Origin of the sequence: Cronobacter condimenti 1330 (assembly GCF_001277255.1) — a bacterium.
In the GTDB taxonomy this organism is placed as follows: Bacteria; Pseudomonadota; Gammaproteobacteria; order Enterobacterales; family Enterobacteriaceae; genus Cronobacter; species Cronobacter condimenti.
In genome coordinates this window covers 1,495,762-1,553,432 of the sequence record NZ_CP012264.1, presented here as the reverse complement: position 1 = coordinate 1,553,432, position 57,671 = coordinate 1,495,762, and the positions used below count along the sequence as shown (strand labels likewise).

The following is a 57,671-nucleotide window of genomic DNA, read 5'->3' as shown; positions in this document are numbered from 1 at the left end:
ACAGATCGCGATCTGACTGCGTGACGCGAATCGCTTCCAGGGTCATGCGGTTTTCGCGAAGCGCCGCTTCCATATCCTGGAATGCTTTACGCACGCCGCCGTTTTCCGGCAGCAGGTAGTCACGCAGCGAGCGGGTAATGGCGCTGGAGATCCCGCCATAAAGCGACGCTTCAATCAGGCGATAGTATTTGCTGCGATCGGAGGCTGAACGCAGGCGACGCGCTACCACACCCAGATCGAACATCAGGGAGTGGTAGTCAGTAATGGAGTTGAACTGCTTGAGTTGCACCCCTTCCATCGCGTCGATTTTGTCTTTCAGTTCATTCAGGCTCAGTACACGCGCCTGACGATCGTTTACGGTTTCGGTCAGAAGTTGCGTCGGCAGTATTGCGCTCGGCAGCCCCTGAATGGCGAACGGCTTGATGTCTACTTTGCGGTCGCGACCGGCAACCTGCTGCAAACGCACGCCCACCAGCACACGCTGATGGCGCGAGTTCACGACATCAAGCACCGAATAACAAACCCCGGCTTTTAGCTTGCCGTGCAGACCTTTATCGCGCGAGCCGCTGGTCGCGCCCGCCTCGGTGGTGTTACGGAAATGCAGAAGCGTAAGGTCGGGGATCAGCGCTGTTACAAACGCCGCCATCGTGGTCGATTTTCCGGCGCCGTTGCCGCCGGAAAGCGTGGTGACCAGCTCATCGAGATCAAACGTACGGGCAAAAAAACCGTTCCAGTTGATAAGCGTTAGTGAGCGAAACTTACCGCGTTCAATCATTGTCATCCTCCGCGTTATCCGGCTGGGTATCGTCGTTCTCATCGTTAAGCTGCAGGTGGTTTTCCACCGGCATCGCTTCGCCGTCGCGGATCATGCGCAGCTGCGCCTCGCGCGGATCGTCACCGGCGCGCACATCCGCGCCGAAGCGGAACACTGACTCGGTAATGCGGAATTTGCTGCTGTCATGCCCCATAAACCAGACCATGCCAAGACGGCGCAGGCGATTAAGCGACGCGCGAACTTTTTCCTGCAACTTCTGACGGTCGAGATCCGAGCCCGTGGAGCGGTTGTTCACAAGTTTCAGCAACTTTGATTCATCCGCAAGCGTCATCAGCTCGTCATAAAGCTCCTGCTGCGTGAAGATACCTTCATTGGCAAGGCGTTCAGGGCTGAGGTAGAGATAACAGAGGATTTTGCCAACCATCATATCCAGCTCGGACAGCACCGAGCGCGGAATGAGCGTCGTGGAGCGCGGGCGCAGGTAGAAAAAACCTTCCGGCGCGCGAACCAGCTCCACGTTGTAACGGCTGTAGAATTCTTCCAGTTCACCCTGGAAGTCCATCAGAAAGGCGTGATTATCCAGCTCATCAAGGCCAACGTGACGCCCGGCGCGCAGCTGGCTGTCGAGCGCCGGAAACAGCGGATTCGCGAGCGCCAGCGCCAGTTTAACTGGCATCACTTGTTCAATATTTGTCGATGACATTCGCCTGTACCTTGGCTCCATAATCATTAATGGACTGCCATTTGGCAGGCAGCCCGGTAAAGTCCGCTTCAGCGACGCCCAGGCGCACGGCCTGATCCACCACGATACGCGCCACGTCGAAATGGCGGGCGCGCGGGAATTGCGTCAGGTATTCGCGCATCACGACACCTAAGTCGAGCGGCTGCTGACGTTCCCGGTAGACTTCAAGCTGGGCTTCAATCATCGCCGCCAGCTGTTCGCGGATCTCGTTAAACTCTTCAAATTCCAGATCTGGCGGTAATTCGCCGGTTACTTCTTCATCGCGCAGCGTCATCTCTTCATCTCGCATGTCGAGCAGGCGATCGGCGCTGGCGTAAGTCAGGGCCCATGGCGCGTCGAAATAGTTCTGTACCGACTGGCGCAGACGCTGGGCGAAGACGCGGTTTTTATCCATATCAATCGCGGTACGGATAAATTTATGAACATGGCGGTCATAGCCGATCCACAGATCAATCGCCTGCTGACCCCAGCTGGTGATGCGATCGAGTTTGCTTTGTAGATCGAACGTCAGGCGATCAACGAAGTGGAGATCGTCACGCCCAAGGGTCGCTTCCTGAATTTGTAACAGGTTAGCCTGCAGCTTATCGCCCGCCGCTTCCAGCGTGTCCTGAAGTTCGCGCAGCGTGCCGGACGTTTCCGACAGCAGCAGTTCGCAGCTGGAGATAGCCGCTCGCCAGTCTTTATTCAGCAGCTGGGCGATGTCATCTTTCACCAGTTGTTGCTGCTCATCCATGATGCGCTGGGTCAGATCGATACTGTCGAAAATCTCCGCCACGGAATATTTCAGCGGCGCGTAGACGTTACGGTGCCAGTGGAATTCATCGCCGCCTTCAACGGCGGCATCGGCGGCGCGCTTGAGTTCGCTTGCCACGATAGAAAGCTGCATCGAGAGGCGCAACGATGAGAATTCACGCTGGCGGATGTAGTAATCCGTAATGCCAATGCCAAGCGGCGTCAGGCGGTAAATTGCGTTGCCTTCCGCCTGCTCGCTGGTGAAACGGTTAATGAGACGCTGGCGCACCATATCGTTAATGGCGTTGTTGGCGCGCTGTGCAACCGTCTCGGTCGTTTGCTCAAAGGCATCGCTGACGTGACGAAACGCGTCCACCAGCTCCCCTTCGCTCATTTCGCCGTCCAGCCTTTCACCGTTCAGCGTGGCGATAGCCAGCAAAAAAGCCAGCCTGTCTACCGGAAGCTGGATCGAAAAATCGTTTTTCCTGGCCCAGGCAACCAGTTCAGGGACTGTCTGGGAAAAAGTACTCATAGTTTATCCTTGGATCTCCGGCTTTATCACGGTGACATGGATGTAGCGCCCGAGGCTTATCCAGGGCTCCTGCCGGCAATAGCGCGTTTCCAGTTCCAGTAAGGCGTCAAAATCGTCGCGCTGCTGATGCTTTTCTCGCAGGTAATCATGAAACACCCGCACGCCGGTTTTACCGGTAATGCGCCCGCCCAGCGCGTCAAGCCAGGCATAGACCTCCTGCGGCGCGCGCGGGTAGTCTGGCGAAAGGGTACGTTTTTTACGCTTAGGCATGCCCTGTTCCACATACGGAAAATTGCCCGCCACCATGTTATGCATTAGCAGCCCATTGGCGTTGTAGAACATCAGCGAAAGCGCGCCGCCCGGCGCGAGGCAATCCCACAGATGGCGCAGTGCCGCCTGCGGATCGGCTACCCATTCCAGCACAGCGTGAAACAATATCAGATCAACCGGGCTTTCCAAATGCTGACCTGCCTCCTGCGCGGCGCATTGTACAAAATGCATGTTGCCGCTCACACCTTTCTCCTGCGCGGCTTTGCGGGCGCGGGCCACCATTTCTGCGGAAAGATCGCAAAGCAATACCTGATGGCCTCGCTCGGCCAGACGGCATGCGGTTTGCCCTTCGCCACCGCCAGCATCAAGCACGCGTAACGGACGCTCAGGCAAGGTGTTTAACAACGCCTCGAGATCCTGCCAGAGGATAGCCTGACGCAACTGGCCTTTTGTTGTACCGTAAATGTTGCGCGCAAACTTTTCGGCGATGTCATCAAAATTGCGATCCCGCATGGGCACACTCTCCAGGTGATAAGCACATCCGGCAAAACCGCTATTTTGTCACAGCCGGAGGGAGAATGAACCCATCTGGCGTAAGATAGGCAGCCTTTACCTGCCGTATGGTTAAAAAAGGACCCATAACCGATGCTTTTTATTCTGAAAAAACTGACCGGCACGCTACTGCTGCCGCTGCCCTTTCTGCTGCTGATGATGGGCATCGCGCTCGCATTGCTCTGGTTCACGCGGTTTAAGAAAAGCGGGAAGGTGTTGATGACTGCAAGCTGGCTGGTTTTGCTGCTGTTAAGTCTGCAACCGGTCGCGGACGGCCTGCTGAAACCCGTGGAAGATGACTACCCCACCTGGCATGGCCAGAAGGCCAATTACATTGTGGTGCTGGGCGGCGGCTACACCTGGAACGACACGTGGGCGCCAAGCTCAAACCTGATTAATAACAGCCTGCCGCGTGTGACCGAAGGCGTGCGGCTATGGCTGGCGAACCCTGGCGCAAAAATGGTGTTTACCGGCGCACACGCCACCACCAATCCCGTAAGCACCGCCGAGGCGGGCGCCCGCGTCGCTGAAAGCTTAGGCGTGCCGCGCAGCGACATTATTACGCTCGATTCGCCGAAAGATACCGAAGAAGAAGCCGCCGCTGTCGCCGGGGCGCTAGGGCAACAGCCGTTTTTACTGGTGACCTCGGCGTCGCATTTGCCGCGGGCGGTCATCTTTTTCAAACGCCAGGGGCTTAATCCAATCCCTGCACCCGCTAATCAGATGGCGATAGCGTCCCCGCTTAACCCGTGGGAGCGCACTTATCCCTCTTCACTGTGGCTGATGCATAGCGAACGCGCCGGGTATGAAATCCTCGGGCGCGTCTGGCAATGGATGAAAGGCGTGGCATCAGGCGACCCAGGGAAGGAGTGATTCCGATGCGGTCTTAAAGGCCGCGCGGTTCATTTTTCCGGTTTGCAGAAGTTGCGCAACTTCATCCCACAGCACATACAGCCAGCGGCGCCAGAGGAACGATTCCGCGACCGGCGCGCGCTGGAGATAACGCCAGAAAAGGCTTTCTGCAAGTGGCGTGTCAAACAAGCGGAACAGCTCATATTCACGCGGTGCCCAGAGCACGATGCCCGGATTGACCATCGCCAGCAGTTGATCGCTGCGGGCATCTTTTAGCATGCTACGCAGATTAAAATTCCCGTGAACCAGCACGCAGTTGTCGTTAAAGCCCGCAAACATAGCATCGAGGCATTCGCGGGTGCGGAACAGCATGCGTTTATCCTGCATCGTAAGCCCCGTATTCTGATACTGATTGAGCGTGCTCCAGAGCACCTCAACCCGCTGGCGATACCAGAATGGCCAGAGGTTTTCCTGGGTGCTGTCAACGCTACCCACGCAGCCGTGACTGTCGATCCGATGCCAGCTCAGCAGCGCTTCAATGATTTGATCCTGAAGTTGCTCCCAGCGTTGCGGCGTACGCGCGGGGGCTTCCACCGGTACGCCGCGCAGCCGTTCCATCAGTAAGACATCCGGCCCCGGATGTTCTTCATGCGTCATTACGCCATACACCACGGGCATACGCACCGTGCCATTACGCGCGAGGATAGACATTTTCCCGGCCTGCTGCTGCGCAAGCCCCGGTGAGGTAAAGCTTCGCGCCAGCAGCGGTAGCGGATTACCTTTACTGTCATAAAGCGACCAAAGCGCGGTATCCGCTTTTTCGCTGATGCATTCAAGGCGACTGAGTTTTTCACCTAACAGATGACTGAGTTCTGCACGCAGTTGATCCATTTGCCGTTACCCTTATCAAACCTACTGTTTTTATAATGGGCGTGCTTGCGGCAGATGTCATCTGCTGAGATCAATTCCCTGCCAGTTTGCTGGCTAACGATACAGCGGCAGGTTGCCGGTAAGCCGGGCTATCTGCTTTTTCGGCCCCACCAGGCCGAGTGCTGCCAGCTCAGTTTCAGCACTTTCGGCACTCACTATCCGGCGCTCATATTCTTCCCAGGTTTTACACGACTGCGCCAGCGCGCTGAAAGGAAGCACCAGAATGTGCGGATCGTTTTGCGCCGCGCTAAAGAGACTGAAAAGTGTATTTCCCTCTCCGAGCAGTACGGGCAATGGCACACGGATAACACCCGGGTAACAAACCCCATCCTGGCTTTGTAAATCGGGCCCGACCAGTCCTTCTACCGTTCTGCCAAGACAAACGCCCAGTACGCTTGCGGCATTCATGGCAAGCCCCGGCGGCAAGGCGCGGTCAACAATAATGGTGCATTTGTGCAGGCTGGTATCAAATTTCATGGCGTTCTCCTTAAAAACAGAGCAACCAGTCTGCCCGACAACGGCAGAGAAAAATGACCTTTTATGCACATGAATACGCCTGAAAAGGGTAAAATAACCCTTTTTAAAGGATAATAAGAAAAATTATGTCTGATGCATTAACGCCAACCGATATCACTCTTCTGACGCTGCTCCAGCAGGATGCGCGAACCACTAACCAGGCGCTGGCGGACGCGGTCTGCCTGTCGCCCTCGCCTTGCTGGCGCAAAGTAAAAAAACTGGAGGAAGACAACGTTATCCTTGGCTATCACGCCGCGCTCGACCGACGCAAAATCGGTCTTGGCGTGATGGTATTCGTTCGTGTCAGCATCGACAGCCATAGCGAGGCGCAGGCGCGGCGTTTCGAGCAGGAAGTCATGGATCTGGAAAATGTCGTGGCCTGTTACAGTATCGGCGGGGATGCCGATTTCCTTTTACAGGTGGTCTCGTGCGATCTCGACGCCTACGCGGAGTTCGCGATGGCAGTGCTGCGCCGCCTGCCGGGGATTAAAGAGATGCAGAGTATGTTTGTGCTAAAAGAGATAAAACCGTTTCAGACGCTGCCGGTGAGTGCGGGCCTCTCGCAAAAGTAAAAACCGGCCTGAGGCCGGTTTTGTTAGCGCATTTCGACGCGTACGCGTTCGAGATCTTCTGGCGTATCCACGCCAGTGCCGGGTACAACCTCCGCCACAGCGACATGGATTTTCTCGCCATGCCACAGCACACGCAGTTGTTCCAGCATTTCAATTTGCTCAAGCGGGCTGGCAGGCCAGGTGACGTAGCGACGGATAAAACCGGCGCGGTAACCGTAAATACCGATGTGACGCAGGAAAGTATCGCCAATGGCCTCGCGCGACTGTGCGAAACGATCGCGATCCCAGGGAATGGTGGCACGCGAAAAATAGAGCGCGTAGCCCTGCGCATCCATTACCACTTTCACCGCGTTGGGGTTGAAGGCTTCATGCGCGTCATGGATCGGTACAGCAAGCGTCGCCATGCCCGCCTGCGAACCTGCCAGATTTTCCGCCACCTGGCGAATAATGGCAGGCGGGATCATAGGCTCGTCGCCCTGAACGTTCACAATAACCGTATCATCGGCAAAGCCGCATTTTTCCACCACTTCCGCCAGGCGCTCGGTGCCAGACTGATGATCAGCGCGGGTCATGCAGACTTCACCACCCGCCGCTTCAACGGCGCGGGCGACATCCGGATGATCGGTCGCGACAATAATGCGCGCCGCACCAGACTCACGCGCGCGCTCCAGCACATGCACGACCATTGGCTTACCGTTGATATCAACCAGCGGTTTACCTGGCAAACGTGTCGAGGCGTAGCGGGCAGGAATAATGACCACGAAACTCATGGATTAGTCTCTTCTGCCGCAAGCGAACGGGCTTCATTTTCCAGCAGGACCGGAATGCCGTCGCGCAGTGGGAAGGCCAGACGGTCGAGCTTGCAGATAAGCTCCTGCTTTTCCTGATTGAAGTAGAGTTTGCCGTTGCAAACCGGACAGGCAATGATTTCGAGTAAACGATGATCCATGGTTCCTCCTGATGGACCGGTGGTATTAATCTTTTGAGGATATCACATGCGTTTCGGGGGCGGGGTCAATTTCCCAGCCTTCACCCCACGCCTGTGCAAGCGGGTCGGGCAGTTTGCCGAAAACGACGCGCGTTGCGCCCTGCCAGGCGGCGAAATCGGCAATGGCCTGTCGCAACCCCTCGATAACGCCTTGCGTCAACCTCACGCTCTCTTCGCTATACAAGGCGATAATCTCAAGGCGCTGCTGCTGACGATGCATTTTGGCATCCATTCGTCCTACCAGTGCGCCTTTATGTAGCAGCGGCAGAACGAAATAGCCATATTTCCGTTTGGGCGCAGGTGTGTAGCATTCGAGCCGGTAGGAAAAGTTAAACAGCGTTTCCGCGCGACGGCGATCCCAGACGACCGGGTCGAACGGCGAAAGCACCGCGCTGTGTGTAGCAGTGAGCTTGCCTGCCGCCGCTTTTTCAAGTAGCGGCACCAGTTCATGATGCAGCCACATCGGCCCGAGCGTATCAACCTCAACCGGCACTACCATTCCCTCTTCCTGCCATGTTTGTAACAGCGGGCCCACTGGGATATTACGCAACCGGTAATAGTCGGCAAGCCAGGCGCTGTGAAAAATCCCCAGGCTACGTGCGCTATTTGCAAGCATCTGAGCTTCCGCCTGCGCTTTATCTGTCAGATGCAGCGTATCGTCCCAGTCGGGCAGCACGCGGGTTGTGAGATCGTAAACCCGCTGGAAGTTGCGCCGCGCCACCACCATCACCTGCCCCGCCGTAAGAAGCCCTTCCAGATGCTTTTTATGAGGCTTCCACGCCCACCAGCCACTGGGACCTTTGCGTGGATGCTCAAAATCTGCCGAGCGTACAGGGCCGTTGCGCTCAATAAAGGCGATTAGCTCGCCTATCTCCTGCGCGTTTTCAGCCATCCACTCGGCGCGGTATTTCCAGCCCATCTTTTCGGGATTGAGCATTCGATGGCGAAACAGAGTGAAGTCGCTACGCGGCAGGAAACACGCTTCGTGCGCCCAGTATTCCATTAACTCGCCGCGAGCCAGGGACTCATCCAGCCAGCGCCCCGGATAATTGCCGAGTCGGCTGAAAAGCACCAGGTAAGGGCTGCGTGCCACAATATTAATCGTGTCGATTTGCAGCAAAGACATGCGGGTAATCGTCGCGAGGATATCGGCAGGACGGACACGCCGCGCAGGCTTTTTAAGTAGCCCTTGCGCGGCCAGATGCAGATGACGCGCCGCACGTAAAGAAAGATGCACTCCAGCCATATCAGCTCCTGTCCGCGAACCTGGCCTGGGCGCTGACTTAACGCACCAGCGCGAGAATGTCCTGCAATAATTGAGAGGCTTGCGGCTCGGCGAGCGCCGCGTCAACCGGCAGATACCACCAGTCGTCATGGGCAAAGGCGCGACATTTCACCGCGTCTTTTTCGGTCATGACTAAGGTCTGTCCTTCGCGAAGCAATGCCTGTACGTCAGCTTCACGGAGCGCCTGATGGTCTGCAAGGCTCACCGTTTTAACAGGTTTGAGGCCGCACTTTTCCAGAGTCGCGAAGAAGCGCGGCGGGTGACCGATTCCCGCCATCGCCACGACATTATCAAGGCTTTCAACCGGGCGTTTTTCACCGCTACGTATATTTACGGCAAGGCCGGGTTTAAGCTGCATGGCGATTTCGCAATAGCTGGCCTCGCCACCGTTGTTTATCACGGCATCGACAGTCTTAAGTCTCGAGGCGCGTTCCCGCATCGGGCCCGCCGGAAGCCACCAGCCGTTGCCAAAACGGCGCGCGCCGTCGATAACGACAATCTCTTTATCACGCGCCAGCGCGTAATGTTGAAGACCATCGTCTGTGATGATGATTTGTGGACTGGCGGACGCCAGTAGCGCCTGGACGGCGTCTGCGCGTTTCGCGGATACGGCAACAGGCGCCCCCGTTCGCTGATAAATCAGCACCGGCTCGTCGCCCGCCTCCGCAGGTGTCGTGGTATCGTCAAGCACCAGTGGGTAGTGCGCAGCCTTGCCACCGTAGCCCCGCGAGACGACGCCTGCGCATACGCCCCGCTGCTGTAACTGTTCCACCAGCCAGACCACTACCGGCGTTTTGCCGTTACCGCCAGCGGTCAGATTACCGACCACCACGACCGGCACTGGCGCGCGCCAGACTTTACGCAAGCCCGCGCGATAGCTCAGGCGGACCATGGCGCTAACCAGCCCATACAACAAGGAGAACGGCAGTAACAGCACCCACAAAGGGGAACGGCCGGACCAGATGCGCTCAATCATTGATCATTGACCAAACTGCATTTTATGCAGCTGCGCGTAGACGCCACGGTGCTCCAGCAGCGCGGTATGGCTGCCGCGCTCCACAATACGTCCATCCTCAATCACCACAATTTCATCCGCCTGCTCAATGGTAGAGAGACGGTGCGCGATGACAAGCGAGGTACGGTTTTTTTGCAGCTCGTCCAACGCAGCCTGGATGGCACGTTCGGATTCGGTATCAAGCGCAGATGTTGCTTCATCAAGAATCAGAATGGGGCTGTCGCGCAGCAGGGCTCGCGCAATCGCGATACGCTGACGCTGACCACCAGAGAGCAGAACGCCATTTTCGCCGATAACAGTATCGAGGCCGTTATCCATTTTGTTGATAAAGTCCATCGCGTAAGCCATGCGGGCGGCTTTTTCTATCTCTTCACGGCTAAACACGTCAGTGCGCGCATAAGCGATATTATTTGCGATGGTGTCATTAAACAGATGGACATTCTGGGAGACCAGCGCGACCTGATTACGCAGCGACGAGAGCGTGTACTCTCGCAGGTCGTGCCCATCCAGTAGGATCTGTCCGCTGTCGATATCGTAAAAGCGTGTGATAAGGCTTGCGAGCGTCGACTTACCGGAACCCGAGCGGCCAACCAGCGCCACGGTTTTACCGCTCGATATAGAAAGGTTGATATCGCGCAGCGCCGGGATTTCGCGGCCAGGATACGTAAAAGTGACATCGCGAAATTCAAGGTTACCCTGCGCACGCTCAACAACACGGGTGCCTTCGTCTTTTTCTTGCTCGCTGTCGAGGATAGCGAACAACGTCTGGCAAGCCGCCATACCGCGCTGGAACTGGGCATTAACGTTAGTCAGCGATTTTAACGGACGCATCAGTGCAATCATCGAAGAAAACACGACGGTGATAGTGCCTGCCGTTAAAGTTTCCATAACGCTTGGGAAACTTGCTGCATAGAGCACGAACGCCAGCGCAAGAGAGGCTATCAGCTGGATAATCGGGTCTGAGATGGATGAAGCAGAGACCATTTTCATCCCCTGCAGGCGCATTTTATTACTCACCTTCGCAAAACGCTCACCTTCGACCTGCTGACCACCGAAAATCAGGACTTCTTTGTGGCCTTTCAGCATCTGTTCTGCGCTGGTGGTCACCTGCCCCATGGTGTTCTGCATATTTTTGCTGATACTACGAAAGCGTTTTGAAACGACGCGGATAGCGATAGACACAATCGGTGCGAGCACGATCAAAATCACCGACAGCTGCCAGCTGTAATAGAACATCATAATGAACAGACCGATTATCGAGGCGCCTTCACGCACTACGGTAATCAGAGCGCTGGAGGAAGAGGAAGCGACCTGCTCAGAATCATAGGTAATACGGGAAAGTAGCGTGCCGGTAGACTGTTTATCGAAGAAGGACACGGGCATGCCCATCATGTGGTTAAACAGACGGCGGCGCATCGTCATTACGACTTTGCCGGAAACCCAGGAGATGCAATAACTGGAAACGTAGCTGGTAATGCCACGCAGAACCATCAATCCGATAACCACCAGCGGCATCCAAAGCAGCACTGAGCGGTCCGTTTTACCGAAACCATCATCCAGTAACGGTTTAAGTAGCGATAGCATGTAGGTGTCGCTAGCCGCGTTGAGTATTAACGCTACCCCAGCCACAATCAGACCCGCTTTGAAGGGTGCAATCACCGGCCAGAGACGGCGGAAGGTCTGCCATGTGGAGAGATCTTTATCGTTATGCATTCAAAAAACCAGCTTTCGTTGAAATAGCCGCATATTCTACCTGTATTCAACAGGCGAGCCAAACCACTGATGATACCAGCGGGGTAAAATCTGTTCTCTTAAGCCCATAATCTTCCATTGCCCTGATGAAAAAGAGACAGAAATTTGCCCGGTGTGTGCTGTATCGAACCACTGATAATGCTGTGCTTTGTAACGTCTTACGACTTTTGCAGAAGGTAACCGCCAGGCGTTATAGCGTGATACAGACGCAAGCGCCGCCTTACCCCCGACAACTGACAACAGCGTTGGCGTGGATGAGGTACGACTGCCGTGATGCGGAACCTGAATGATATCCGCCCGCAATTGTTGCCACTGATTTTTGAGCATAGCTAACTCTGCGGAAGCTTCAATATCACCGGTCAACAGCACGCTATGCTCGCCATCGTTCACTTTTACGACGCAGGAGCGGTTGTTCCCTTGTTCCGGATAACCCGCTGGCGGCCAGTGCACGGTAAACTCCAGACCCTCCCAGTGCCACATCATGCCCTTTTCACAGGGCAGATGATCTTTCCAGTGAAGCGAACTGCGGACCCAGGCTTGCGGCCATGCATGTGTCAGGCTCACAAGCCCGCCGCGGTGATCCAGGTGCTCATGGCTGATGAGGATACCTTCAGGCTGAAGATGATGCCATCGCAGCCAGGGAATGATGGTTTGTCGCGCGCTATCACCGTCCGCCCAGGCATTGCCGCTGTCATACAGTATCGCTTTCCCGTGGCGCTCAATGACAATGGCGAGACCATGTCCGATATCCAGCATATGTAGTCGCCACGTTCCTTCATCACTCTTTTGCCAGAACGGCCATGAGAGCAGGCCGAGTGAGATGCAACATGTCGCTGTTGAATAGCGATACCATCGCAATTTCCAGGCGATCACCGCGGGCCACGGCAGGAGTGCCAGCCACTGGTAGCGCTGATCCGCACTCAGCCAGCCTGAAGGCAGCGTCCGCAGGAACCAGAAAAGCGCGCCGAGCGTTTTGTCAGCCAGAAGCCACATGCCCTGCTCTAATACTGTCAGCCGTAGCAGATTTAACACCATACCTGCGACTGTCAGTGGTACGGCGATAAACGTGACAATGGGCACCGCTACCAGATTTGCCAGCAGTGAGGTCATACTAAGCCCATGAAACAGCATAAGCTGAAGCGGCAGCAGAAGCATGGTCATACCGCATTGTAGATGGAGCAGGCTTACCACATGGCGCCACTTCCCCTCCATATCTAACGGTACCCATTGATACCAGAAGATAAGTGCCGCGACGGCAAAAGCAGATAGCCAAAGGCTTTCGGATAATATCGCCAGAGGATCTACAAAAAGAATCCCTGCTACGCAGCATGCCCAGACTTGTCCGGCAGTCCATTGCCGCCCGTTCAACCGCAGCGCACACCAGACACTCATCGCCACCAGCGTCCTTACAGCAGGCGGATTGCTTCCTGAGATCCAAGTATAGAGTGCCGCGGTAGCCACCATCATGAGCAGGGGAAAGCGGTAACCAATGCTACGTACGGGTAACAGCCACTGCAGTAAACGGGCAAATGCCCATCCCAATGTGCCAACAAATCCGATATGCAGGCCTGATATCGCCATTAAATGTGCAGTGCCCGTCTCCTGCAGCAGGGATTTGATATCCTTCGTCAGGTCCGCCCGTTCTCCGAAACCGAGCGCCAGAATAACGGGGTGCCATACATAGTGCTGCAGTTGCTGGCTAACGGAAGCAAGATAATGCGCGCGAAAGCTGCATCCTTCGCTCAGTAATTGCGCAGCAACAATGCGCCCGGTCAGCGGTTGGTGCTGCGCCAACGCATAGCGCTGACTGTCAAAACCGCCATCATTTAATTGACCGTGAACCGGCCTTAAGCGCAGCGTCATCAACCAGTGCTGTCCTACACAGGGCGGTTGCACAAGATAGCTATCTCGCAGCAATACTCCTGGTGCAGGAAACAGACGCTCGCCATTTACCCGCAGGATTTTCACCTGATGTTCTGTTGCCCCGTCAGTACCTGTAATGATGACCTCTGCCTGACGCGTTTGCCCGATAAGCGAGGTATAAGGCTCTAATGCCTGTCGTGCGGCGAGTAAGCCCCAACAGAGAAAGAGCGTGGTTAGCGCCGCGTAGCGTACAACCCGGCATCGTGAAAAAAACACGATTGACGACAGGAGTATTAATAAGACTATCTGATTGACGGAAAGCAACGCCGGTAAGAACAACAGTGGCGCCATGCCTGCGATAACGCACAGGCTTAAAATGGGCAGCGAGATCACAAACACCTCCTTGTTATCAGAAGTGTGCTGCCTGTAAGGAAGGTTGTCAGACGGCGTTTTGTGAAATTACGAGATGATATGCAAAATAAGTCTGTGGTTGCTGCAAGTATTGAGGAAGTATCGAGATGACTCGCAACACGTTATTTCAGATACAAAAAACGGCACCCTGAGGTACCGTTTTCTGGCAGGCTAAGTCGTCAAACTCAACCGTAAATATTGGCGCGGTCGCGTAGTTCTTTACCCGGTTTAAAGTGCGGAACGTACTTACCTTCCAGCTCGACTTTATCACCTGTTTTCGGGTTACGCCCGGTGCGTGGTGCGCGATAGTGTAAGGAGAAACTGCCGAAACCCCGGATTTCAATACGCTCGCCCTGGGCAAGAGTAGAGGCCATATGTTCCAGCATCTCTTTAACCGCATCCTCCACCGCTTTCGCCGGGATATGGGAGTGCTGGCTTGCAAGTCTTTCTATTAATTCTGACTTGGTCATGTTTCCTCCGGTTTCCATTCAGGAAAATTGTCTTACAGCTACCATCGAACAAGGGCGGCCAAAGCCGCCCTTAGTATCTGATTACAGGCCGGAACCTGTAATCTGTCAAGGCAATTACTCGCCTTTAGCTGCTTTGAACGCTTCAGCCATTGCGTTAGAGAAGTTGCCTTCTTCCTGTTTGTTGTTAACAGAAGCGATTGCATCTTTCTCGTCAGCTTCGTCTTTCGCACGAACAGACAGGCTAACTACACGGTTCTTACGATCAACACCGGTGAATTTAGCTTCAACGTCGTCACCAACATTCAGAACCAGCGTTGCGTCTTCTACGCGGTCACGGGAAGCTTCAGAAGCACGCAGGTAGCCTTCAACGCCATCTGCCAGTTCAACTGTAGCACCTTTCGCGTCAACTGCGGTTACTTTACCAGTAACGATTGCACCTTTCTTGTTCAGTGCAACATAGTTGTTGAACGGATCTTCCGCGAGCTGTTTAACGCCCAGGGAGATACGCTCACGCTCTGCGTCAACCTGCAGTACAACGGCAGCGATTTCGTCGCCTTTTTTGTACTCGCGAACGGCTTCTTCGCCAGCCACGTTCCAGGAGATGTCAGACAGGTGAACCAGACCGTCGATGCCGCCGTCCAGGCCGATGAAGATACCGAAGTCAGTGATAGACTTGATTTTACCTTCAACGCGATCGCCTTTGTTGTGGGTCTCAGCGAACTGCTGCCACGGGTTGGCTTTGCACTGTTTCAGGCCCAGGGAGATACGACGACGTTCTTCGTCGATATCCAGAACCATAACTTCTACAACGTCACCTACGTTAACCACTTTGGACGGATGGATGTTTTTGTTGGTCCAGTCCATTTCGGAAACGTGTACCAGGCCTTCAACGCCTTCTTCGATTTCAACGAAGCAGCCGTAGTCGGTCAGGTTAGTTACGCGACCAGTCAGGCGAGTGCCTTCCGGGTAACGTTTAGCAATAGCTACCCACGGATCTTCGCCCAGCTGTTTCAGGCCCAGGGAAACACGGGTACGTTCGCGGTCGAATTTCAGCACTTTAACAGTGATTTCATCGCCTACGTTCACGATTTCGCTCGGATGCTTAACGCGTTTCCATGCCATATCAGTGATGTGCAGCAGGCCATCTACGCCGCCCAGATCAACGAATGCACCGTAGTCAGTGAGGTTCTTAACGATACCTTTAACTTCCATGCCTTCCTGCAGGTTTTCCAGCAGCTGATCGCGCTCTGCGCTGTTCTCAGACTCGATAACGGCACGACGAGAAACAACAACGTTGTTGCGCTTCTGATCCAGCTTGATTACTTTGAATTCAAGCTCTTTGCCTTCAAGGTGCAGGGTGTCACGAACCGGACGCACGTCTACCAGAGAACCCGGCAGGAACGCACGAATACCGTTCAGCTCAACAGTGAAGCCGCCCTTGACTTTGCCATTGATAACACCAGTAACGGTCGCTGCTTCTTCGTAAGCTTTTTCCAGCATCAGCCACGCTTCGTGACGTTTAGCTTTCTCACGAGACAGCAGGGTTTCGCCGAAACCGTCTTCTACTGCATCCAGAGCAACGTCAACTTCGTCACCAACCTGGATTTCAATTTCGCCCTGGGCGTTTTTGAACTGCTCTGCCGGAATGGCGGACTCAGATTTCAGACCGGCGTCAACCAGTACTACGTCTTTGTCGATAGCAACAACAACGCCACGAACGATAGAACCCGGGCGGGTTTCGATTTCTTTCAGGGATTCTTCAAAGAGTTGAGCAAAAGATTCAGTCATGTTTAATCTTCAGGTTTTAAATTAACGTCCACCTGGCGTCATGCTGGGTGGGGTTGTTTCACATACCCGCTGTCATTCCGTTGCAACGGGGGTACTGCAAATTCGGTCGCGTTACTTCGCGAGTGCCAGTTTTTCACGGGCGTATTCGAGCGCCTTTTCAATAACCTGTTCAATGCTAAGGCTGGTAGAATCCAGCACCAGAGCGTCTTGCGCAGGCACTAACGGCGCAACTGGCCGGTTACGATCGCGATCGTCGCGCTCTTTTATCTCGGCCAAAAGGCGTTCAAAGTTAACACTAAAGCCCTTTTCCTGCAACTGTAGCATACGGCGATGCGCGCGCTCCTCTGAGGAGGCGTCGAGGAAAATTTTCACAGGCGCATCAGGGAAAACCACCGTGCCCATGTCACGACCGTCGGCTATCAAACCAGGCGCTTCGCGAAACGCGCGCTGGCGACGCAGCAACGCTTCGCGTACGCGCGGGAACGCTGCGATTTGCGAAGCAGCATTAGCCACATCCTGGGTGCGGATTTCGGCGCTAACGTCCTCGCCTTCCAGAATCACTTCCAGTTCGCCCTGTTGGGCGACGAAACGCACATCCAGATGGGCGGCCAACGGGACCAGTGCTTCTTCGGAGGCGACGTCGACATGGTGATGCAGAGCAGCCAGCGCAAGCACCCGGTAGATGGCGCCGGAATCCAGTAAATGCCATTGCAGGGTTTCAGCCATCGCTTTACACAGCGTGCCTTTGCCTGCGCCGCTTGGGCCATCGATTGTGATTACCGGGACGGATGCCGTCATCTTTTTCTCCTTCAATAACAAATGGCAGGCCTGCAACGTGAACGCGGCGCATTATACGCTTCATCAACGCAGACTGTTATCTTTCCGGCGAAATATCGCCGCCATTGTGGCTGAGTGTAGAAGAATTGGGCGCAGATGCCCGAACCGGCGCGATGCCGGTTCGGGTAAGAGGAATTATTTCTTGTCTGCAGCGATACGATCGCGGATATGCTGAGCGCGTTCCGCTGAAGGCGGGTGAGAATCGAACATGGATTTCTCGGAGCCTGCGTCCAGTTTCGCCAGCTTCTCAAAGCTTGTGACCAGACCTTTGGTGCTAAGCTTACGCTTTTTCAGCAGATCATAAGAGAAGTCGTCGGCGTCAGATTCCTGACTGCGGGAGAACGCAGAGTTCACCAGGTTTTCCGCCAGATCGCCCAGCTCAGATTTGGACAGCTCCGCACCGGCAGCGCTGGATGCCGATACCGCATCGCGAGCCGCAAGCGTAGCATACGCAGTCTGCATCGCTTTACGGGTGTGGCCTAAAGCAACGTGGCCCATTTCGTGGCCCAGAACCGCTTCAACTTCGTTGTCGGTCATCATGTCCATCAGGCCGCTATATACGCGGATACAGCCATTCGCCATCGCCCAGGCATTGACTTCAGGGGTTTGATAGACCTTGTAGTTAACCGGCGTGCCGTTGATGTTGTTACCCAGTGCCTTCGCGATTTTATTCAGACGCTTAGTGTATTTGCTGGATGCTGGCACAACCGGATTTTGCTTGTCCATTTCTGCGCAAGCCTGATCGGAAAGCTTTTTAACGTCAGCATCGCTCAGGGTCGCCGCCTGATAAGCGCCCATACCGGACTTGGTCAGCGCATCAGCGTTGATCCCGCCCATGTTTTTACAGCCAGACACCAGCGCTGCCGCAACGAGGCAGCTAAGAAGTACTTTTTTGTTTTTCATAATAAATCGTCCATGGATTCAAAGTAAAAATGCCGCGGGTTAATTAACCCGGCGGCAGATTAACATTATTGAAACATGGGCGCTTATCCGAAAAATAACGGCTACCCAGCGCGCCGTAGTTGTGATACAGCGCGAATAGCCGATCACGCGTCGTGGCTAATGCGCGCCAGTTGGGTGAAGTAATCCGGGAACGTTTTAGCCGTACATTTCGGGTCAAGAATCGTGACCGGCGTGTCAGACAACGCCACCAGCGAAAAACACATCGCCATGCGATGATCATTGTAGGTGCCGATATCCGCAAACTGCAGCTCGGCGGGCGGCGTGACGGTAATGAAATCATGCCCCTCTTCTACCGTGGCGCCGACTTTACGCAGCTCTGTCGCCATTGCCGCGAGACGGTCAGTTTCCTTCACACGCCAGTTATAAATATTGCGAAGTGTGGTGGTGCCTTTCGCGAACAGCGCCGCCGTGGCGATGGTCATTGCCGCATCGGGAATATGGTTCATATCCATATCAATCGCGTTAAGCTCACCGCGGGTGCAACTGATATAATCGTCGCCCCAGGTGATGCGCGCGCCCATTTTCTCCAGCACGTCGGCAAAATGAATGTCGCCCTGCACACTGTTGCGACCAATACCCGTTACCTTCACGGTGCCGCCTTTGATTGCCGCCGCCGCCAGGAAATAGGAAGCAGAAGAGGCGTCCCCTTCCACCAGATAATGCCCCGGTGACTGATATTGCTGGCCACCCTGAATCACAAAACGCTGATAGTTCTGATTCTCCACCTCTACACCGAAGGTTTTCATCAGATGCAGCGTGATATCGATATACGGTTTTGAAACCAGTTCGCCTTTGATATCGATAGCGGTGTTGCTCGGCGCCAGCGGTGCCGCCATCAGCAGCGCCGTTAAAAACTGGCTTGAAACGCTGCCATCCACGGTGACATTCCCACCCGCAAAGCCGCCTTTCAGGTGCAGCGGCGGATAGTTTTCCTGCTCCAGATACGTCACGTCCGCACCACCCTGACGCAGCGCGTCTACGAGATGGCCAATCGGGCGTTCTTTCATCCGCGGCTCACCCGTCAGCACCACATTGTTCGTGCCAAGGCACAACGCTGCCGCCAACGGGCGCATCGCAGTGCCTGCATTGCCTAAAAACAGCTCTAGCTCGACGAGCGTATTAAACGGTCCACCCTGCCCCTGAATTTCACAACGGGTACGATCTTCGGACAGCACATAATGAACGCCCAGCGCCTTGAGCGCATTGAGCATATGGCGCACGTCATCGCTGTCTAAAAGATTGGTCAGCGTGGTTGTGCCCTTCGCCAACGCCGCCAGCAACAGCGCCCGGTTAGAGACACTCTTGGAGCCAGGCAGATTAATGGTGCCATCCACACGCGCGATGGGTTGTAAGGTCAGGGATTCCTGCATGAAAAAAGTCTCGATAAAACAGAATAAAAACCCCGCGGCCAGCCGCGGGGAGAATCGTAACGAAAGGATTAACCGTGGCGACGCTCGAAATCAACCATAAAATCGGTCAGGGCTTGCACCCCTTCAAGCGGCATCGCGTTATAGATTGAAGCACGCATACCACCGACCACACGGTGGCCTTTCAACGCGTGCAGGCCAGCGGCGAACGATTCTTCCAGGAAAAGCTTATCCAGACTACTGTCGGCAAGCTGGAACGGCACGTTCATACGTGAACGGTTGGCTGCAGCCACATCGTTGCGGTAGAAATCGCTGTTATCAATCACGCCATAAAGGAGATCGGCTTTCTGCTGGTTGATTTTGTCCATCGCCGCCACGCCGCCTTTGGTTTTCAGCCATTTGAAGACCAGACCTGACAAATACCAGGCGAAAGTCGGCGGCGTGTTGAACATAGAATCGTTTTCACTCAGTACGGTGTAATCCAGAACTGACGGGCAGGCAACATGCGCGTTGCCAAGCAGATCCTCACGAACAACCACCAGCGTCAGACCCGCCGGGCCGATGTTCTTCTGCGCGCCGGCGTAGATAACGCCGTAGCGACTAACATCAATCGGATGAGAAAGGATGGTGGAGGAGAAATCCGCGGTCACAATAGCGTCGCCGAAATCCGGCGTGTCGTTAATGGCGATGCCGTCGATAGTTTCGTTCGGACAATAGTGCAGGTAGGCCGCCTTTTCTGACAGCTGCCATTCGCTCATTGGTTTAATTGCGCGCTTGCCATCGAGGGTAATTTTCGCGTCGATGACGTTCGGCGTGAGATACTTTTTCGCTTCTTTGACGGCGCTTGCCGCCCAGTAGCCGCCATCCACATAATCGGCTGTTGTTTTATCGCCGAGCAGGTTCAGCGGAATCGCGGAGAACTGACCGCGACCGCCGCCGTGGCAGAACAACACTTTGTAGTTTGAGGGGATTTGCAGAAGATCGCGAAAATCCTGTTCTGCCTGTTCCGCAACCTGAATAAACTCTTTGCTGCGGTGACTGATTTCCATGACCGAAGTGCCTAAACCCTCCCAGTCACGTAACTCTTCCTGAGCCACTCGCAACACATCCACCGGCAGCATCGCCGGGCCAGAACTAAAATTGTAGACCTGAGCCATTTCCCCTCACCACGCTAAAAGCAATAAGTTTTTCCTGTGGCTATCGGTTTTATCATTCCCCCGCCGGGCCTGCAACGGCTAATCCTGGCACCGGGGGGAATGTGCGCCAAATCACACAACAGATTCCGCCAGCGTTACGCGCGCTGACGGAGGAATTGGCTATCAGGTCACGCGTGTAGCGGTGCTTGCCTTCACCCATATGTGGTTTTTACAGCGCGGACACGGCGGTTTTTCGCCTGCCTCATAGGTCACCACTTCGCTGCAGCGAATGCAGGCATAATCACCGACTTCCGGAATAGTTTCAAAACGCTCGCTGCAATATTCCGGCAGGATAGAAAGCCCAGGCCGCACCAGCTTATCAGGATAGTAATAGATGCTAATTTGCCCGTTCGCTTCAAGAATGGCGAGCCGCACCTGACCGAGATGCTCGACACCGTTATTTCGCAATTCCATAAAGAACTCAAACTCGGTCATGTTTTCCCGGTTGAGTTTCTCCCAGGCCAGTTCGCCATCTTCAATAATGATGCGAGGCTTACCCTCCAGCAGATCTTCAAGCTTTTCACTAAAAGACATGAGCCACATCACCAGACGGTAGAGCGCACCAAGTGTCACGAAGACAACCAGAACCGGCAGGAGCGGCACGTCATCATAAAATGCCACATCACCCGCCGCCGAACCGAGTGTCAGAATGATTAAAACTTCGAACAACGACATCTGACGAACGCCCCGTCGCCCGGTAATTTTGAGAAACAGAAACACCAGAATAAAGGTATAAAGGCTGCGCAGCGCCACTTCACCCAGAAACTCAAGCGGAAACTTGTCAAGCGCCATCCGTTGCAAATCGAAAGCTTTCATATTTTTCTTACGCCATAACAGAGAGTTATCATCTTTAAGGATAGCCTTAAGATTTATTTCTGCCGCGTCGGGCGGGACGATGGCGCAAAACGGCTAAAATCCGTATCATTGCGCGCTTTGCGTACGACAAAAGTGGATCCCATGACTCAAACTTTCATCCCTGGCAAAGATGCCGCTCTGGAAGACTCCATCGCTCGCTTCCAGCAGAAACTCACCGATCTGGGCTTTGACATTGAAGAGGCCTCCTGGCTTAATCCGGTGCCGAACGTCTGGTCCGTGCATATTCGCGACAAAGCGTGCGCGCTGTGCTTTACCAATGGTAAAGGCGCCACGAAAAAAGCCGCGCTGGCCTCTGCGCTGGGCGAATATTTTGAGCGTTTATCCACCAACTATTTCTTCGCTGATTTCTGGCTGGGCGACACGATTGCCAACGGCCCGTTTGTGCATTATCCGAATGAAAAGTGGTTCCCTATCCCGCAGAGCGACGAGCTGCCGGAAGGTATCCTGGACGCCCGCCTGCGCGCATTTTACGATCCGGAAAACGAACTGACCGCGAGCATGCTGGTCGATTTGCAGTCCGGCAATGAAACACGCGGCATTTGCGCCCTGCCGTTTACCCGTCAGTCGGATGAACAAACCGTCTATATTCCGATGAACATCGTCGGCAATTTGTATGTCTCTAACGGCATGTCCGCCGGAAACACCCGTAACGAAGCACGTGTACAGGGTCTTTCAGAGGTGTTTGAGCGCCACATCAAAAACCGCATCATCGCAGAGAGCATCAGCCTGCCGGAAATTCCGCAAGATGTGCTGGCGCGCTATCCGGGTGTGGTTGAAGCCATTAATACGCTTGAAGCCGAAGGATTCCCGATTTTCGCCTACGACGGCTCGCTCGGCGGCAAATATCCGGTTATCTGCGTCGTGCTGTTTAACCCGGCGAACGGTACGTGCTTCGCCTCTTTCGGCGCACATCCTGATTTCGGCGTGGCGCTGGAACGTACCGTTACTGAATTGCTGCAGGGGCGTGGTCTGAAAGATCTGGACGTGTTTACCCCGCCGACGTTTGACGACGAGGAAGTTGCCGAACACGCTAACCTCGAAACGCACTTTATCGACTCCAGCGGTCTGATCTCCTGGGATATGTTCAAGCAGGACGCAGACTATCCGTTCGTCGACTGGAGCTTCGCCGGGACGACAGAAGAAGAGTTTGCCACGCTGATGGCTATCTTCCAGTCCGAAGATAAAGAAGTGTATATCGCTGATTACGAACATCTGGGTGTGTATGCCTGCCGTATTCTGGTGCCAGGCATGTCTGACATCTATCCGGCGGAAGATTTGCTGCTCGCCAATAACAGCATGGGTGCGCATCTGCGCGAAACGCTGCTGGCGCTGCCGGGCAGCGAATGGGAGAAAGAAGATTACCTGAATCTTATCGCTCAGCTTGATGAAGAAGGCCACGACGATTTTACCCGTGTGCGCGAACTGCTTGGTCTGGCGACGGGTAAGGACAACGGCTGGTACACGCTGCGTATTGGCGAACTGAAAGCGATGCTGGCGCTGGCGGGTGGCGATCTGGATCAGGCGCTCATCTGGACGGAATGGACTATGGAGTTTAACGCGTCTGTCTTTAGTGCTGAGCGCGCCAACTATTACCGCTGCCTGCAAACTCTGCTGTTGCTGTCCCAGGAAGATGAACGTGAGCCGCTGCAATATCTGAATGCGTTTGTGCGTATGTACGGTTCCGACGCCGTAGAAGCCGCCAGCGCAGCCATCAGCGGTGAAGCGCCATTCTACGGCCTGCAACCTGTTGACGGCGATTTAAACGCCTTCCCGGCGCACCAGGCGCTGCTGGCGGCCTATGAAAAACTTCAACGCGCTAAAGCGACGTTTTGGCAAGGAAATTGATATAACGCATATCAATTGACTAGCTTCACACTTATGTTTAGCGAATATGACGGGGCACGTTTACGGCCCCGTTTTTATTTGTCTGGCTAAACACTTAATTGTAAAAATCGGGTTAATTACTGGTGAATATTAATTATATCCACCCGGCTTGATTGTTACTTTTTTTAGCCAATAATTTAGAGTGATTAACACCTTATGGGGAGAGAGAAACCGCTTTTTTTCAACTCATTTAATAATATTTAAAATTTATTTTTTATTGGATAATCAAAAAGTTAACCTGAAATTGCGCAAAAACCAGACGCTTTTCAGTCCTGCAAACCTGGCGAGATATGATCCATATCAAATTTTACTCCATCATGCTTTGTTAGTATCAACTCGCCGAATAAATAAAGAGAGAGTTAGTGTGAAAGCTGACAACCCTTTTGATTCATTACTCCCCGCTGCTATGGCCAAAGTCGCCGAGGAAGCGGGTGTTTATAAAGCCACGAAACATCCGTTAAAGACGTTTTATCTGGCAATTACGGCTGGCGTATTTATCTCAATTGCTTTTGTTTTCTATATCACCGCCACCACCGGCACTGCCACCATGCCTTTCGGCATTGCAAAACTGATTGGCGGCACCTGTTTCTCTCTCGGTCTGATTCTTTGCGTCATTTGCGGCGCCGATCTCTTTACCTCTACGGTACTGATTGTTGTCGCTAAAGCCAGCGGTCGCATCACTTGGGGACAACTGGCGCGCAACTGGCTGAATGTTTATGTGGGCAACCTGATCGGCGCCCTGCTCTTTGTTTTACTGATGTGGCTTTCTGGCGAGTATATGACCGCCAATGGCGGTTGGGGACTCAACGTTCTGCAAACCGCGTCACATAAAGTCGAACATACTTTTATTGAGGCCGTGTGCCTCGGCATCCTGGCTAACCTTATGGTGTGTCTGGCCGTCTGGATGAGCTATTCAGGCCGCAGCCTGATTGATAAAGCTTTTATTATGATTCTGCCGGTTGGAATGTTTGTGGCCAGCGGTTTCGAACACAGTATCGCCAACATGTTTATGATCCCAATGGGGATAGTGATTCGTCACTTTGGCAGCCCGGAGTTCTGGAGCGCCATTCACGCTTCGCCGGATCAATTTTCTCATCTGACCGTGATGAATTTCATCATTGATAACCTGATACCGGTAACCATAGGTAATATTATTGGTGGGGGTTTGCTTGTCGGATTGACATACTGGGTCATTTACCTGCGTGGCGACGACCATCGCTGATAGTTGTTCCAGGCAGTAAATAAAAAATCCACTTAAGAAGGTAGGTGTTACATGTCCGAGCTTAATGAAAAGTTAGCCACAGCCTGGGAAGGTTTCGCGAAAGGCGACTGGCAGAATGAAGTCAACGTCCGCGACTTTATCCAGAAAAACTACACGCCGTACGAGGGTGATGAGTCCTTCCTGGCTGGCGCAACTCAAGCCACCACTACCCTGTGGGACAAAGTCATGGAAGGCGTCAAACTGGAAAACCGCACGCATGCGCCAGTTGACTTCGACACTTCCGTGGCGTCCACCATCACTTCGCACGACGCGGGTTACATCAACAAATCGCTGGAAAAAATTGTTGGTCTGCAGACTGAAGCTCCGCTTAAACGCGCCATCATCCCGTTTGGCGGTATCAAAATGGTTGAGGGTTCCTGCAAAGCGTATAACCGCGAGCTGGATCCGCAGCTGAAAAAAATCTTCACCGAATACCGTAAAACCCATAACCAGGGTGTATTTGATGTTTACACCAAAGACATCCTGAACTGCCGTAAATCCGGTGTACTGACCGGTCTCCCGGATGCGTATGGCCGTGGTCGTATCATCGGTGACTACCGTCGTGTTGCGCTGTACGGTATCGACTACCTGATGAAAGACAAATATGCCCAGTTTGTCTCTCTGCAGCAGGATCTGGAAAACGGTGTTAACCTGGAAGCAACTATTCGCCTGCGCGAAGAGATTGCTGACCAGCATCGCGCGCTGGGTCAGATTAAAGAAATGGCAGCAAAATATGGCTGCGATATCTCTGGTCCGGCTACAAACGCGCTGGAAGCGGTACAGTGGACTTACTTCGGCTACCTGGCCGCAGTGAAATCCCAGAACGGTGCGGCGATGTCTTTCGGCCGTGTATCTACGTTCCTCGACGTTTACATCGAACGCGACCTGAAAGCAGGCAAACTCAACGAGCAGGAAGCCCAGGAACTGATCGACCACCTGGTCATGAAACTGCGTATGGTGCGTTTCCTGCGTACCCCGGAATATGATGAGCTGTTCTCAGGCGACCCGATTTGGGCGACCGAATCTGTCGGTGGTATGGGCGTTGACGGTCGTACGCTGGTTACCAAAAACAGCTTCCGCTTCCTCAACACCCTGTACACCATGGGGCCGTCTCCGGAGCCGAACATCACTATCCTGTGGTCCGAAAAACTGCCGCTGAACTTCAAGAAATTCGCAGCGAAAGTTTCCATCGACACCTCTTCTCTGCAGTATGAGAACGATGACCTGATGCGTCCGGACTTCAACAACGACGATTACGCTATCGCGTGCTGCGTAAGCCCGATGGTTGTTGGTAAGCAAATGCAGTTCTTTGGTGCTCGCGCAAACCTTGCGAAAACCATGCTGTATGCAATCAACGGCGGCGTTGACGAAAAACTGAAAATGCAGGTTGGCCCGAAATCTGAGCCGATTAAAGGCGATTTGCTGAACTTCGACGAAGTTATGAATCGTATGGATCACTTCATGGACTGGCTGGCGAAACAATATGTCACAGCCCTGAACATCATCCATTACATGCATGACAAATATAGCTACGAAGCTTCTCTGATGGCGCTGCACGATCGCGATGTTATCCGTACCATGGCGTGTGGTATCGCAGGTCTTTCTGTCGCGGCTGACTCACTGTCTGCTATCAAATACGCGAAAGTGAAACCGATTCGCGATGAAGACGGCCTGGCTATCGACTTTGAAATCGAAGGCGAATACCCGCAGTTTGGTAACAACGACGCTCGCGTGGATGACCTGGCGGTTGACCTGGTAGAACGTTTCATGAAGAAAATTCAGAAACTCAATACTTACCGCAACGCTATCCCGACACAGTCCGTGCTGACCATTACCTCTAACGTGGTTTATGGTAAGAAAACGGGTAACACCCCTGATGGTCGCCGCGCTGGCGCACCGTTTGGCCCAGGTGCTAACCCGATGCACGGTCGTGACCAGAAAGGCGCTGTCGCTTCTCTGACGTCTGTTGCTAAACTGCCGTTCGCCTACGCGAAAGATGGTATCTCTTATACCTTCTCCATCGTACCGAACGCGCTGGGTAAAGATGATGAAGTGCGTAAAACCAACCTGGCAGGCTTGATGGATGGTTACTTCCACCATGAAGCCTCCATCGAAGGTGGTCAGCACCTCAACGTGAACGTCATGAACCGCGAAATGCTGCTGGATGCGATGGAACATCCTGAGAAATACCCGCAGCTGACCATTCGTGTCTCTGGCTACGCGGTGCGCTTCAACTCGCTGACCAAAGAGCAGCAGCAGGACGTCATCACCCGTACCTTCACTCAGACAATGTAATACCCGCTCTGACTGAAAACGCGTAAAATGAAGGCTCCACATTTGTGGGGCCTTTCTTATAACGCACCCCAGCCTGAGCCTTTTCTGCAAGGCAACTGACTATAATTCAGTTATCTCGCAAAAAAGACTCGACGCGGCACAGACCGCGCTCACCCGGCCCCGCTGCATCGGGCCTGAACTGGAGATAACACCGCAATGTCAGTAATTGGTCGCATTCACTCCTATGAATCCTGTGGCACCGTCGACGGCCCGGGGATCCGTTTTATCACCTTCTTTCAGGGCTGCCTGATGCGCTGCCTTTATTGCCATAACCGCGACACCTGGGACACGCATGGCGGTAAAGAAATTACGGTCGAAGAGCTGATGAAAGAGGTAGTGACCTACCGGCATTTCATGAATGCTTCGGGCGGTGGCGTTACCGCCTCTGGCGGCGAGGCGATACTGCAGGCAGAATTCGTACGCGACTGGTTCCGCGCCTGTAAGAATGAAGGTATTCATACTTGCCTCGATACCAACGGTTTTGTGCGCCGTTACGATCCCGTCATTGACGAGTTACTGGAAGTCACCGATCTGGTCATGCTCGATCTCAAACAGATGAATGACGAGATCCACCAGAATCTGGTGGGCGTTTCTAATCACCGCACACTGGAATTTGCTCGTTATATTGCGGCTAAAGGGATTAAGACCTGGATACGTTATGTGGTCGTGCCCGGCTGGTCAGATGATGATGATTCCGCACATCGCCTCGGCGAATTTACCCGTGAAATGGGTAATATTGAAAAAATTGAACTGCTGCCCTACCACGAACTCGGCAAGCATAAATGGGTGGCAATGGGTGAAGAGTACAAACTCGACGGTGTAAAACCGCCGAAGAAAGAAACGATGGAACGGGTGAAAGGCATCCTTGAGCAATACGGTCACAAAGTGATGTACTAAAACAACGCCCGCATTAAGCGGGCGTTTTGTTATCAGGCATGAGCCACGGGCGTAGGATGGTGACCCGCTTTACGCATCAGCATCATCAGGTAGACAAACGACACGCTGGCGATCATCACAAACAGCAAACTGTCTGAGTAGCTCTGCATGAGCATAGCGGTAAATGTCGGCCCTAAGAGGCTGCCGATCGTGTAACTCAACAGCAGAGCCTGATTCATGGCTACCAGCTGATGATGCTCTACCTTCTCACAGGCCCAGGCCATCGCCACCGGATAAAGCGTAAAGCCCGCAGCGCCAAGGACAAACAGCGTTGGCGCCATTGCCGCTTGCGACAGCATCGCCATACAGCCGACGATCACCACAAAAACTTGTACTCGCAACACCAGCAGACGCCCGAAACGGTCAGCGAGCTTTCCTATCGGCCACTGACCGACAATCCCGGCGCTAACCATGACTGCCATCCAGAAACCAATACCAGAATCGCTGACGCCCTGATGATTCAGGTAAAGCGGCATCAGGCCATACAGCGAGCCCAGCACAATCCCGGAGATAACACAGCCGTTAACACCAAGACGCGCCTGGCGCAGCTTAAACATTGGCCAGATATGGGTTTTCTCCTGATGCTCGCTGCTGCTGTTCACGATGCGCGTAAAGAGCAATGGCAGGATGGCTGCCATAACCATGCCTGTCACCCATGGCAGAACGCTTACCAGGTCGGTAGGCAGTTTGCTAACCATCAGCTGACCGGCGACCGTGCCGAGATAATAGACCATCATATACGCGGCGAGCAGACGACCACGGTTACGTGACGTGCCGCTGCACATCAATGCGCTTTCAACCACCACCCAAATCATCGCGCAGCCGATACCCGCAATGAAGCGCCATGCAAGCCAGCTCCAGAAACCAATCGTCAACCCGAGGCCGGCGCAACCTACAGCGAAAATCAGCGAGGCAATATAATAGCTGCGATTAAATCCAAAACGTTTAATCAGCGCGCCGGTAACCAGTGTACCCAGAAGGTTGCCGGTAAAATAAGATGAGCCGACCATGCCGACCTGCCAGGTAGGCAAATTTTCATGGGCAAGCCACAGCGGTACCAGCGTATTTAACACCGCTATCGCGAGGGTCAACAGAAGCAGGCCACAGAGCAGAAGCAGCACTGGCCGGGTATAGGTAGTCATGGAATAAACCGTGAGGAAGATCAGAATTCGTGCGCATCATGCCACCAGCCGCGCCAAAGTCAATCTGCCAGAAATCGTCTTTTTCGGTTAAAAAGGGTTGTCGATGAATAGCCTTGATTTATCCGATACCCCATAAGGCCAAAACTTTTAAATTTCTCTATTTAAAATAGCGCGTTAGCAAAATAAAGCGGGGGTTTACTTCCATGAAAAAATTTATCAATAAACACGAGAAAAAGAAGCGGTATTAAAACGAAAAAAGCGCCCGCAGGCGCTTTAAAAGATAGTGAATTTATCTTAACCGATAAACTCAAGGCCTTTCATATATGGACGGAGGACTTCCGGAACTTCAATGCGGCCATCAGCCTGTTGATAGTTTTCCAGCACCGCAACCAGAGTACGGCCCACGGCCAGGCCAGAACCGTTCAGAGTGTGCACCAGACGCGTCTTTTTATCAGACTTGCTACGGCAGCGTGCCTGCATGCGACGCGCCTGGAAATCCCATACGTTAGAGCAGGATGAGATTTCACGATACGTATCCTGCGCCGGGATCCAGACTTCCAGATCATAGGTTTTACGCGCCCCAAAGCCCATATCCCCTGTGCACAACAGCATCTTACGATACGGCAGGCCCAGCAGTTGCAGAACTTTTTCCGCATGGCCCGTCATCTCTTCCAGTGCCTGCATGGAATCTTCCGGACGGACGATCTGCACCATTTCAACTTTATCGAACTGGTGCATACGAATCAGACCGCGCGTATCACGACCATATGAACCCGCTTCTGAACGGAAGCACGGCGTATGTGCGGTCATTTTGATTGGCAGCGCGTCTTCGTCGATTATCTCATCACGCACAAGGTTAGTGAGCGGCACTTCCGCCGTCGGGATCAGCGCGTAGTTACTGCTGTCCGCTTCTTCTTCCAGCGGACGAGTATGGAAGAGATCGCCTGCGAATTTCGGCAACTGACCGGTGCCATAGAGCGTATCGTGGTTAACCAGATACGGCACATAGTTTTCGCTATAGCCATGCTCTTCGGTATGCAGATCCAGCATGAACTGCGCCAGCGCGCGGTGCAGACGGGCGATTTGCCCTTTCATCACCACAAAACGAGAGCCGGTCAGCTTAACGGCGCTCGCGAAATCAAGCCCGCCATGCATTTCGCCAAGCGTGACATGATCGCGCACGTCAAAATCGAATTTACGCGGCGTGCCCCAACGGCTGACTTCTACGTTATCGCTGTCGTCTTTACCGACCGGCACATCATCATCCGGCAGGTTAGGAATAGTCAGCGCGATATCGCGGATTTCCGCCAGCAGCGCGTCGAGTTCATTTTTCGCCGCGTCGAGCTCTTCGCCAAGCTTGTTAACTTCCAGACGAAGCGGCTCAATATCCTCCCCACGCGCTTTCGCCTGGCCGATGGATTTCGATCGCGAGTTACGTTCAGCCTGCAGGTTTTCAGTTTTTACCTGCAGAACTTTACGACGCTCCTCAAGAGCGACCAGCTTATCTACATCCAGCTTAAAGCCCCGGCGTGCCAGTTTTTCTGCGACTGCGTCTGGCTCGGTACGCAGCAGATTGGGATCGAGCATGCTTATCCTGTGCTTATCGAAAAAAGAAAAGGGAAAGGCGACCGCTGCCTGCGGTCGCACTGATATTCAACGATTAACCTTACCGCAACGACCGCATTAGCGGTAGCGTTTTGTGGGGCTTTTCTGATCCTGTTCAGCAAGCCAGGCTAGCTTTTCGCCAATCTTGCCTTCAAGACCTCTGTTGGTGGGATGATAGTAACGCGTTTGTGCCATTTCGGACGGGAAATACTCTTCACCAGCCGCATAGGCATTGGGTTCGTCATGTGCATAACGGTATTCCTGCCCGTAGCCCATTTCTTTCATGAGCTTCGTTGGCGCATTACGTAAATGCTCCGGCACGTCGAAATCAGGGCGTTCACGAGCATCCCGGAGCGCCGCTTTAAAGGCAGTGTAAACGGCATTGCTTTTCGGCGCGCAGGCGAGATAGACAATCGCCTGGGCAATCGCCCTTTCGCCTTCGGCAGGCCCGACGCGGGTAAAGCAATCCCAGGCTGAAATCGCTACTTGCATCGCACGCGGATCGGCGTTGCCGACATCTTCTGAAGCGATGGCCAGACAGCGGCGCGCCACATAAAGCGGGTCGCCGCCAGCGCTGATGATACGCGCATACCAGTACAGCGCGGCGTCAGGTGCGGAGCCACGCACCGATTTGTGCAGCGCAGAGATAAGATCGTAAAAACGATCGCCTTTATTATCAAACCGCGCGCTGCGCTCGCCTGCAATTTCCGTCAGCAGCTCAGGCTTGAGTACCCGTTTACCGCTGTCATCGGTCGGCGCCATGTCGGCCATCATCTCAAGCGTATTGAGCGCGCGTCGTGCGTCCCCGTTCACCAGTTCTGCAATAGCGAGGCGGGTTTCATCCGGCAGAACGATATCCTGACCACCGTAGCCGCGCGCGCGATCGGTCATTGCCTGCGTCAGCACCTGTTCGATATCTTCAACCGTCAGAGACTTAAGCAGGTATACGCGCGCGCGCGAAAGCAGAGCCGAATTCAGTTCAAAGGATGGATTTTCGGTCGTTGCGCCGATAAAGGTTATCGTGCCGTCTTCGATATGCGGCAGGAAAGCGTCCTGCTGGCTTTTATTAAAACGGTGGACTTCATCAACGAAGAGAATAGTGCGGCGACCTGCATTACGGTTTTGCCTTGCGCGCTCAATGGCTTCGCGAATTTCTTTTACGCCTGACGTGACAGCAGAAATCCGCTCTACATCAGCATTTGCATAGCGCCCAATCACTTCCGCAAGCGTGGTTTTGCCGGTCCCTGGCGGGCCCCAGAGGATCATTGAATGGAGATGCCCGGCTTCGATGGCGCGGGGCAACGGCTTACCTGGCGCCAGCAGATGCTGCTGCCCGATATACTGTGCCAGATTTTCTGGCCGCATACGTGCGGCCAGAGGCTGAAAGGCGTTGTCGGAAAAATCGAGCGAAAGATTGCCCACCCGGACCTCTACTTATTACGCTGGTCGTCCACCGTCACGCCCTGCGGCGGCGTAAAGGTAAACTTGCTCATATCTACCGCGCCATTTTGCTGTGACTTAAGCTGATAGCTGCTGCGCTGCTCATCCTGCTCAACGGCGCTGAATTGATTAATGGTGCCGTCACGGCTCACATTGATCGTAAATTGTTTCAGGTTGCCGCTACTGGCTTTCGGCGTGAGCACGAAATCGTCGCCGTTTTGTTTGATGTTGTATTGCTGCCAGTCGCTGCTTTGGTTACGCGCAATGAGCATAAACGGCGTATTGCTGGTGGCATCTTTAAGCCAGGTTGCGCTCGCCTGTTCGACAAACGGGTTATAGAACCACAGTGTCTTACCATCAGAAATCAACACGCTTTCATCCGGCTGCGTCATATGCCAGTTAAACAAATTAGGACGTTTAACCCATAGATCGCCCTGTCCTTCCTGCACGGCAGCACCGCTGCCATCGGTCACCTTTTGCGTGAAGCTGGCGTGGAAGCTGCTAACTTTATCGAGACGGCTTTTCAAATCGCCTGCGGCATCCGCCCAAACGGAAGATGCGGCAAACGCGGAAAGCAAAGCACAGGTAACGGCGATTTTTTTCATTGTTATCCCTCAGAATACGACCGACCCCGGTACGGGATCGCTTACTGTCCCTTACTGTAGCCACAAGGCTGTAGTTTTCGACAGAAGAAAAACCTGATTTTTTGGTTATTTACCCATCTTTGCACAGTCAGGATGAGTGGGAAGCCCTGCGTATGCGTGCTGTCGTGCCGCACACGCAGGGGAACAGATTGCTACTCAAAAGGCGGCGGTGCCAACACTTCGCGGTTGCCGTTATGGCCCTGTTCACTGACGATGCCCTGCATCTCCATCTGTTCAATAATGCGCGCGGCGCGGTTGTAGCCAATACGGAATTGACGCTGCACGCCCGAAATTGACGCTTTGCGTTTTTCCACCACAAACGCGACTGCCTGATCAAACAATGGATCGAGCTCTTCCCCGCCGTCAAAGCCCCCACCGCCGCCTTCGCTTTCGCTGTCAGAGGTGATGCCATCAACATATTGCGGACGACCGCGCGCTTTCCAGTCCTGCACCACGGCATGCACTTCTTCATCGCGTACAAACGCGCCGTGAACACGCACTGGCATTGACGAGTTCGGGCCGGAGTAGAGCATATCGCCCATCCCCAGCAGCGATTCCGCCCCGCCCTGATCGAGGATCGTGCGCGAGTCAATCTTACTGGAAACGGTAAACGCAATACGTGTCGGAATGTTAGCTTTGATAAGACCGGTAATGACATCTACTGAAGGTCGCTGAGTAGCCAGCACCAGATGGATACCCGCAGCACGAGCTTTCTGCGCGAGACGTGCGATAAGCTCTTCCACTTTCTTACCGACGGTCATCATCAGATCAGCAAATTCATCAACCAGCACCACGATATACGGCAGTTTAGTCAGCACCGGATGCGTTGCGTCCATGCTATCGCCAGGTTTCCAGTAAGGATCCGGGATAGGGCGCCCCATGCGTTCGGCTTCGGCGATTTTCTCGTTATAGCCAGCAAGGTTACGCACCCCGAGCGCCGACATTAACTTATAGCGGCGCTCCATCTCATTCACGCTCCAGCGCAGGGCATTGGCAGCGTCCTTCATGTCGGTAACCACTTCGGTCAGAAGATGCGGAATACCTTCGTAAACGGACAGCTCCAGCATTTTCGGGTCGATCATGATGAATTTCACGTCTTCCGGCGTCGCCTTATAGAGCATACTCAGGATCATGGCGTTAACACCCACCGACTTACCTGAACCGGTCGTACCTGCTACCAGCAGATGCGGCATCTTCGCGAGGTCGGCAACGACCGGATCGCCTGCGATATCTTTACCCAGTACGACGCTCAGCGGCGACGGATTGTCGCGGAATTTCGCGCAGTCCAGCACTTCTCGCAGGTAAACGGTTTGACGTTTCTTATTCGGCAGTTCAAGGCCGACATAAGGTTTACCGGGAATAACCTCTACGACGCGCACAGCGACGGTTGAAAGCGAACGAGCAAGATCGCGAGAAAGGTTCGAGATACGCGCGGCTTTAACGCCAGGTGCCAGATTCAGCTCAAAGCGCGTAATCACAGGGCCAGGCGAGTAGTTGACGACATCCGCTTTGATGCGGAAATCCGCCAGACGCGCTTCTACCAGGCGTGCCATCTGCTCCAGTGCAAAGGTATCCACCGGTTCAACTTCCGCCGGTGGCGATGTCAGAAGATCCAGTGAAGGCAGCGGCGTAGAGGGCTTATGCGTTGGCAACTCATCGCCATTGCGCATTAACAGCGGGTGAATCAGGCTGTCGCGCGGTGCTTGAGCAGGCGGTGCAGTCTGGACAGGCGCAGCGGCGGGTTGCGAAGGCGGATAGCTTGGCGCAGGTGCAGCGTATTGCTGTGACTGAACCGGTGGCTGTGGCGCAGCAGAGGGCTGAATATGCCCCTGCGGCGGTTGCGCATATGCCGGTTGGGTTGTATTAGCCGGTGCAGGTGCCGCATATTGCGCTGGTGGCTGTTGCGGGGCCTGATAGTGAGACGGCGCTGGCTGTGGTGGCTGGCGATACGGCTCAGGTTCAACAGGCCCTGCTACATCAGGCATGAAGAGCGGTTCACTCGGCCCTTCACTGACAAGCGTTTTCATTGGTGAAAACTCGAAATCATCCGGCAGGTGCGGCGCTGCCCCTGAAGGCTGCGGCGTGGCGTAACGCTGCTGCTGTGTGGCGGCAAACTGGCGCGCCAGTTCCGCCTGTTCAGCGGCCTCTGCGTCCTCGGGACTCATTTCAGCCTGATACTCTTCACCGTAACGCTGCTGCTGGGAGGCGGCAAACTGACGCGCCAGTTCATCCTGGTACATCGCGTCCGCTTCTTCTTCTGAGACACCCTGAGGCTGTTGCGCCATACGACGCTCGGCCTCTTCGCGGGCACGCTCTTCCGCCATCCGCTGAGACGGCAGTTTGATGCCGTAAGAAGCCAGCTCACGCCGGGTCGGTACGCGGACACGATTTGGACGCGGCAGTTGCGGGCCTATACCCTCTTTCACCTGAGGACGCGGCGCCTCACCGGCAACCGGCGTAAACGCGGCAGCCGCAGTGTGTGACGCTACGGAAGCCGCCTGCGAAGCCGCGTGAACGGACGCGGCCGCAGCGCTCGCCGATGCACCAGCATTCATACCCGCTGCGGCAGCACCAGCAATATCTGAAACGTGCACAGGAGTCGCGGATGTTTGTGACGCGCGCGCGGGTTCCTCTTTGCGGGCAAGTTCCTGCGGGTCGGGGACAGGTTGATACCATGCAGCCAGTTGTTCACGCTCGCGAGCGCGCTGCGCCTCCACTTCTTCAAAGTGGTAAAGCGGCGGACGCGCAGGTTTAACCTCTTCCGGAGGTGCAACCGGCTCTGGTTCATACACAGGCTCGGTGACTTGACCGGGGGTATAAGGCTGTTGTGTTGGCGTAAAGGCGTCTTGCGCTGCCGCGTAGGGCTCCTCAGCAGAAGGATGGTGCGCCGCGTGCGGCTCGGTATAGGGGTCATGCAGCGTCGGTGTCTGCTGGTACGCCACTGGATGCGGTTGATGCGCGTGCTGAGTGTGGTAACCCTGCGATTGTTGAGTCTCGTATCCCTGCGGTTGCGCAGAGTGATACGGCGATTGCGCAGGGTTCGCTTGCACAGGCTGATAAGTTTGCGGTGCAGGTGTGCTGGCCTGCGCAGGCTGCAAGCCACGGTCATCCTGTAACGGCGCGCCAGTAACGGGCGGTTGTGCGTAATAATCCGGCTCTGGCGCGATACCCGGATGGGATTGCGGCGCAGAAGACGCGGTGTGCCATTCAATACCCGTTGCGGCATCCGGTGCCTGGACGCTAACGGAATCAGACGGCATAGCCGTTTGGGCAGCAGCCCAAACCGGCGCAACCGGCGTCGCGGCAGCCGCAGCGGCGGCCGGGTCGGCAATGGAATGACCATTGAGCAGCGGATCGTTTTCGTCATAAAACATGTCCGACTCAGTGACTTTATGACCAGAGAAGAGCACGTCGTCCGCATCGGCTGGCGTACCGCGTACGCTATATTGCACCTCCTCGGCGTCATCCATACGTTTGCCAGAAAAGAGCGCTTCGTCGGTTTTACGCGCGACAGGGTTGCTAAATTTATCGGCCAGTCGTTTACGACGCGCTAAAGCCCCACGAAGAATACGCGCGCGGCGGGACTCTCCTTTCGCTGGCTTCAGCTCGCGCTCATCCTCTTCATATTCGTCGTGCTCTTCATCGTCTTCGTAGTCGTCTTCATCCTGCCAGGTATCGTCCCGGCGGGTACGGTTGCTCGCAAACGTCAACACGGTCAATACGACGCTGCCGATTTTCTCGGCGATGCTAACCCATGACCAGCCGGTAAAGAGCGTTAGCCCTGCCGCCCAGACGCACAGTAGCGCGATGGTGCCGCCGCTACTGTTGAGCATGGGCTGTAACGCCGTGCTGAGCAGGCTACCTACCACGCCGCCGGAGGCGAAATACCAGATATCGTCAGCGTTGATCGCGGCCAGCCCACAAGAGGTCAGGATCAGCGCCAGCACGCCGATAAGGCGCAGCGCTACGGCGAAATAGTCGATGTAATCGTCATTGCCGCGCTGACGCCAGGCAAACCAACACCCGCCGACCATAATGACCGGAATGGTGTAAGCCATTACGCCAAAAATAAAGAACAACGTATCCGCAAGCCATGCGCCCGGCGCGCCGCCTAGATTATGAATAGGCTCATGCCAGGCTGTTTGTGACCAGCTCGGATCGGAAGGATTGAAGCTTAACAGGGCGGCCATCAGCCAGACGGCAAACAGCACAACGAGGATCAGCAGCGCCTCGAGCAGACGTCGCCCGCTGCTTAATTTAGTGAGTGTGACTTCTTTGTCTTCGGTGTATTCCTGGCTCAAGACAGGCTCTCCAGGTCCATGAGGTAAAACGGACAGCAGTGGCGAGAAACCCCGCCACTGCTGCTGTATGGATTAACAGGAGTGTAATCAAACTACGCCCGGTTTGCACCTGTTCTGTGTTAGCGGGTCTTAATAACCAGACGATTACTTTGCTTGACTTCTTCCATGACGACGTAAGTACGGGTGTCATTAACGCCCGGCAGACGCAGCAGGGTTTCGCCCAGCAGCTTACGGTAAGCGGACATATCCGGTACACGGGTTTTCAACAGGTAGTCGAAATCACCGGAAACCAGATGGCACTCCTGAATTTCTTCCAGCTTTTGTACAGCAGCATTGAATTGCTCAAACACATCCGGCGCGCCACGATTCAGAGTAATCTCAACAAATACCAGAAGTGAGGCATCCAGATAATGCGGGTTCAACAGAGCCGTATAGCCCTGAATAAAACCCTGTCGTTCCAGACGACGAACGCGCTCAAGGCACGGCGTCGGTGAAAGACCCACTCTTTTTGAAAGCTCGACGTTAGAAATACGCCCATCCTTTTGCAGCTCATTAAGAATGTTACGATCGATACGGTCGAGATCTTTGCCAGGGCGCTTCTTGCTATCTACCATTATTATTGTCTCTCTGTATTCCTTCCCTACACCTGCCATTACCCATTGCACTTCACTGTTCAGGGTGTCAGTTAGAAGACCGTTGCCCGCTGGCAGCTATCGATATTACGCATGGCGTCTGTCCACACCATGCGTGAATTTCAATAGCCCGGTAAATTGGCACGAGCTTGCGCCAGAATGCGCTATAACCAAAGCCAACACTTTTTCTTCCTCGAATGTTTTCGCAAAAGCGCAGGGGATTGTCAAAGCAAAACATCGATTTTTAGTAGAACGTGCCAGACAGTGGTAACGAGTAGCGATTATTCCTCATTTTACTACCTTATCTGCCGCGCTTTTTAATCAGTAAAAATAATGGCGCTATTGGCTAAAGCTATTGCATGTATCGTTAACAAAATTGCCACACTCTTTTTTTAGCCCGCTAAATTCCCTACAATCCAGCCCATTGTCTGCCAACAACAATGAGGATCTCATGGGCACGGCTAAACACAGTAAGCTGTTAATTCTTGGCTCCGGCCCGGCGGGATACACCGCTGCGGTCTACGCTGCGCGCGCCAATCTGAAGCCGGTTCTGATTACCGGGATGGAAAAAGGCGGTCAACTGACCACCACAACCGAAGTGGAAAACTGGCCAGGCGACCCGCACGATCTGACCGGTCCGCTGTTGATGGAACGCATGCACGAGCATGCTGCGAAGTTTGAAACCGAAATTCTGTTCGACCATATCAACAAGGTCGACCTGCAAAACCGTCCGTTCCGTCTTATCGGTGACAGCGGTGAATACACCTGCGATGCGCTGATTATCGCCACTGGCGCGTCTGCGCGCTATCTGGGGCTGCCGTCTGAAGAAGCCTATAAAGGCCGTGGCGTTTCCGCCTGCGCTACCTGCGACGGGTTCTTCTACCGCAACCAGAAAGTCGCGGTCATCGGCGGCGGCAATACTGCCGTAGAAGAAGCGCTTTACCTGGCAAATATTGCCTCTGAAGTGCATCTGATCCACCGTCGCGATACCTTCCGCGCCGAGAAAATCCTGGTGAAACGTCTGATGGATAAAGTGGAGAGCGGCAACATTGTGCTGCATACCCACCGTACCCTGGAAGAAGTGACCGGCGATCAGATGGGCGTGAGCGGTTTGCGTCTGCGCGATACGCAAAACCCGGACAACGTCGAGACGCTGGATGTCGCGGGGCTGTTTGTGGCTATCGGTCATAGCCCGAACACTGCGATTTTTGATGGTCAGCTGGAACTTGAAAACGGCTATATCAAAGTCCAGTCTGGCATTCACGGCAACGCCACCCAGACCAGTATTCCTGGCGTGTTCGCCGCAGGCGACGTGATGGACCATATCTACCGTCAGGCGATCACTTCTGCGGGCACCGGCTGTATGGCCGCGCTGGACGCCGAACGCTACCTGGACGGTCTGGCTGAAAAGCACAGCTAATTCCACGTGTTAAACAAGGCGACGAATCAGTCGCCTTTCTTTTATCCCCGTTGTAACATTGCCTGCTCTCTCGTCGTACGGCGAGCACTCTGGATTTTACTGCTCAGTGCATGCAATGAATAAAACCCGTCAACAAGAACTGACCCGCTGGCTCAAACAGCAAAGCGTTATCTCCCGCCGCTGGCTCAACCTTTCACGTCTGCTGGGCGTGGTGAGCGGTCTGCTTATCGTGGCACAGGCCTGGCTTCTGGCCGATCTTCTGCACGATATGATTATGAAAGCCATCCCTCGCGAGGCGCTCCTGCTGCCGTTTGCGCTGCTGATCCTGGTTTTTGTGCTGCGCGCCTGGATGGTCTGGCTGCGCGAGAAAGTGGGATTTCATGCCGGACAACATATCCGCGCGCGCATCCGCCAACAGGTGATGAACCGCTTGCAGGAGGCCGGTCCCGCCTGGATTCAGGGCAAACCTGCGGGCAGTTGGGCCACGCTTATCCTTGAGCAGATTGACGACATGCACGACTTCTACGCCCGCTACCTGCCGCAAATGGCGCTGGCCGCGAGCGTACCGCTGCTGATTGTGATCGCGATCTTTCCCTATAACTGGACCGCCGCACTGATTCTTCTTGGCACCGCGCCTCTGATCCCGCTGTTTATGGCGATGGTCGGCATGGGCGCTGCCGACGCCAACCGCCGCAATTTCCAGGCGTTGGCGCGTCTTAGCGGCAATTTCCTTGATCGCCTGCGCGGCATGGAGACGCTGCGCCTGTTTCATCGTGGCGCAGCAGAAACCGACAACATTCGCATTGCATCGCAGGATTTCCGCCAGCGCACGATGGAAGTATTGCGCCTGGCGTTTCTCTCTTCTGGCGTGCTCGAGTTTTTTACCTCCCTGTCGATCGCGCTGGTCGCGGTCTACTTCGGTTTCTCTTATCTGGGCGAACTTAATTTCGGCCATTACGGCACCGGCGTGACCCTTTTTGCCGGTTTCCTTGCGTTAATCCTTGCCCCGGAATTCTTTCAGCCATTGCGCGATCTGGGCACGTTTTATCACGCCAAAGCACAGGCAATTGGCGCAGCCGACAGCCTGAAAACCTTCCTGGAAACCCCCATTCAGCACGCAGAAAAAGGCGCGCTCGAACTGTCCGGCTGCGAGCCCATTATGCTTGAGGCGCAGGGACTGACCATTCTGTCCCCGCAGGGTAAACGTCTCGCGGGGCCGCTGAGCTTCGTACTGCCTGCCGGCAAACGCGTGGCGCTGGTCGGACAAAGTGGGGCCGGAAAAAGCTCGCTGCTAAATCTGCTGGCGGGGTTTCTGCCCTATGAAGGCTCGCTTCGCGTCAATGGCGTTGAATTGCGCGATCTGGACCCGGAAAGCTGGCGTCGACAGTTAAGCTGGGTGGGACAAAACCCGCAGTTGCCTGCCGCCACGCTCAAAGAAAATGTCCTTCTCTCGGCACCGGACGCCAGCGACGCGCAGCTTCAGACCGCGCTGGACAAAGCCTGGGTCAGTGAATTTTTACCGCTGCTCGCACAGGGTGTCGATACGCCTGTTGGCGATCAGTCTGCCGGGTTGTCTGTGGGCCAGGCACAGCGCGTGGCAGTGGCGCGTGCCCTGCTGAGCCCCTGTCGTTTGCTGCTGCTGGACGAGCCTTCTGCAAGCCTTGATGCGGGCAGCGAGCACCGCGTAATGCAGGCGCTGGAAAGTGCCTCGCTGTCGCAGACCACGCTCATGGTGACGCATCAGATTGATCATATCGCCGCCTGGGATGAAATCTGGGTGATGCGCGACGGCCGTCTTGTCGAGCGTGGAGACGTCGCGACGCTCAGCGCTGCCGACGGCTATTTCGCCGCACTGCTGGCGCACCGTCAGGAGGAGATTTAAATGCGCGCGTTGTTACCTTATCTGGCGCTCTATAAACGCCATAAATGGCTGCTTTCACTGGGCGTGGTTCTGGCCATCGTGACGCTGCTCGCGAGCATCGGTCTGCTGACGCTTTCCGGGTGGTTTCTTTCCGCCTCGGCAGTCGTAGGCATGGCCGGCCTTTACAGTTTTAACTATATGCTGCCCGCTGCAGGCGTGCGTGGCGCGGCCATTTTTCGTACCGCCGGGCGTTACTTTGAACGGCTGGTCAGCCACGAAGCGACGTTCCGCGTGCTGGAACATCTGCGTGTTTATATCTTCAGCCGTCTGTTGCCGCTCTCCCCGTCGGGGCTCGCCCGTTTTCGGCAGGGCGAATTGCTAAACCGGCTGGTGGCCGATGTCGACACGCTCGATCATCTTTATTTACGCGTGATTTCACCGCTCATCGGCGCGCTGGCAGTTATCGTTGTGGTGACATTCGGCCTGAGTCTGCTGGATGTTACGCTGGCGCTGACGCTGGGCGGCATTATGCTGGCGACGTTACTGGTGTTTCCTCCCCTCTTCTACCGCACCGGACGTCCGGTGGGTGAAGCGCTGACAGCGCTGCGTGCCAGCTATCGCCAGCAGTTGACTGGCTGGTTACAGGGACAAGCGGAGCTGTCGATTTTCGGCGCAGCCAGACGTTATCGCAATAATCTTGAAGCGACAGAACAGGCGTGGCATGAGGCGCAGCGCCGTCAGGCCGGGCTAACGGCACTGTCGCAGGCTCTGATGACGCTCATAAGCGGTATAACGGTCGTGCTTATTCTGTGGATGGCCGCAGGCGGCGTTGGCGGTAATAGCGCGCCAGGTTCGCTGATTGCGCTCTTTGTCTTTTGTGCGCTGGCAGCCTTTGAGGCGCTCGCCCCCGTAGGCGGAGCATTTCAACATTTAGGCCAGGTCATCGCTTCAGCGCGTCGTGTCAGCGAGGTCATTGAACAGCCGGCTGAAATCACTTTCGCCGAGCCGGGTATTGATGCCCCGCGCAACGCGTCGCTCTCACTGCGTGATGTCTATTTCAGCTATCCGGGGCAGCCACAACCTGCGCTGCGCGGTGTTACGCTGGATGTCGCGCCGGGTGAGCATATTGCCATCCTGGGACGCACCGGCTGCGGTAAATCGACGCTGCTGCAACTGCTGACCCGCGCCTGGGATCCCGATCAGGGCGACGTTCTTCTTGGCGGCACTTCCCTCACCAGCTATCGTGAAGCCGCGCTGCGCGCAACCATGAGCGTCGTGCCGCAACGTGTTCATCTGTTCAGCGCCACGCTTCGCGATAACCTTACCCTCGCCGCGCCTCAAGCCGATGACGCCGCACTTGGTACGGCCCTCACCCGCGTGGGGCTGGAAAAGCTGCTGGAGGATGAAGGATTGAACGCATGGCTTGGCGAGGGTGGACGCCAGCTTTCAGGCGGCGAACTGCGTCGCCTCGGCATTGCACGTGCGTTGCTGCACGACGCGCCAATGCTGCTGCTGGATGAGCCAACGGAAGGTCTTGACGCGCAAACCGAGCGTCAAATCCTTGCGCTGGTCAACGATATCGCCGCACAGAAGACACTGCTGATGGTCACTCACCGTTTGCAGGGCCTGACGGCATTCGATCGCATCATTATCATGGACAACGGGCATATTATTGAGCAAGGTAGTCACGCAGAATTACTGGCGCAGCAGGGACGTTATTATCAGTTTCGTCAGCGAACAGTACACTATCATTGATTGATATTTGACTATGTTGTCAGGGAGCGCCGTTGTGATGCGTCTGGTGCAGCTTTCTCGTCATTCGATTGCTTTCCCCTCTCCTGAGGGGGCGTTACGTGAACCCAACGGCTTACTGGCATTAGGCGGCGATCTCAGCCCGGCTCGCCTGATGATGGCCTATCAACAGGGCATTTTTCCGTGGTTTTCACCGGGCGACCCGATTTTATGGTGGTCGCCGGATCCACGCGCCGTGCTCTGGCCTGACCGGCTCCACATCAGCCGCAGCATGAAGCGCTTTCATCGCCGCTCGCCTTATCGCGTGACGCTCAATCACGCCTTTAACGCTGTCATTCAAGGGTGCGCCGACGATCGCAATGACGGCACGTGGATAACCAATGATGTTGTCATCGCCTGGCAGCGCCTGCATGAACTCGGGCACGCGCATTCGATTGAAGTCTGGCAGGGTGACGCCCTCATCGGCGGCATGTATGGCGTCGCCCAGGGCGCGCTATTTTGCGGCGAATCGATGTTCAGCCGTATGGAGAATGCTTCCAAAACGGCGCTGGTCGTTTTTTGCGAGTACTTTCTTGCACAGGGTGGCCAGCTTATCGACTGCCAGGTGTTGAACCCGCACACCGCATCGCTTGGCGCAGTCGAGATCCCACGGCGTGATTATTTGCAAATCCTGACCGAGTTTCGTCAGTTGCCGCTCGAAAAGCGCTGTTGGGTGCCGCAAACCCTTTTTATGCCCGCAGGATAACAGAATGTTTTCGGCACATTTTTTATCAGGGTGTTATACTTACGCACGCAGAAAATGACTGCCATTACCCTGCCGCCGTTTTGGGACCCTCCGTTAACGCAACGCTTTGGATCTCACGCTCCCCGTTATGCTTGCGCTGCCCGCGCGGTTTTGTCGTGGGGGCAGGAAGGCGCAGCGGTACAACGGGCATTTCGCCCGCAAAACTTTACTTAATGGGTGAACTTGGGCATTATCTTGCCGGTTCAAACTATGGTAGTGATACCCCAGAGGATTAGATGGCCAAAGAAGACAATATTGAAATGCAGGGTACCGTTCTTGAAACGTTACCTAACACTATGTTCCGCGTAGAACTGGAAAACGGTCACGTGGTAACTGCCCATATCTCCGGTAAAATGCGTAAAAACTACATCCGCATTCTGACGGGCGACAAAGTGACTGTTGAGCTGACCCCGTACGACCTGAGCAAAGGCCGCATTGTCTTCCGTAGTCGCTAAGTTTGTACTGACTTCTCGTGTATGAGAAGTAAGGCCGCGCCGCCGTTTGCCGCGCCAGCCTGAGAAAAAGCGCCGCCCTCAAGCGGCGCTTTTTTTATGGGTTGAGATGACGTGCCCTTAAAAAGACATAAAAAAACGCCGGACATGGCTGTCCGGCGTTGGTTTGAAGCGTAGGAGTTTTAGTGCGCGGCTTCGGGCTTATGCTTCTGCGCACTCTGGAAGCTGTACGTTAGCTTATCGCCGTCTTTATCCAGCGCCACGGACACCTGACCGCCATCCACCAGCGAACCAAAGAGCAATTCGTTGGCGAGTGGTTTTTTCAGGTTGTCCTGAATGACGCGGGTCATCGGACGTGCGCCCATCGCGCGGTCATAGCCTTTTTCCGCCAGCCAGTCACGCGCTTCCTGACTCACTTCAAGGGAGACGCCTTTCTGATCAAGCTGCGCCTGCAATTCGACGATGAACTTATCGACCACCTGATGGATCACCTCAGCAGAGAGATGGTTGAACCAGATGATATTGTCGAGACGGTTGCGAAACTCCGGCGTAAAGATCTTTTTGATCTCTTCCATCGCATCGGTGCTGTTGTCCTGACGGATAAGCCCGATAGATTTACGCTCGGTTTCACGTACGCCCGCGTTGGTCGTCATCACCAGAATCACGTTGCGGAAATCTGCTTTACGCCCGTTGTTATCGGTCAGCGTTCCGTTATCCATTACCTGCAACAGCAGGTTAAAGACATCCGGATGCGCTTTTTCAATCTCATCAAGCAGCAGCACCGCGTGCGGATGCTTGATAACCGCGTCAGTCAGCAGGCCACCTTGATCAAAGCCCACATAACCCGGAGGGGCGCCTATCAAACGGCTAACCGTATGACGCTCCATATACTCAGACATATCAAAACGCAGCAGCTCAATGCCCAGCGCTTTGGAAAGCTGCACGGTCACCTCGGTTTTACCGACGCCAGTCGGGCCAGCAAAGAGGAAAGAACCGACCGGTTTGCGGTCGTGCCCCAGCCCTGCGCGGCTCATTTTGATGGCTTCGGTTAAGGCCTCAATGGCTTTATCCTGACCAAACACCAGCATTTTGAGGCGATCGCCCAGATTTTTCAGCGTATCGCGATCGCTTTGCGACACGCTCTTCTCCGGAATACGCGCGATGCGGGCCACCACGGATTCGATATCCGCCACATTGACGGTTTTCTTACGCTTGCTGACCGGCATCAGACGCGCGCGCGCGCCCGCCTCATCGATAACGTCAATCGCTTTATCCGGCAGATGGCGGTCGTTAATGTATTTCACCGCCAGTTCAACCGCCGCACGCACCGCTTTCGCGGTATAACGCACGTCGTGGTGCGCTTCATATTTCGGCTTCAGGCCGTTAATGATCTGCACGGTTTCATCAACGCTCGGCTCGGTGATATCAATTTTCTGGAAGCGACGCGCCAGCGCGCGGTCTTTTTCGAAAATGTTGCTGAACTCCTGATACGTCGTGGAGCCCATGACCCGAATTTTACCGCTGGAGAGCAGCGGTTTGATAAGGTTTGCCGCATCGACCTGACCGCCGGAAGCCGCGCCCGCACCGATGATGGTATGGATTTCATCAATAAACAGGATGCTATTATTATCCTGTTCCAGTTGTTTGAGCAGCGCTTTAAAGCGTTTTTCAAAATCGCCGCGATATTTTGTGCCCGCCAGCAGCGAGCCGATATCCAGCGCATAGATAGTGCAGTCGGCCATGACTTCCGGCACATCACCCTGCACGATACGCCAGGCGAGTCCTTCGGCAATCGCGGTTTTCCCGACGCCCGATTCGCCCACCAGCAGCGGGTTATTTTTACGACGGCGGCAGAGCACCTGAATGGCGCGCTCCAGCTCTTTATCACGGCCAATCAGCGGGTCAATGCCGCCAACGCGGGCAAGCTGATTGAGATTGGTGGTGAAGTTTTCCATACGCTCCTCCCCGCCTGCCTGCTCTTCGTTGACCGGATTGTCATTGCCCGGCGCCTGGCCTGGCTCGTCTTTACGGGTGCCGTGGGAGATGAAATTCACCACATCGAGGCGGCTGACTTCATGTTTACGCAACAGATAAGCCGCCTGGGATTCCTGTTCGCTGAAGATAGCCACTAAGACATTGGCGCCAGTCACTTCGCTACGGCCGGAGGACTGGACGTGGAACACCGCACGTTGCAACACGCGTTGGAAGCTGAGCGTCGGCTGTGTGTCGCGCTCCTCTTCACTCATGGGCAGTACGGGTGTGGTTTGTTCGATGAAGGCTTCGAGTTCCTGACGCAGCGCCACCAGATCCACGGAGCAGGCTTCAAGCGCCTCCCGTGCCGATGGGTTACTGAGCAGAGCCAGTAACAGATGCTCGACGGTCATAAACTCATGTCGGTGCTCGCGCGCTCTGGCGAAAGCCATGTTTAAACTGAGTTCCAGTTCCTGGTTGAGCATAGGGCACCCCCTCAATAGTTTGCCTTGATCAGGCTTTTTCCAGCGTACACATCAACGGATGCTCGTTCTCCCTCGCATATTTGTTCACCTGCGCCACCTTGGTCTCCGCGACTTCCGCCGTGAAAACTCCACAGATGGCCTTTCCCTGATAGTGAACTGCGAGCATCAATTGCGTTGCACGTTCTACATCATAAGAAAAGAACTTTTGTAGCACGTCAATAACAAATTCCATCGGCGTGTAATCGTCGTTCATTAATATAACTTTATACATAGATGGCGGCTTTAGCGCTTCGCGCAGTTCATCTTCCGCCAAATGGTCAAAATCTAGCCAACTTTTATCTTTACTCATTGCCAGTCGTCATCATGGTTAAACTGTACAGCCAGCGTGTTTTCCGGCGCTCTGGTTGAGTGTAATACGCATCCTGAATCTACCCTAATGTTCATTAAGCAACCAGCTATCACTGGTATTCGCGAGCTCTGTCACATTAATGAAAATAGCGTTAACTGCTTCAAAATTTTGACTCAATACCACCTGTCAGACCCCGGTCAACGCTTGACGAAGAGTGCGATTTCTCTAAATTGTACAAGCGTGAGTTGGCGAGGTTTTGAACAGCCCCCCTCACCCACCGGTTCAATCCATCTTACTTAATAAGACTTATGAAGGATGTCGAAGCATGGAGACGGGTACTGTTAAATGGTTCAATAACGCCAAAGGGTTTGGGTTTATTTGTCCTGAAGGCGGCGGCGAGGATATCTTCGCGCACTACTCTACTATCCAGATGGACGGCTACAGAACGCTGAAAGCCGGACAAGTCGTGAGGTTCGATGTACATCAGGGTCCCAAAGGCAACCATGCCAGCGTTATTGTCCCTCTTGAAGCAGAAGTTGCATCCGCAGTTGCGTAACTCTTCTGTTTCATTGTGTACATCCTGCTCCTGAAATGCCAGTCCCGTGGACTGGCATTTTTATTTATTCTCGCGCCAGCGCATCGACAGGGTTAAGTCTCGCGGCGTTCCGGGCGGGCAGCCAGCCGAATAAAACCCCCGTCACACTGGAGCACAAAAAGGCGGTCAACAGCGCCACCGGCGAGAAACCAATCTCCCAGCCGGGCAGAACGAGCTGAAGCGCAAAAGCAATCAACAGCGAAAGCCCGATACCAAGCGCACCTCCAACCAGACAGACCAGCACCGCTTCAATTAAAAACTGTTGCAGCACATCGCTTGCCCGCGCGCCGACCGCCATGCGGATGCCGATTTCACGGGTACGCTCAGTCACGGATACCAGCATGATATTCATCACCCCAATACCGCCCACCACCAGCGAAATGACCGCGACCAGCGTTAAAAAGAGCTGAAGTGTACGTGTGGTCTTTTCTGCGGTTTTCAACACGCCGTCCATATTCCAGGTGAAAAAGTCTTTTTTGCCGTGACGCAACGTCAGCAGACGGATGAGCTGCTGCTCCGCCTCCCCGCTGTCATAGCCATCTTTCACACGCACCGTCACGGAGTTCAGCCACGACTGCCCCATGATGCGCCCGGACATCGTGCTGTAAGGCATCCAGACGCGCAGAATTTTGCTGCTGCCGAACATCGACTGCTTCTCTTCCGCCACGCCGATGACCGTCGCGGGCATGTTGCCCACCAGCACCACTTCGCCGACCACGCTTGCCTTATTCGGAAAGAGCTGGCGACGCGCGTTGCTGTCGATAACCACAACTTGCGCACGACCGCGCAGCTGCTCGTCGTTGAAGGTATTGCCCTCGCTAAAGGTCATGCCGTAGACGTTAAAATATTGCCCGCTCACGCCGTTGGCGCTGGCGGCCACATCCACATTGCCGTAGCGCAGGCGTAAATTCTGCGAGACGGCGGGCGTGGCGGAGCTTACCCACGGCTGGCGCTGGATCGCCTGCAAATCGTCATACTGCAACGCCTGCTGATATTGCGGGTCGTCGTCGCCGAAATCCTTGCCGGGATAAACATCAATCGTATTGGTACCGATGGAGCGAATGTCCTCAAGCACCATCTGCTTGGCGGCATCACCGACCACCACGATGGAAACCACCGACGCGATGCCGATGATAATCCCGAGCATCGTCAGCAGTGTGCGCATCTTGTTGGCTGCCATCGCAAGCCACGCCATGGTCAGCGCCTCGCGGAAACTGTTAATGAACTGCCCTAACGCTGCCGCCTCGTGCGGCTGGGTCGTAAGCCCTGCACCACTGCGCTTTTCCACCGCGGGCGGGTTACTGACAATCTCCCCGTCGCGAATTTCGATGATCCGTTCCGCCTGTGCCGCGACATGTGGATCGTGGGTGACGATAATCACCGTATGCCCGCGATCGCGCAGCTGTTTTAAGGTGGCGATCACCTCTTCACCGGAGTGGCTGTCGAGCGCGCCGGTTGGTTCATCCGCGAGGATCACCTGGCCGCCGTTCATCAATGCGCGTGCAATGCTCACCCGCTGCTGCTGGCCGCCGGAAAGCTGTGAGGGTTGGTAGTCGACGCGCGCCTCAAGGCCAAGGCGGGTCAGTAATTCGCGCGCGCGCACCTGCCGGGCGGCACGGCCCGTACCGGCATAGACCGCGGGCACTTCAACATTCTGGGCCGCGGTAAGATGAGAAAGCAGGTGATAGCGCTGAAAGATAAAACCGAAATGCTCACGCCGAAGACGCGCTAATGCATCATTGTTGAGCGTCGCCACGTCGACGCCCGCCACCTTGTAACTGCCGCTGCTTGGCTTATCAAGACAGCCGAGAATATTCATCAGCGTCGATTTCCCGGAGCCGGACGCGCCGACAATCGCCACCATTTCACCGGCGTTGATAGTCAGCGAGACGCCTTTGAGTACTTCTACGTCCGTTTCGCCCGACGGATAACTGCGGCGAATATCGCGCAGTTCAAGCAACGCCGTCATTCATCACTCCCGGTAGCGCGGCCAATCACTACTTCATCGCCTTCGTCGAGGCCTTTGACTACTTCCACCTGGGTGTCGTTACGCACGCCGATTGTCACCTCGCGCTCGCGCGTTTCCCCATTGCGCAGCAGCGTGACGTTATAGCGATTATCGCCAACCGGCTCGCCAAGCGCCGCGAGCGGGATCGTCAGCACATCGTTAACGCCGCCAAGCTGAATGTGCACCTGCGCGGTCATATCGAGACGGAGCACCCCCTGCGGGTTTGGCACTTCAAAACGGGCGTAATAGAAAATGGCGTCGTTGATTTTCTCAGGCGTCGGAAGAATATCTTTAAGCCGACCTTCATAGCGCGTGAGAGGATCGCCGAGCACCGTAAACCAGGCTTTCAGACCGGGTTTAAGATGGATGACATCCGCTTCAGAAACCTGTGCTTTCACAAGCATTGTACTGAGATCGGCAAGCGTCAGAATATTCGGCGCCTGCTGGGCTGCGATCACCGTCTGGCCCTGCAGCGTCGTAATCTGCGTTACCTCACCGGCGATAGGCGCGGTGATGCGGGTGTAATCAAGGTTGGTTTGCGCGGTGCTAAGCGAAGCCTGGTTGCGCTTAATCTGCGCATCGATAGTGCCAATCTGCGCCTCTTTAACCGCAAGCTCTGTCGCCGCGGTGTCGAGATCCTGACGGGAAACCGCCTGCGTGCGGGCCAACTGTTGCTGGCGGGAAAGCGTCACACTCGCAAGTTTCATTTCCGCCTCAGCCTGGCGCCGCTGGGCGCGCAGCTCCATCAGCGTCGCTTCCACTTCTTTGATCTGGTTTTCGGCTTGCTCCGGGTCAATCACCCCAAGCAGCTGATCTTTTTTAACTTTATCGCCAATATTGACCGACAGCGTTTTAAGCTGGCCGCTCACCTGCGCGCCGACATCCACCTTACGCAGTGCGTCGAGCTTGCCGGTTGCGAGCACGCTCTGTTGCAAGTCCCCTTTGCGAACCAGCATAGTCTGATAGCGAGGCAACGGCGCATTCAGCGTCTTCCAAAGCCAGATGCCACCGATAACGATAATCAGAGCCAGCACCACGTAGCGCTTCCTGAACCTTCCCTTAAGCTTCATATCTTTCCTGACGTTCCAGACAAGTAAACAGAGTTTGCCCTCCTATTCTAAACGCAATCTCAACCAAACCCTATGCAGCCAGTAAATAAACCGAGGCGTTGATATTGCGTTAAGTGATGGTTTGTTCCTATAGCCTCATATTTCATAATGAGACTGGGTTATGTCCGCACTCGCCGAACTTTCCGTATCGCCGCCAGCCTACAGTGCCTGGCAACTTTTTCGTCTGCTCGCCACTGGGCAGAAAACGCCGGGTCTGGCCTGGCAGAACCCGGCCTACCGCCGCAAGTTCCTGCTGCGCTCGCTGGCGACGCCTTTCGCCACCCGCCGCTGGCTTGCGGCACTGGCGCGACAGCCCATGCTGGACACGTTGCTGCATGCCCAGCCGGGTCTGCCGTGCCGTCTGCACCGCCCATGGCTCTCGGTGAATGTTACCCGCGAGCAGGCGCTAAACGCGCTGGAATACCATTATCAGCATATTGCACACCTTTTGCCGCCGACGCTGATGCAAGGACACCTGACGCGTCAGGGCGTTACGCTCGCCACGCTTACGGGTAAGAACGAGGCATACTATCGTCTGGATCTCGCCGCAGTCGCCGACCTGGATAAAGAAGGCGAAACGACGGTAATTTTTCGTGACGTCGAAGGTATGGTGCTTGCCGAAATGACGTTTACGCTGTGCGAAGTCGACGGAAAATCAACGCTGTTTATCGGCGGCTTACAGGGCGCCAAAGCCTGGGTTGAACATGACCAGATCCAGATTGCGACCAAAGCCTGTCACGGGTTATTTCCGAAGCGCCTGCTGCTGGAGGCGGTCTGCCTGCTAGGGCAGCATTTTGCCGCAGCTCAGATACTCGCTGTCAGTAACGAGACGCATATCTACCGCAGCTGGCGCTATGCGAAGAAGAAAAAAGATAAGTTGCACGCCGATTATGACAGCTTCTGGGAATCGCTCGGCGGCTACAAAGATACGCAGGGGTTTTACCATATGCCGCAGCAGGTCGCGCGTAAATCACTGGAAGAAATCGCCAGCAAAAAACGCGCGGAGTATCGCCGCCGTTATGAACTGCTGGACAGCATGACAGCGCAGATAGCCGCCCACTTCGCCGCGGCTTAATCGGCCTTCCCGCGGGCCAGCCACAGCACGCGGGAAAACATTTTACGCAGCAGCGGCGGTACTGCGTCTACGCCACGTCGAGCCGCTTCCATCGCCACTTCAATCGCGAGATCGGGTTTGGAGGAGCGATGGATAGCCTTCACGATGACCCGCCGCATATTCATATGAACATCGTCCGGTAGCTGCGCGACCCGGTAGAATACTGCGTCAAACCCTTCGCGATACATGAAGTGCTCCATATCCAGCGCTGGCAGCTCGGTCAGATGCTGACGTACCTGTTCGTTGTCATTGTTAACCACGCCTTTCACCGTCGCGGCATATTTGCGTCCGGCGTCATCGCCATCCACCAGTACATGCCATTCAATGCCCATACGGCGCGCGAATTTGATTAGCGGCTTTAACCCTGACTGCGCAAACTCAATGACTTTGATACCTTCTGCTTCGAAGTGATAACCACACTGGCGCGCCAGTTCGTTCATCATCCAGACTTCGGTTTCACCTTCCACCAGCAGCCAGCAACGCGCAAAGAGCGAGGACGGGCGATTAAAGCGAATGTGAAATGCAATGCGGCGGCTGTCCTCTGCATTCATCCCGCCCGGCCCCAGACGCCAGGCCGCGACCTTGCCGGAGGCCCGCACCAGTCGGCACACCTCTTCAACCGGCGTCATGGACAGTAGTTCGCCGGAATTGGTGGTGGTGAGCTTTTGCAGCGGCAACAGGCTCAGCAACTGCCATGCCACCGACAGCATAATCGGGTGCAACCGCGTTTCAGGATCTTCCACCAGCAACAGCGGTCGCGCATATTTGTCGAGCCGCACATTGCCTTTGGCCTGCAGCAACGTAGAGAAAAGCCCAAGCAGAATCACCCGGTAGGCCCGCCCGCCCGGTTTATCTATCATGCGGTTAATGATGTCGAGATAGCGCCAGCTGCGCTGTTCATCGTGCGAGTGACGACGCATCAGGCGATAGCGCGGGCCGGGCGTGCCCTGTTCGGAAAAATAGTGCTCCAGCAGTTGGACCATTGCCGACAGCCCCTGACGGATCTGTTCGTCCGTCAGGTTTTGCGGGCGCGAAACCAGTTCACGCGTCAGGTAATCAAGTTCACGCGCGGTGACTTCCACCTGCGGCGTATGCGTGAGGGCGCGGTCATGCAGGCGGCGCATAAAGCGGGCATCACGCAGACGCAGCACCGGGCTTAGCCGGATAAGCTGCCGCGCCTGTGCGTCGATATCCTCCATGATCAGCGCCTCGCCCTGAGCATTCAGAAAACTGCGCAGCGTCAGCACGCTGCCATCATCATTAAGTTCCCCTTCGAGCCGGTAGAAAATGCGCTGATAGCCATCGTCGCCCGGCGTCCAGAGCGTGCGCAGCCCGCGATAGCGATGGCGCTGGAAATCCCCCGGCTCTGACTCACGGAAAATCAAAATAAGATGCAGATGGCGCTCGCGCCCGTGAATATCGCCAGGCGGGAACCAGAAGTCGTGTTGCGTAAAAGAATAGAGCGCGTCGCCGGGATTGAGCAGCAGCGTCAGCGCGTCCAGCAGGCTGGATTTGCCCCATGCATTTTCGCCAATTAGCACATTATTATGTTCAAGCGTTAATGACAGACGATTAATTCCACGAAACCCGGCGATCTCCACGCGCTCAAGAAACATCTTTCCTCCGGCTGCATCAGGCATGACTGCTTTTGGGCAGTATAGCCATTCAATCAGGGGCTTAACAGGTAAAGACCCGACGGATAAACAAGGCTGCGAGGCGCCTCGTAATAATAAAAGAGGTGATGGTTAACCACCGCTATAAATGCGCGTTATGGTGCGCTAACGCCATGAAATGGCGCTAATGACGCCAGCTTTACTCAGTCAGGTGAATTCTGTAGGGTGTGGCGGCACGCTTATTTTCAGCTCTTTCACGGACTCCGCACCTCATGTTTTCAGGACTGTTAATTATCTTAGTACCGCTTATTCTCGGCTACCTTATTCCCCTGCGAAAGGCTGGTACGCTGCGGCTGATTAATCAGCTATTAAGCTGGCTGGTTTATATCATTCTTTTCTTTATGGGTATTAGCCTTGCGTTTCTCGATAACCTGTCATCGAATCTGCTGGCGATTTTCCACTATTCCGCCGTCAGCATTACGGTAATTATGTTGTGCAATATCGCTGCACTTTTGTGGCTTGAACGCGCTATTCCGTGGCGTCACCAGCACCGGCAGGAAAAGCTGCCGTCGCGTCTGGCGATGGCGCTCGAATCTCTGAAACTTTGCGGTGTGGTCGTACTCGGCTTCCTGCTGGGGCTGACTGGCTTCGCGCTGCTTAAACATGCCACCGAAGCCAGCGAGTACACCTTAATTTTCCTGCTGTTCCTGATAGGTATTCAACTGCGCAACAACGGCATGACGCTCAAACAGATTGTGCTGAACCGCCGCGGCATGATGGTGGCGGTAGTCGTGCTGGGAAGTTCGCTTATCGCAGGTGCCGTCAACGCCCTGCTGCTGGATCTGCCGCTGCGCGCAGGCCTTGCGATGGCCTCCGGTTTTGGCTGGTATTCACTCTCCGGGATTCTGATGACGGAATCCTGGGGGCCGGTCATTGGCAGCGCCGCGTTCTTTAATGACCTGGGGCGCGAACTCATCGCGATTATGCTGATACCGGCGCTGGTGCGTCGTAGCCGTTCGACCGCGCTTGGGATTTGTGGGGCGACCTCTATGGATTTTACCCTGCCGGTATTACAGCGCAGCGGCGGGCTGGAGCTAGTGCCAGCGGCTATTGTGCATGGGTTTATCCTGAGTCTGCTGGTGCCGTTGCTGATGGCGTTTTTCGCTGCCTGATACCCCTTTGGCGGTAGACTCCTGCCGCCAAAATTGCGCTACATCAATCTCCCTTTAAGTTCCTTAAAAAAAACTTTTCACCCCCTGTGACGAAGCCTAATCTTAAACATGCATATCAAATATAACTTTAAGGTGTCATCATGTTTTGCGTGCAATGTGAACAAACGATTCGTACTCCGGCGGGCAACGGCTGCGCGTATGCGCAGGGGATGTGCGGAAAAACCGCCGAAACCTCCGACCTACAGGATCTGCTGATTGCGGCTTTACAGGGGCTTTCCGCCTGGGCGGTCAAAGCACGTGAGCTTGGCATCATCGACCACCATGTAGACAGCTTTGCGCCGCGCGCCTTCTTCTCTACCCTTACCAACGTCAACTTCGATTCTCCGCGCATTGTGGGTTATGCCCGCGAGGCGCTCGCCCTGCGTGACGCACTGAAAACGCAGTGCCAGGCTATCGACGCCAGCGCACAGGTCGATAACCCGATGGCGGCCCTGACGCTTGCAGGTGATGACCTCGGCGATTTACAGCGCCAGGCCGCTGCCTTCGCGCCGAATATTGATAAAGCGGTGATTGGCGAGAATATTCTCGGCCTGCGCCTGCTCTGCCTCTATGGCCTGAAAGGCGCTGCCGCCTATATGGAGCACGCGCATGTGCTCGGGAAGTCAGACAACGACATTTACGCCCAGTACCATAAAATCATGGCCTGGCTCGGCACCTGGCCTGCGGACATGAACGCGCTGCTGGAATGCGCGATGGAAATCGGCCAGATGAACTTCAAAGTGATGAGCATTCTGGACGCGGGCGAAACCAGTAAATATGGCCACCCGACCCCGACGCAGGTGAATGTCAAAGCGGTCGCAGGCAAATGCATTCTGATTTCCGGCCACGATCTTAAAGACCTTTATAACCTGCTTGAGCAGACAGAAGGCACCGGCGTTAACGTCTATACCCACGGCGAAATGCTGCCCGCGCACGGCTATCCGGAGCTGCGCAAATTTAAACATCTGGTCGGTAACTACGGCAGCGGCTGGCAGAATCAGCAGGTGGAATTCGCCCGCTTCCCGGGGCCGATTGTGATGACCTCCAACTGCATCATCGACCCGACCATCGGCAGCTACGACGACCGCATCTGGACGCGCAGCATCGTCGGCTGGCCGGGCGTCAGCCATCTTGAAGGCGACGATTTCGGGCCGGTTATCGCCCAGGCGCAACAGATGGCGGGCTTCCCGTATTCTGAGATTGAGCACCTCATCACCGTCGGTTTTGGCCGCCAGACGCTGCTCGGCGCTGCCGATACGCTGATTGATCTGGTGAGTCGCGAGAAACTGCGCCACATCTTCCTGGTGGGCGGCTGTGACGGCGCGCGCGGCGAACGCAGCTACTTCACCGATTTCGCCACACAAGTGCCGCAGGATTGCCTGATCCTGACGCTCGCCTGCGGTAAATACCGTTTCAATAAACTTGATTTCGGCGCTATCGAAGGACTGCCGCGTCTGGTGGATGCGGGCCAGTGTAATGATGCGTATTCGGCGATTATCCTTGCGGTAACGCTTGCCGAAAAACTGGGCTGCGGCGTTAACGATCTGCCGCTGTCGCTGGTGCTCTCCTGGTTTGAACAGAAAGCGATTGTGATCCTGCTGACGCTGCTGTCGCTCGGCGTGACCAATATTGTGACCGGCCCGACCGCGCCAGGCTTCCTGACGCCGGATCTGCTGGCGGTACTGAATGAGAAATTCGGCCTGCGCCAGGTGACCACCGTTGAGCAGGATATGCGCGAGCTGCTGGGCGCATAAGGAGGAAATCATGACAATGCCAACCCCGCAATGCCCGTGGCGTATGCAGGTTCACCACATCCGGCAGGAGACGCCGGATGTCTGGACGCTGTCGCTTCTGTGCCACGATTTCTATCCCTATCAGGCCGGGCAGTACGCGCTGGTAAGCATTCGCAACCGTGCCGATACGCTGCGCGCTTATACCATTTCCTCAACGCCTGGCGTCAGCCCGCTGCTGACGCTGACGGTGCGCCGGATAGACGACGGCGAAGGCTCGGGCTGGCTGACGCGCGAAGTAAAACGCGGCGATTATCTGTGGCTCTCCGACGCGCAAGGGGATTTTACCTGTGCGGATAAACCAGAAGAGCGCTATCTGCTGCTTGCGGGCGGCTGCGGCGTAACACCGATTATGTCGATGCGCCGCTGGCTTGCGACGTACCGTCCGCAGGCTGATGTGCAGGTGATTTATAACGTGCGCACACCGCAGGATGTGATTTTCGCCGACGAATGGCGGGATTACCCGGTCACGCTGGTGGCAGAGAGCGGCGATGCGCCGGGCTTTGCGCGCGGTCGCCTCACCCGCGAAATGTTACAGGCGGTGCCGGATCTCGCGAGCCGTACCGTGATGGTATGCGGCCCCGCGCCCTATATGGATTTCGTGGAGCAGGAAGTGAAAGCGCTTGGCGTCACGCGCTTTTTTAAAGAGCAATTCTTCACGCCAGTCGCCGAAGCCGCCACCAGCGGATTGAAATTCACCACGCTGACGCCCGCGCGCGAATTTTACGGCGCGGTGGGCACCACGCTTCTTGAAGCGCTGGAGAGTAATAAAGTGCCGGTGAACGCCGCGTGTCGCGCAGGCGTCTGCGGCTGTTGCAAAACGCGGGTAGTCTCAGGCGATTACAGCGTGACGAGCACCATGACATTGACCGAGCAGGAGATAGCCGACGGCTATGTGCTGGCGTGTTCGTGTCATCCGGCAAGCGACTTAGTGCTGGCCTGACCGACGTCTGCACGTTGTGCAAATGCATCATGAAAAAGGCGCCCTCAGGCGCCTTTTACTTACTGCCAGGCAGGATGGCGTGCAACTGAATACCGGCCCGCGCCGCAAAACGCCACCGCCAGCGCGCCAGTGAAGAAATAGACGATATTTTCAATCGCCCAGGCGCCGGTTTTATCCAGCATCCAGGTTTTATCCATTCCCACCATCAGCCACGCCACCACCATCGTAAAGGCGATAACCAGCGCCGCCGGGCGCGTCAGAATACCCAGTATCACCAGCACCGGTGCGATGACCTCGCCTGCGAGCGTACCGTAAGCGATAAATTCCGGCAGACCACGCGCTGCCAGCATCGCCGCTATACCGTCTACGCCATCCAGCAGTTTGTGCATCCCATGAAACAGCATCAGCCCGCCTACCGTCAGGCGCAGCAGTAATTTACCCAGAGACTCTCTGTCCAGCGCCCGGTTAAAGGCGACAAGTGTTGTTGTCAGCATTTTTTTATTCCGTATCCATCGCTGTACTGGCGGTACCCAAAGACGCCGCCACCCCATAAAACCTTATGAACTTAAAGGTTAAATCCCCTGCCTGCAAACCAATTTGAACTAAGCTTGTAACCGGTATCACAGACAACGTACTAAGGAGGGAAAATGAAACAGACTGTGGCGTCTTATATCGCAAAAACCCTGGAGCAGGCAGGCGTCAAACGTATCTGGGGCGTGACCGGCGATTCACTCAATGGCCTTAGCGACAG

At 55.1% G+C, this 57,671-nt stretch carries 48 protein-coding genes (2 of these 48 only partly in view); 17 read left to right on the top strand and 31 right to left on the bottom strand.

What is annotated here, in order from left to right:
* The 4 genes in view from mukB to cmoM are tightly spaced (at most 3 nt apart) and all read right to left on the bottom strand, a layout consistent with a single transcriptional unit that may run on beyond the window.
* Nucleotides 1–775, bottom strand: the 5' end (the start) of a protein-coding gene (mukB, locus tag AFK62_RS07090) for a chromosome partition protein MukB (RefSeq protein WP_053531804.1). The gene continues 3,674 nt to the left of window position 1, outside the view; 775 of the gene's 4,449 nt are visible here — the first part of the coding sequence; the start codon lies at nucleotides 773–775; its stop codon lies beyond the left edge, outside the window.
* Complete coding sequence (gene mukE, locus AFK62_RS07085; RefSeq protein ID WP_032983915.1) at nucleotides 768–1,478, bottom strand: chromosome partition protein MukE; 711 nt, start codon at nucleotides 1,476–1,478, stop codon at nucleotides 768–770. Before mukE ends, mukB begins: the two co-directional genes overlap by 8 nt.
* A complete protein-coding gene (mukF, locus tag AFK62_RS07080) occupies nucleotides 1,459–2,781 on the bottom strand; it encodes a chromosome partition protein MukF (RefSeq protein ID WP_007664690.1) in 1,323 nt (440 codons plus the stop codon). The genes mukE and mukF overlap by 20 nt, the downstream gene beginning before the upstream one ends.
* Before the next feature lie 3 nt (nucleotides 2,782–2,784).
* A complete protein-coding gene (gene cmoM, locus AFK62_RS07075) occupies nucleotides 2,785–3,564 on the bottom strand; it encodes a tRNA uridine 5-oxyacetic acid(34) methyltransferase CmoM (RefSeq protein WP_007664689.1) in 780 nt (259 codons plus the stop codon).
* A 132-nt stretch (nucleotides 3,565–3,696) separates the two neighbouring features.
* On the opposite strand from cmoM, the gene elyC reads away from it, so the two are divergent.
* Nucleotides 3,697–4,476, top strand: coding sequence for an envelope biogenesis factor ElyC (gene elyC, locus AFK62_RS07070; protein WP_053531803.1), 780 nt, complete (start codon nucleotides 3,697–3,699; stop codon nucleotides 4,474–4,476).
* On the opposite strand, the gene AFK62_RS07065 is transcribed toward elyC, so the two are convergent.
* Nucleotides 4,453–5,346 (bottom strand): YcbJ family phosphotransferase, encoded by an 894-nt coding sequence (locus AFK62_RS07065; protein ID WP_007664687.1) that lies wholly within the window; start codon nucleotides 5,344–5,346, stop codon nucleotides 4,453–4,455. The two genes, elyC and AFK62_RS07065, sit on opposite strands and share 24 nt — an antisense overlap.
* 93 nt (nucleotides 5,347–5,439) lie before the next feature.
* Nucleotides 5,440–5,862, bottom strand: coding sequence for a DUF2000 domain-containing protein (locus AFK62_RS07060; RefSeq protein WP_007664685.1), 423 nt, complete (start codon nucleotides 5,860–5,862; stop codon nucleotides 5,440–5,442).
* Between the two features lie 122 nt (nucleotides 5,863–5,984).
* Between AFK62_RS07060 and AFK62_RS07055 the strand changes: the two genes are divergently transcribed.
* The gene (locus AFK62_RS07055) at nucleotides 5,985–6,473 is read left to right on the top strand and encodes an Lrp/AsnC family transcriptional regulator (protein ID WP_085960947.1); all 489 of its coding nucleotides are present in this window, start codon (nucleotides 5,985–5,987) and stop codon (nucleotides 6,471–6,473) included.
* 23 nt (nucleotides 6,474–6,496) lie between these two features.
* Here AFK62_RS07055 and kdsB read toward each other — a convergent pair whose 3' ends face one another.
* The 13 genes from kdsB to AFK62_RS06990 form a co-directional block, all read right to left on the bottom strand.
* Nucleotides 6,497–7,243, bottom strand: a complete 747-nt coding sequence (gene kdsB, locus AFK62_RS07050; RefSeq protein WP_032983914.1) for a 3-deoxy-manno-octulosonate cytidylyltransferase — start codon at nucleotides 7,241–7,243, stop codon at nucleotides 6,497–6,499.
* Entirely contained in the window at nucleotides 7,240–7,422 is a 183-nt protein-coding gene (gene ycaR / locus AFK62_RS07045; RefSeq protein ID WP_007664678.1) for a protein YcaR, read from the bottom strand. Before ycaR ends, kdsB begins: the two co-directional genes overlap by 4 nt.
* 25 nt (nucleotides 7,423–7,447) lie before the next feature.
* Nucleotides 7,448–8,707, bottom strand: a complete 1,260-nt coding sequence (locus AFK62_RS07040) for a winged helix-turn-helix domain-containing protein (RefSeq protein ID WP_007664676.1) — start codon at nucleotides 8,705–8,707, stop codon at nucleotides 7,448–7,450.
* A 37-nt stretch (nucleotides 8,708–8,744) separates the two neighbouring features.
* Nucleotides 8,745–9,722: a tetraacyldisaccharide 4'-kinase gene (gene lpxK, locus AFK62_RS07035; protein ID WP_053531802.1), complete on the bottom strand. Its 978-nt coding sequence runs from the start codon at nucleotides 9,720–9,722 to the stop codon at nucleotides 8,745–8,747.
* 3 nt (nucleotides 9,723–9,725) lie between these two features.
* Nucleotides 9,726–11,474: a lipid A ABC transporter ATP-binding protein/permease MsbA gene (gene msbA, locus AFK62_RS07030; protein WP_007664673.1), complete on the bottom strand. Its 1,749-nt coding sequence runs from the start codon at nucleotides 11,472–11,474 to the stop codon at nucleotides 9,726–9,728.
* Between the two features lie 36 nt (nucleotides 11,475–11,510).
* The gene (locus AFK62_RS07025; protein WP_007664671.1) at nucleotides 11,511–13,769 is read right to left on the bottom strand and encodes a ComEC family protein; all 2,259 of its coding nucleotides are present in this window, start codon (nucleotides 13,767–13,769) and stop codon (nucleotides 11,511–11,513) included.
* A 203-nt stretch (nucleotides 13,770–13,972) separates the two neighbouring features.
* A complete protein-coding gene (ihfB, locus tag AFK62_RS07020; protein ID WP_004387353.1) occupies nucleotides 13,973–14,257 on the bottom strand; it encodes an integration host factor subunit beta in 285 nt (94 codons plus the stop codon).
* A 114-nt stretch (nucleotides 14,258–14,371) separates the two neighbouring features.
* The gene (gene rpsA, locus AFK62_RS07015) at nucleotides 14,372–16,045 is read right to left on the bottom strand and encodes a 30S ribosomal protein S1 (protein ID WP_007664663.1); all 1,674 of its coding nucleotides are present in this window, start codon (nucleotides 16,043–16,045) and stop codon (nucleotides 14,372–14,374) included.
* A 111-nt stretch (nucleotides 16,046–16,156) separates the two neighbouring features.
* Entirely contained in the window at nucleotides 16,157–16,843 is a 687-nt protein-coding gene (gene cmk, locus AFK62_RS07010) for a (d)CMP kinase (protein ID WP_007664661.1), read from the bottom strand.
* Nucleotides 16,844–17,017: 174 nt separating this feature from the next.
* On the bottom strand, nucleotides 17,018–17,785 hold the full coding sequence (loiP, locus tag AFK62_RS07005) for a metalloprotease LoiP (protein WP_007664659.1): 768 nt from the start codon (nucleotides 17,783–17,785) through the stop codon (nucleotides 17,018–17,020).
* A gap of 143 nt (nucleotides 17,786–17,928) precedes the next feature.
* Entirely contained in the window at nucleotides 17,929–19,215 is a 1,287-nt protein-coding gene (gene aroA / locus AFK62_RS07000; protein ID WP_007664657.1) for a 3-phosphoshikimate 1-carboxyvinyltransferase, read from the bottom strand.
* Between the two features lie 68 nt (nucleotides 19,216–19,283).
* Complete coding sequence (serC, locus tag AFK62_RS06995; RefSeq protein WP_007664655.1) at nucleotides 19,284–20,369, bottom strand: 3-phosphoserine/phosphohydroxythreonine transaminase; 1,086 nt, start codon at nucleotides 20,367–20,369, stop codon at nucleotides 19,284–19,286.
* A 162-nt stretch (nucleotides 20,370–20,531) separates the two neighbouring features.
* The gene (locus AFK62_RS06990; protein ID WP_007664653.1) at nucleotides 20,532–21,224 is read right to left on the bottom strand and encodes a DUF421 domain-containing protein; all 693 of its coding nucleotides are present in this window, start codon (nucleotides 21,222–21,224) and stop codon (nucleotides 20,532–20,534) included.
* A gap of 141 nt (nucleotides 21,225–21,365) precedes the next feature.
* Between AFK62_RS06990 and ycaO the strand changes: the two genes are divergently transcribed.
* The 4 genes from ycaO to pflA all read left to right on the top strand — a co-directional run bounded on the left by ycaO (nucleotide 21,366) and on the right by pflA (nucleotide 27,660).
* A complete protein-coding gene (gene ycaO / locus AFK62_RS06985) occupies nucleotides 21,366–23,129 on the top strand; it encodes a 30S ribosomal protein S12 methylthiotransferase accessory factor YcaO (protein WP_007664646.1) in 1,764 nt (587 codons plus the stop codon).
* Between the two features lie 403 nt (nucleotides 23,130–23,532).
* Complete coding sequence (focA, locus tag AFK62_RS06980) at nucleotides 23,533–24,390, top strand: formate transporter FocA (RefSeq protein WP_032983912.1); 858 nt, start codon at nucleotides 23,533–23,535, stop codon at nucleotides 24,388–24,390.
* A 51-nt stretch (nucleotides 24,391–24,441) separates the two neighbouring features.
* Entirely contained in the window at nucleotides 24,442–26,724 is a 2,283-nt protein-coding gene (pflB, locus tag AFK62_RS06975) for a formate C-acetyltransferase (RefSeq protein WP_007664643.1), read from the top strand.
* A gap of 195 nt (nucleotides 26,725–26,919) precedes the next feature.
* Nucleotides 26,920–27,660: a pyruvate formate lyase 1-activating protein gene (pflA, locus tag AFK62_RS06970; protein WP_007664641.1), complete on the top strand. Its 741-nt coding sequence runs from the start codon at nucleotides 26,920–26,922 to the stop codon at nucleotides 27,658–27,660.
* A gap of 32 nt (nucleotides 27,661–27,692) precedes the next feature.
* Here the strand turns inward: pflA and AFK62_RS06965 are convergent, their stop codons facing one another.
* The 6 genes from AFK62_RS06965 to lrp all read right to left on the bottom strand — a co-directional run bounded on the left by AFK62_RS06965 (nucleotide 27,693) and on the right by lrp (nucleotide 37,445).
* A complete protein-coding gene (locus tag AFK62_RS06965) occupies nucleotides 27,693–28,841 on the bottom strand; it encodes an MFS transporter (protein ID WP_007664639.1) in 1,149 nt (382 codons plus the stop codon).
* A 294-nt stretch (nucleotides 28,842–29,135) separates the two neighbouring features.
* Nucleotides 29,136–30,428, bottom strand: coding sequence for a serine--tRNA ligase (serS, locus tag AFK62_RS06960; RefSeq protein ID WP_007664638.1), 1,293 nt, complete (start codon nucleotides 30,426–30,428; stop codon nucleotides 29,136–29,138).
* Nucleotides 30,429–30,524: 96 nt separating this feature from the next.
* Entirely contained in the window at nucleotides 30,525–31,868 is a 1,344-nt protein-coding gene (gene rarA, locus AFK62_RS06955; RefSeq protein WP_007664637.1) for a replication-associated recombination protein RarA, read from the bottom strand.
* Between the two features lie 8 nt (nucleotides 31,869–31,876).
* The gene (lolA, locus tag AFK62_RS06950) at nucleotides 31,877–32,491 is read right to left on the bottom strand and encodes an outer membrane lipoprotein chaperone LolA (RefSeq protein WP_007664636.1); all 615 of its coding nucleotides are present in this window, start codon (nucleotides 32,489–32,491) and stop codon (nucleotides 31,877–31,879) included.
* 191 nt (nucleotides 32,492–32,682) lie between these two features.
* Entirely contained in the window at nucleotides 32,683–36,831 is a 4,149-nt protein-coding gene (gene ftsK / locus AFK62_RS06945) for a DNA translocase FtsK (protein ID WP_053531801.1), read from the bottom strand.
* Nucleotides 36,832–36,950: 119 nt separating this feature from the next.
* Complete coding sequence (gene lrp, locus AFK62_RS06940; RefSeq protein ID WP_000228469.1) at nucleotides 36,951–37,445, bottom strand: leucine-responsive transcriptional regulator Lrp; 495 nt, start codon at nucleotides 37,443–37,445, stop codon at nucleotides 36,951–36,953.
* A gap of 469 nt (nucleotides 37,446–37,914) precedes the next feature.
* On the opposite strand from lrp, the gene trxB reads away from it, so the two are divergent.
* The 5 genes from trxB (at nucleotide 37,915) to infA (ending at nucleotide 43,735) form a co-directional block, all read left to right on the top strand.
* The gene (gene trxB / locus AFK62_RS06935) at nucleotides 37,915–38,883 is read left to right on the top strand and encodes a thioredoxin-disulfide reductase (RefSeq protein WP_007664633.1); all 969 of its coding nucleotides are present in this window, start codon (nucleotides 37,915–37,917) and stop codon (nucleotides 38,881–38,883) included.
* A gap of 115 nt (nucleotides 38,884–38,998) precedes the next feature.
* Complete coding sequence (gene cydD / locus AFK62_RS06930) at nucleotides 38,999–40,765, top strand: heme ABC transporter permease/ATP-binding protein CydD (protein WP_032983911.1); 1,767 nt, start codon at nucleotides 38,999–39,001, stop codon at nucleotides 40,763–40,765.
* Entirely contained in the window at nucleotides 40,766–42,499 is a 1,734-nt protein-coding gene (gene cydC / locus AFK62_RS06925) for a heme ABC transporter ATP-binding protein/permease CydC (protein ID WP_007664622.1), read from the top strand.
* 37 nt (nucleotides 42,500–42,536) lie between these two features.
* Nucleotides 42,537–43,241 (top strand): leucyl/phenylalanyl-tRNA--protein transferase, encoded by a 705-nt coding sequence (aat, locus tag AFK62_RS06920; RefSeq protein WP_007664621.1) that lies wholly within the window; start codon nucleotides 42,537–42,539, stop codon nucleotides 43,239–43,241.
* Between the two features lie 275 nt (nucleotides 43,242–43,516).
* Nucleotides 43,517–43,735 (top strand): translation initiation factor IF-1, encoded by a 219-nt coding sequence (gene infA, locus AFK62_RS06915; RefSeq protein WP_001040187.1) that lies wholly within the window; start codon nucleotides 43,517–43,519, stop codon nucleotides 43,733–43,735.
* 179 nt (nucleotides 43,736–43,914) lie between these two features.
* Here infA and clpA read toward each other — a convergent pair whose 3' ends face one another.
* Together clpA and clpS are read right to left on the bottom strand one after the other, a co-directional pair.
* Complete coding sequence (gene clpA, locus AFK62_RS06910) at nucleotides 43,915–46,188, bottom strand: ATP-dependent Clp protease ATP-binding subunit ClpA (RefSeq protein ID WP_007664619.1); 2,274 nt, start codon at nucleotides 46,186–46,188, stop codon at nucleotides 43,915–43,917.
* A gap of 28 nt (nucleotides 46,189–46,216) precedes the next feature.
* Entirely contained in the window at nucleotides 46,217–46,537 is a 321-nt protein-coding gene (gene clpS, locus AFK62_RS06905) for an ATP-dependent Clp protease adapter ClpS (protein WP_007664618.1), read from the bottom strand.
* Between the two features lie 325 nt (nucleotides 46,538–46,862).
* Here clpS and cspD point away from each other — a divergent pair, with 325 nt between their 5' ends.
* On the top strand, nucleotides 46,863–47,093 hold the full coding sequence (cspD, locus tag AFK62_RS06900; protein ID WP_007664616.1) for a cold shock-like protein CspD: 231 nt from the start codon (nucleotides 46,863–46,865) through the stop codon (nucleotides 47,091–47,093).
* 64 nt (nucleotides 47,094–47,157) lie between these two features.
* On the opposite strand, the gene macB is transcribed toward cspD, so the two are convergent.
* Both macB and macA read right to left on the bottom strand, forming a co-directional pair.
* Entirely contained in the window at nucleotides 47,158–49,101 is a 1,944-nt protein-coding gene (gene macB, locus AFK62_RS06895) for a macrolide ABC transporter ATP-binding protein/permease MacB (protein WP_007664615.1), read from the bottom strand.
* Nucleotides 49,098–50,210, bottom strand: coding sequence for a macrolide transporter subunit MacA (macA, locus tag AFK62_RS06890; protein ID WP_007664602.1), 1,113 nt, complete (start codon nucleotides 50,208–50,210; stop codon nucleotides 49,098–49,100). The genes macB and macA overlap by 4 nt, the downstream gene beginning before the upstream one ends.
* Before the next feature lie 160 nt (nucleotides 50,211–50,370).
* On the opposite strand from macA, the gene AFK62_RS06885 reads away from it, so the two are divergent.
* Entirely contained in the window at nucleotides 50,371–51,324 is a 954-nt protein-coding gene (locus AFK62_RS06885; protein ID WP_007664601.1) for a VirK/YbjX family protein, read from the top strand.
* On the opposite strand, the gene AFK62_RS06880 is transcribed toward AFK62_RS06885, so the two are convergent.
* Nucleotides 51,321–52,979, bottom strand: coding sequence for an ATP-dependent nuclease (locus AFK62_RS06880; protein ID WP_007664600.1), 1,659 nt, complete (start codon nucleotides 52,977–52,979; stop codon nucleotides 51,321–51,323). The genes AFK62_RS06885 and AFK62_RS06880 overlap by 4 nt on opposite strands.
* Nucleotides 52,980–53,248: 269 nt before the next feature.
* Here AFK62_RS06880 and AFK62_RS06875 point away from each other — a divergent pair, with 269 nt between their 5' ends.
* From AFK62_RS06875 to hcr, 3 genes are all read left to right on the top strand, one after another.
* Nucleotides 53,249–54,148: a lysine exporter LysO family protein gene (locus AFK62_RS06875; protein WP_007664599.1), complete on the top strand. Its 900-nt coding sequence runs from the start codon at nucleotides 53,249–53,251 to the stop codon at nucleotides 54,146–54,148.
* A gap of 140 nt (nucleotides 54,149–54,288) precedes the next feature.
* Nucleotides 54,289–55,941, top strand: coding sequence for a hydroxylamine reductase (hcp, locus tag AFK62_RS06870; protein ID WP_007664597.1), 1,653 nt, complete (start codon nucleotides 54,289–54,291; stop codon nucleotides 55,939–55,941).
* A 10-nt stretch (nucleotides 55,942–55,951) separates the two neighbouring features.
* Nucleotides 55,952–56,920, top strand: coding sequence for an NADH oxidoreductase (hcr, locus tag AFK62_RS06865; RefSeq protein WP_007664596.1), 969 nt, complete (start codon nucleotides 55,952–55,954; stop codon nucleotides 56,918–56,920).
* 59 nt (nucleotides 56,921–56,979) lie between these two features.
* On the opposite strand, the gene AFK62_RS06860 is transcribed toward hcr, so the two are convergent.
* Nucleotides 56,980–57,414 carry a DoxX family protein gene (locus AFK62_RS06860; RefSeq protein WP_007664595.1) on the bottom strand — a complete coding sequence of 145 codons (435 nt, stop codon included), beginning with the start codon at nucleotides 57,412–57,414 and terminating at the stop codon, nucleotides 56,980–56,982.
* Nucleotides 57,415–57,567: 153 nt separating this feature from the next.
* Between AFK62_RS06860 and poxB the strand changes: the two genes are divergently transcribed.
* A protein-coding gene (gene poxB, locus AFK62_RS06855) for a ubiquinone-dependent pyruvate dehydrogenase (RefSeq protein ID WP_007664594.1) crosses the window boundary here: on the top strand, nucleotides 57,568–57,671 show its beginning. The gene runs 1,615 nt beyond the window's last position; only the first 104 of its 1,719 coding nucleotides appear in the window; its start codon is at nucleotides 57,568–57,570; the stop codon falls past the right edge of the window.

Coding starts and splice junctions, on each gene's coding strand:
- mukE (WP_032983915.1), bottom strand. CDS start 1,478: ATGTCATCGACAAATATTGAACAAGTGATGCCAGTTAAACTGGCGCTG.
- mukF (WP_007664690.1), bottom strand. CDS start 2,781: ATGAGTACTTTTTCCCAGACAGTCCCTGAACTGGTTGCCTGGGCCAGG.
- cmoM (WP_007664689.1), bottom strand. CDS start 3,564: ATGCGGGATCGCAATTTTGATGACATCGCCGAAAAGTTTGCGCGCAAC.
- elyC (WP_053531803.1), top strand. CDS start 3,697: ATGCTTTTTATTCTGAAAAAACTGACCGGCACGCTACTGCTGCCGCTG.
- AFK62_RS07065 (WP_007664687.1), bottom strand. CDS start 5,346: ATGGATCAACTGCGTGCAGAACTCAGTCATCTGTTAGGTGAAAAACTC.
- AFK62_RS07060 (WP_007664685.1), bottom strand. CDS start 5,862: ATGAAATTTGATACCAGCCTGCACAAATGCACCATTATTGTTGACCGC.
- kdsB (WP_032983914.1), bottom strand. CDS start 7,243: ATGAGTTTCGTGGTCATTATTCCTGCCCGCTACGCCTCGACACGTTTG.
- ycaR (WP_007664678.1), bottom strand. CDS start 7,422: ATGGATCATCGTTTACTCGAAATCATTGCCTGTCCGGTTTGCAACGGC.
- AFK62_RS07040 (WP_007664676.1), bottom strand. CDS start 8,707: ATGGCTGGAGTGCATCTTTCTTTACGTGCGGCGCGTCATCTGCATCTG.
- lpxK (WP_053531802.1), bottom strand. CDS start 9,722: ATGATTGAGCGCATCTGGTCCGGCCGTTCCCCTTTGTGGGTGCTGTTA.
- msbA (WP_007664673.1), bottom strand. CDS start 11,474: ATGCATAACGATAAAGATCTCTCCACATGGCAGACCTTCCGCCGTCTC.
- ihfB (WP_004387353.1), bottom strand. CDS start 14,257: ATGACCAAGTCAGAATTAATAGAAAGACTTGCAAGCCAGCACTCCCAT.
- rpsA (WP_007664663.1), bottom strand. CDS start 16,045: ATGACTGAATCTTTTGCTCAACTCTTTGAAGAATCCCTGAAAGAAATC.
- cmk (WP_007664661.1), bottom strand. CDS start 16,843: ATGACGGCATCCGTCCCGGTAATCACAATCGATGGCCCAAGCGGCGCA.
- loiP (WP_007664659.1), bottom strand. CDS start 17,785: ATGAAAAACAAAAAAGTACTTCTTAGCTGCCTCGTTGCGGCAGCGCTG.
- aroA (WP_007664657.1), bottom strand. CDS start 19,215: ATGCAGGAATCCCTGACCTTACAACCCATCGCGCGTGTGGATGGCACC.
- serC (WP_007664655.1), bottom strand. CDS start 20,369: ATGGCTCAGGTCTACAATTTTAGTTCTGGCCCGGCGATGCTGCCGGTG.
- AFK62_RS06990 (WP_007664653.1), bottom strand. CDS start 21,224: ATGAAAGCTTTCGATTTGCAACGGATGGCGCTTGACAAGTTTCCGCTT.
- ycaO (WP_007664646.1), top strand. CDS start 21,366: ATGACTCAAACTTTCATCCCTGGCAAAGATGCCGCTCTGGAAGACTCC.
- pflB (WP_007664643.1), top strand. CDS start 24,442: ATGTCCGAGCTTAATGAAAAGTTAGCCACAGCCTGGGAAGGTTTCGCG.
- pflA (WP_007664641.1), top strand. CDS start 26,920: ATGTCAGTAATTGGTCGCATTCACTCCTATGAATCCTGTGGCACCGTC.
- AFK62_RS06965 (WP_007664639.1), bottom strand. CDS start 28,841: ATGACTACCTATACCCGGCCAGTGCTGCTTCTGCTCTGTGGCCTGCTT.
- serS (WP_007664638.1), bottom strand. CDS start 30,428: ATGCTCGATCCCAATCTGCTGCGTACCGAGCCAGACGCAGTCGCAGAA.
- lolA (WP_007664636.1), bottom strand. CDS start 32,491: ATGAAAAAAATCGCCGTTACCTGTGCTTTGCTTTCCGCGTTTGCCGCA.
- lrp (WP_000228469.1), bottom strand. CDS start 37,445: ATGGTAGATAGCAAGAAGCGCCCTGGCAAAGATCTCGACCGTATCGAT.
- trxB (WP_007664633.1), top strand. CDS start 37,915: ATGGGCACGGCTAAACACAGTAAGCTGTTAATTCTTGGCTCCGGCCCG.
- cydD (WP_032983911.1), top strand. CDS start 38,999: ATGAATAAAACCCGTCAACAAGAACTGACCCGCTGGCTCAAACAGCAA.
- cydC (WP_007664622.1), top strand. CDS start 40,766: ATGCGCGCGTTGTTACCTTATCTGGCGCTCTATAAACGCCATAAATGG.
- aat (WP_007664621.1), top strand. CDS start 42,537: ATGCGTCTGGTGCAGCTTTCTCGTCATTCGATTGCTTTCCCCTCTCCT.
- infA (WP_001040187.1), top strand. CDS start 43,517: ATGGCCAAAGAAGACAATATTGAAATGCAGGGTACCGTTCTTGAAACG.
- clpA (WP_007664619.1), bottom strand. CDS start 46,188: ATGCTCAACCAGGAACTGGAACTCAGTTTAAACATGGCTTTCGCCAGA.
- clpS (WP_007664618.1), bottom strand. CDS start 46,537: ATGAGTAAAGATAAAAGTTGGCTAGATTTTGACCATTTGGCGGAAGAT.
- cspD (WP_007664616.1), top strand. CDS start 46,863: ATGGAGACGGGTACTGTTAAATGGTTCAATAACGCCAAAGGGTTTGGG.
- macB (WP_007664615.1), bottom strand. CDS start 49,101: ATGACGGCGTTGCTTGAACTGCGCGATATTCGCCGCAGTTATCCGTCG.
- macA (WP_007664602.1), bottom strand. CDS start 50,210: ATGAAGCTTAAGGGAAGGTTCAGGAAGCGCTACGTGGTGCTGGCTCTG.
- AFK62_RS06885 (WP_007664601.1), top strand. CDS start 50,371: ATGTCCGCACTCGCCGAACTTTCCGTATCGCCGCCAGCCTACAGTGCC.
- AFK62_RS06880 (WP_007664600.1), bottom strand. CDS start 52,979: ATGTTTCTTGAGCGCGTGGAGATCGCCGGGTTTCGTGGAATTAATCGT.
- AFK62_RS06875 (WP_007664599.1), top strand. CDS start 53,249: ATGTTTTCAGGACTGTTAATTATCTTAGTACCGCTTATTCTCGGCTAC.
- hcp (WP_007664597.1), top strand. CDS start 54,289: ATGTTTTGCGTGCAATGTGAACAAACGATTCGTACTCCGGCGGGCAAC.
- hcr (WP_007664596.1), top strand. CDS start 55,952: ATGACAATGCCAACCCCGCAATGCCCGTGGCGTATGCAGGTTCACCAC.
- AFK62_RS06860 (WP_007664595.1), bottom strand. CDS start 57,414: ATGCTGACAACAACACTTGTCGCCTTTAACCGGGCGCTGGACAGAGAG.